Below are 53,670 nucleotides of genomic sequence, written 5' to 3' on the forward strand. Positions count from 1 at the left end.
CGCGGGGCCTGCCGATCTGAGAGGTGTGGGCACTTGTGGTATAGACCAATCTAGCAGAGCGGGCCCGCCCCCGGGGGCCCTCCGCCACATCCGCCGTCCCTCCATCGTCCCGCCGTTCACGGCGCCCCGCCCGGCCGGCTACATCAGCGACAGCTGGAGGCCGCCCGTGGCGTCCAGGTGCTGGCCCGTGACCCAGCGGGAGTCCGGGGAGGCCAGGAAGGCCACCACGTCGGCCACCTCCTCCGCCGTGCCCACCCGGTGGAAGACGGACCGCGAGGCGGCGTGGGCCCGGGCCGCGGGGTCGGCCAGCCAGGCCGCGTTCAGCTCGGTCTCCGTGATGCCGGGGCCCACCGAGTTCACGGTGATCCCGCGCGGCGCCAGCGCGGCGGCCAGGGACACGGTCAGCGCGTTCACCGCGCCCTTCGCCATGATCGTGGCGAGGATCGCCGGCAGCGCGATGTCCGGGGTGCCGGTGACGTTGACGATCCGGCCCCCGTCCGCGAGCCGCTCCAGCCCGTGCTTGATCACGAAGAAGGGCGCCCGGGCGTTGAGCGCCTGGACCCGCTCGAAGGTCTCCTCGTCCGTCTCGGCGATGCCCGCGAAGGTCGCCGCCCCGGCGTTGTTGACGAGGACGTCCACGCGCTCGGTGTGGGCCGGGTGGGCCGCGTACGCCGCCCAGAGGGCCTCGGCGTCCCCCGGCACCCCGAGCTCCGCCCCGATCGCGAAGGCCCGCCCGCCCGCCGCCTCGATCGCCGCGACGGTCTCCTTCGCCGCCGCCTCGTTGCGCCCGTAGTGCACGGCGACCAGGGCCCCGTCGCGCGCCAGCCGCTGCGCCACGGCCCGCCCGATGCCCCGGCTGCCGCCCGTGACCAGTGCCGTCTTCCCCTTGAGCACGCCCATGACGCGCCCCCCCCTCATTCGCTAGTGGTCGCTACAGAAAGGACCGTATCAGATTCCCTAGCGAGCGCTATAGAATCGTCCGCATGGTGACAGGACAGCGCGGCAGGCCCCGCTCCTTCGACCGGGACGCCGCCCTCGACAAGGCGATGCTGACCTTCTGGGAGCACGGCTACGAAGCCACGTCCATCGCCGACCTCACCCGCACCCTGGGCATCGGCGCGCCGAGCCTCTACGCGGCCTTCGGCGACAAGCGCAAGCTCTTCGACGAGGTCGTGGTGGTCTACGGCAGCCGCTACGGGGACTTCGCCTCCGTCGCGCTGGGCGAGGAGCCCACCGCCGGCGCGGCCATGGCCCGGATCCTGCGCGAGGCGGCCGAGATCTACACCGACCCCGCCCACCCCCCGGGCTGCATGGTGATCAGCGCGGCCGCCAACACCACCTCGAAGGAGGTGGCCCAGGCCCTGCGCGAACGCCGCCTGGCCACCCTGGCCCTGTTCGAGACCCGGATCAGGGCCGACATCGCGAGCGGGGTGCTGCCCGCGGACACGGACGCGCGGATGCTGGCCCGCTACGCGGGCGCGGTGCTCCAGGGCATGAGCCAGCAGTCGTGCGACGGGGCGACCCGGGAGGAGCTGGAGGCGGTGGCGGAGCGGGCCCTGCTGGCCTGGCCGGCGTGATCCGGCGCGCTCCGGGGTGGTACCGCGGGGGAATTCCGCACCCGCGCCGCATTTCCTCTGGGCCACGGTGCAGGACGGGACCCTCAGCCCGTCCGGCACCGTAGCCCGGAGTACTTACGGCCGTCAGGTGTGCGGTTCCCGGCGGCCGGTTGGAGGCGCCTCGCGCGGTCAGGGCAGAACGCGCGGCCACCTCGATCCGTCCTCCTGTGCGGGGAGGGCGGAAGCTTGGGTCAATTGTGGACTAGACCAATCTGTCCTGTCCATCCAAAGCGCGGGCCTACTGGCCCGTCACTTCCTCCAACAGTACGCGGAGTGTGCCCTTCCTGGATACTCCCGAGTACTTGTCGTGGGGAAAGTCATCCCCGTACCCGGGGTACGCTCGCAAGGTGCCCTCCATGAACGATCTCGTACGCCAGCACACCGCTCTCGGTGAAACCGACCTGGAGTGGCTGCACCTGCTGGTCTCGGAGTGGCAGCTGCTCTCCGACCTCTCCTTCGCCGACCTCGTCCTCTGGGTCCCCACCCTCGACGGCAGCCGCTACGTCTCCGTCGCGCAGATGCGGCCGAACACCGGCCCCACCTCGTACCAGGACGACATGGTCGGCCACCTCGTCCCGCGCGGCCGGCGCCCGCTGCTCGACGCCGCCCTCGACGAGGGGCGGATCGTGCGCGAGGGCGACCCGGAGTGGCGCGAGGAGGTGCCGGTCCGCGTCGAGTCGATCCCCGTCCGCCGCGAGGGCCGGGTCCTGGGCGTGATCGCGCGCAACACCAACCTGCTCACGGTCCGTACACCGAGCCGGCTGGAGCTGACCTACCTCCAGTCCGCCTCCGACCTCGCGCAGATGATCGCCGCGGGCTCCTTCCCGTTCCCCGGCCAGCAGGTCGACATGGACGCCTCCCCGCGCGTCGGCGACGGCCTCATGCGCCTCGACGCCGACGGTGTGGTGACGTACGCGTCCCCCAACGCGCTCTCCGCCTACCACCGGCTCGGCCTCGCCGCCGACCTGGTCGGCCAGCACCTCGGCACCACCACCGCCGAACTCGCCCCGTCCCGGGGCCCGGTGGACGAGGCGCTCGTCAAGCTCGCCAGCGGTTGGGCCCCCCGCGAGACCGAGGTCGAGGGCAACGGCGGGGTCATCCAGCTCCGCGCGATCCCGCTCAAGCCGAAGGGCACCCGGATCGGCTCGCTGGTCCTGTGCCGCGACGTCACCGAACTGCGCCGTCGCGAACGTGAACTGATCACCAAGGACGCCACCATCCGGGAGATCCACCACCGGGTGAAGAACAACCTCCAGACGGTGGCCGCGCTGCTGCGGCTCCAGGCCCGCCGGATGGACTCGGAGAGCGGCCGCGAGGCGCTCAACGAGGCGGTGCGGCGCGTCGGTTCGATCGCGATCGTGCATGAGACGCTCTCTCAGAACCTGGACGAGCGGGTCGAGTTCGACGAGATCGCCGACCGGGTCATCGCGATGGTCGCGGAGATCTCGCCGGGCAAGGTGCAGTGCCGGCGCGTCGGCCGGTTCGGGATCCTGGACGCGGAGGTGGCCACGCCGCTGTCGATGGTGCTGACCGAGATCCTCCAGAACGCCCTGGAGCACGCCTTCACCCAGGGGGAGGGCGGCACCGTGGAGGTGACCGCCGCCCGCAGCGGATCGGGTCGCACCGACGGCCGCCTGCTGATCACGATCCTCGACGACGGCTGCGGCCTGCCCGAGGGCTTCGACCCGCAGAAGGCCGGCAACCTCGGGCTGCAAATCGTCCGCACCCTCGTGGAGGGGGAGCTCGGCGGCACCTTCGACATGGTCCGCGCCGCACCGCACGGCACCAAGGTCGTCCTGGACGTTCCCGTCAGCTCGCAGAAGTGACCGTACCCGGCCGTCACTGAGGGTGACGGGCGGGTACGGGAAAAGCACTGAGCCCCGGACCCGGGCCCTCCCAGCGGTAGCTGGGGGAGGCCGGTCCGGGGCTCAAGAGCACGTTGCTGAGCGCTATATGGGTACTACGCGCTGCGCGTCGAGGCTCGAAAGTCGATATCAGGCGCTGGCGTTGCGCGCCCGGTTGCGAGCGGCGCGGCGCTTCATGGCGCGGCGCTCGTCCTCGCTCAGACCGCCCCAGACACCGGAGTCCTGGCCGGACTCAAGCGCCCACTGCAGGCACTGCTCCATGACGGGGCAACGGCGGCAGACGGCCTTGGCTTCCTCGATCTGCAGCAGCGCAGGACCGGTGTTGCCGATGGGGAAGAAGAGCTCGGGGTCTTCCTCGCGGCAAACGGCGTTGTGACGCCAGTCCATGGCTGCTCCATCTCCTTGTATTGCGGGCAGGTTGCTTGTGAATGTGAACGCTTTCACGAATCCCCCCGTGAGGGAAGGGCCGACGCCCAGTTGGCCTGGTGCGGTCCAAGATTCGTGGTGGGGTTCTGGCGCTCTGTGTGGGTGCCGGGTTCTGCGGGCTGTCCCGATCGCCATGTAGAGATTCGCAAACCTCGGACGGGGATACAACCCCTTCCGGAAAGTTTTTTTGGATTCGTCGGTGTCGACTAGGTCACAGCCCTAGTTCCTAGGGGTGGACCGGCGTGTAAACGTTCGACTGAAAGGACTTTGGGCTCTTCTACTCACACAATCACACGCAGTGCACGGCGAACGCCTGTGAACCGAACGCTGGTGCGCACTCCCAGATGATCGCCGTCCATCTGGAAAGGGAGGGGAACCTTCGAATGCAAGGTGAAGTCGGTCAGATCGTGCAGAGACAGCGCGTGCTTGCCGTGCGGACCGCGCTCAGGAGTCGAGGTCAGGAGCTGTGTCGCGTACCGCGCGACCGCCGGAGTTGACAAACGGTCCAGAGCCAATACGTCAAGCGCGGTATCGAACGAGGCATCGGGAGAGGCGTACAGCGGCCGATTTCCCAGATACGTCCACGGAGAGGTGTTGCAGACTATCGACAGCACCAGATCCCTCACCGGATCCGCACCCGGCTGCTCCAGCGTGATCGTCCCGTGCCGGCGGTTGGGCTCCTCCCAGAACTGCCGCATCAGCTGTCGTACATACAGGGCGTGCGTCGAACGTTTGCCGCGCTCCCGCTGCTGCTCGACCCGCCCCACCACGCCCGCGTCGAAACCGAAACCCGCGCAGAACGTGAACCAGCGCGACGGGACCCCCTCGTCCTCCGTCCCCGGCACCCCCGCGGCCAGCCCCAGGCCCACCGTCCGCTCGCGCCGCTCCCGCAGCGCGTCCAGCAGGGCACCGGTCGCCTCGACCGAATCGTTCGGCAGCCCCAGCGCACGGGCGAACACGTTCGTGGAACCGCCCGGCACCACCGCCAGCCGCGGCAGGTTCTCCGGATCTGGGCCGTCGTGCAGGAGACCGTTCACCACCTCGTTGACGGTGCCGTCGCCGCCCAGCGCCACCACGAGGTCCAGCCCCTCGTGCGCGGCCTTGCGCCCCAGGTCCCGGGCGTGTCCCCGGTACTCCGTGGTCACCGCCTCCAGCTTCATCTCGCTGGCCAGGGCGTGCGTCAGGACGTCGCGCGTGCGCGCACTGGTGGTCGTCGCTGCTGGGTTGGCCACGAGAAGTGCACGCATGGTCGCCAGACTACCCACCCCCGCGCACCCGTCCCCTACCGACCGTCCCCGTCCGGGCCGGGGCCCCCGCGGCTACCCTGCTGGGGTGAGCAAGAAGCCGAGCCCCCGCACCCCCGCCGCCTCCACCACCGGTCCCGCGCCCACCGCCGGCTCCGCAGCCGCGGAGCCGAAGGCGCTGCCCGGCCGGCTGACCGCCGCCGCCGTACTGACCGCGCTGGAGGGCCTCGCCCTCGCCGGACTCGGTGTCTACATGCTGTTCGTCGGCATCGCCGGCCACCCCGACTCCCCGCAGCAGGCCGAGACCGGGGGAGTGACCCTGCTCGCCCTCGCCGCGCTCCCGCTGATCGCGGCGCGCGGACTGCGCCTGGGCCGCCGCTGGAGCCGCGGCCCCGCGCTGATCACCCAGCTGATGGCCCTCCCCGTCGCCTGGACCCTGTGGACCACCGGCGGGGCGATGACCGTCGCCGCCGTGGCCCTGGCCCTGGCGGCGGTGGCCGTCGTCGCGCTCCTGGTCAACCCGACGGCGACCGAGGCGCTGGGCATCGGACCTGTGGACCAGGCCCGATAACCCCTTCACCCGTTCTCCGTCACTCCTCCACGAGGAGCTTGTCGCGCAGCTGCGCCAGCGTGCGCGCCAGCAGCCGGGAGACGTGCATCTGCGAGATGCCCACCTCCTGGGCGATCTGCGACTGGGTCATGTTCCCGAAGAAACGCAGCAGCAGGATCCGCTTCTCCCGCGGCGGCAGCCCCTCCAGCAGCGGCTTCAGCGACTCGCGGTACTCGACGCCCTCCAGCGCCTCGTCCTCCGAGCCCAGGGTGTCCGCCACCGCCGGCGACTCGTCGTCCGTGTCCGGCACGTCCAGCGACAGCGTGCTGTAGGCATTGGCCGATTCCAGCCCCTCCAGCACCTCCTCCTCGGAGATCCCCAGCCGCTCGGCCAGCTCGTGGACCGTGGGGGAGCGGCCGTGCTGCTGCGACAGCTCCGCCGTGGCCGTGGTCAGCGAGAGCCGCAGCTCCTGCAGGCGCCGCGGCACCCGCACCGCCCAGCCCTTGTCGCGGAAGTGCCGCTTGATCTCCCCGACCACCGTGGGAGTGGCGTACGTCGAGAACTCCACCCCCCGGTCCGGGTCGAACCGGTCCACCGACTTGATCAGGCCGATCGTCGCCACCTGCGTCAGGTCGTCCAGCGGCTCGCCCCGGTTGCGGAACCGCCGCGCCAGGTGCTCGACCAGCGGCAGGTGCATCCGCACCAGCCGGTTGCGCAGCTCCGCCCGCTCCGGCGACCCCTCCGGCAGCTCGCGCAGCTCGAAGAACAGGGCCCGCGCGCCACTGCGGTCGCGCGGATCCGGCACCGCCACGTGCACCTCGTCCGACAGCTCCGGGGCCGGGGCCTCCGGTGGCTGTGGTTGGTCGTGCTGGTTGTCGCTCATAGGGCCCGCCCGTCGCTCCGCCGAGTCCAAAAAGCCGTCTTCCGCATCCGCGTCAGCCGGGTGCGGCCGGGCGTGGTGCTGCTCCGGGATGCCGCCGTCGACCTCGTGCCGTACCCGGGGCCGATCCCCGCCCCGCACCGGGATCTCCCCGCCGCTCACGCCGGGCCTGGCCCCGCGCCGCGCTGTTTGTAGAGGCTGATGCTCACCGTCCGGTTGTCCTCGACCGTCGCCTCGACCTTGCCGGCCAGCGCCGACAGCACGGTCCACGCGAACGTGTCCCGCTCCGGCGCGCGCCCGTCGGTGGTGGGCGCGGAGACGGTCACTTCCAGTGAATCGTCGATCAACCGGAAGACGCAGCTGAGGACGGAGCCGGGCACGGCCTGCTGGAGCAGGATCGCGCAGGCCTCGTCCACCGCGATGCGGAGGTCCTCGATCTCGTCGAGGGTGAAGTCCAACCGTGCCGCGAGACCGGCCGTGGCCGTCCGCAGCACCGACAGGTAGGCACCCGCAGCCGGCAGCCGGACTTCCACGAAGTCCTGGGTCCCGGGCTCGCCTGCGATCTGGGACACCCTCACCTCCAAGGTGGTACGAGCTCTGTTCGCCGGTGACGCTATCGCGATCCGGGCGATCGTGTCGCGGCACCCCTCATAGACGCCCCACGGCGCCCGCCGTGGAGCGACCGGGCCGACCCCAGCTCCGTGCAGTGACTGATGGTAAGCCCATGAGTACGCACAGTGGCTAGGGGTCTGCGGGCCCAATTCGGGGGAACCGGCGGAGGGTTGAACTACCCCGCTTCAGACGATCGAACCGTCGACAAAACACCACCGCCAGGTCTCGCCCGGTTCGAAGCTGCGCATCACCGGATGACCCGTCTCCTGGTGGTGCGCGGAGGCGTGCCGGTGGGGAGAGCTGTCACAACAGCCCACGTACCCGCACCCCAGACACATGCGCAGCTGGACCGGGTGGCTTCCGAGCACCTGACATTCCGGGCAGGTCAGCGCATGCGGGACGGGCTCGGGGCGCGGCAGTTCGGCAAGGTGGGTGCACTCGCTCATGATGGCCAGGTTACGGCCAGGGCGCGGGTGCGACATCGGCGACGACGGATGGGGATGGATCTTCGATGGAGGTATTGCCGCTGGTGGCGCTGGTGGCGGTGAGCGCCGCCGTCGCGGGGGCGGCCCGGCGTACGCCCGTGCCGGCGCCGCTGCTGCTGGTCGCCGTGGGACTCGTCGCGGCGTACGTGCCGGGGGTGCCCTCGTACGCCCTCGACCCGCACATCGTGCTGCCGCTGCTGCTCCCGCCGCTGCTGCACACGGCCGCGGTGGACAGCTCGTACCTGGACCTGCGGGCCAACCTGCGGCCGATCGCCCTGCTGTCGGTGGGGTACGTGCTGTTCGCGACGCTCGCGGTGGGCTGGGTGACGTACCTGGTCGTGCCCGGGGTCGCGCTGCCGGTGGCGCTGGTGCTGGGCGCGGTCGTGGCCCCGCCCGACGCGGTCGCGGCGACCGCCATCGCCCGCCGGCTGGGGCTGCCGAGCCGGGTGACGACCATCCTGCAGGGCGAGTCCCTGGTGAACGACGCCACCGCCATCACCGCCTACAAGGTGGCCCTGGCCGCCGCCGTCGGCACGAGCGCCGGCTGGGCCGGCGGGGTCGCCGAGTTCCTACTGGCCTCGGTGGGCGGGGTGGGCGTGGGCCTGCTGCTGATGGTCCCGATCCACCAGCTCAGGAAGCGGCTGCGCGAACCCCTGCTCCAGAACACCCTGTCCCTGCTGATCCCCTTCGTGGCGTACGCGGCGGCGGAACGGGTGCACGCCTCGGGCGTCCTGGCCGTGGTCGTGGTCGCGCTCTACCTGGGGCACCGGAACTGGCAGGTCGACTTCGCGACCCGGCTCCAGGAGGAGGCGGTGTGGAAGGTCGTCGCGTTCGTCCTGGAGTCGGTGGTCTTCGCCCTGATCGGCCTCCAGCTGCCGGTGGTCCTGAAGGGGCTGGGCGAGTACGAGGGCCTCGCGGCCGCCTGGTACGCGGTCGCGGTGTTCCTCGCGGTGGTCGGGACCCGGTTCATGTGGGTGTTCCCGGCGACCTTCGTGCCGAGGTGGGTGTCGGAGCGGATCCGCACGCGGGAGCCGGACACCGACTGGAAGTCCCCGGTGATCGTGGGATGGGCCGGGATGCGGGGGGTGGTCTCGCTGGCCATCGCCTTCTCCGTGCCGATGAGCGTGCCGCACCGCAACCTCATCCTGTTCCTCACCTTCACGACGGTGATCGGCACGCTGGTGGTGCAGGGCCTGACCCTCCCGCCGCTCATCCGGGCCCTGCGGCTGCCACGGCGGGACGCCCAGGCGGAGACCCTCGCGGAGGCCCAGGCCCAGAGCGAGGCCTCGCGCGCGGCGGAGGAACGCCTGGCGGAACTCCTGGAGGACCCCGCCAACAGCACCCTCCCGCCGCCCCTGGCGGACCGGCTGCGCACGGTCATGGAACGCCGGCGCAACGGGGTGTGGGAGCGGCTGGGGGAGGTCAACCCGGTGACGGGCGAGTCGGCGGACGACGTCTACCGGCGGCTGGCGCGGGAGATGATCGAAGCGGAACGCGAGGTCTTCGTCTCCCTGCGCGACCGCCGCCGCATCGACGACGAGATGCTCCGGGTACTGCTGCGCCGCCTGGACCTGGAGGAGGCGGCGGCGTACCGGGAGGAAACGGGGTGAGACCGCCCGGGGAGGCGGCGGGACCCTACGGGGCCCCCGTCACCACCGCGGCCAGAGTCGTGCCGCGGGGGAACGCGCCCGCTGCCGTCAGGGTGGTCAGGGCCCAGAGGAGCTTCGCCACGTAGATGCGCTCCACCGGGAGGCAGTGGCGGGACTCGAAGTCCGCGGCGAAGGACTCCAGGGGCTCGGGGACGCGGGCGTAGCCGCCGTGGTCGAAGCCCTCGGCCAGGGTCCAGGAGCCGACCGGGCCGCCGAAGGCCGCCGTCTGGAGGGAACGTATCTCCGCCTCCAGGAAGCCTCCCGCCAGGACCGGGACGCCCAGGGCGCGCTGGGCGGGGGACAGTCCCGCCGCCAGGCCGGCCAGGGTGCCGCCCGTGCCGCAGGCCACCGCCGCCACGTCGCAGGCGCCCGCGAGCTCCCGGCCCAGCTCCGCGCAGCCCGTGAGGGCGAGGGCGTTGCTGCCGCCCTCCGGGACCACGTACGCGTCCGGTGCCCCGGCGGCGGCCAGCAGGCGGGTCAGGACCTCCGGCTCCGCCTTGCGGCGGTACTCCGAGCGGGTGACGAAGCACAGCCGCATCCCGTCCGCGGCGCAGCGGGCCAGGGAGTCGTTGAGGGGGCGGCCCGCGAGCTCGTCGCCCCGGACGATGCCGACCGTCTCCAGGCCGAGCAGCCGCCCGGCGGCCGCCGTGGCCCGGAGGTGGTTGGAGTAGGCGCCGCCGAAGGTGACGAGTCGGCCGTGGCCCGCCTCCAGGGCCGCCCGGAGGTTGGGCGCGAGCTTGCGCCACTTGTTGCCGGGCAGCTCCGGGTGGACGAGGTCGTCCCGCTTGAGGAGGAGCCGTACCCCGTGCGCGGCGAAGCGTTCGTCGGCCGCCTCGACGAGGGGGGACGGCGGGCGTGGGCGCAGCTCGGGGTGGGTCACCAGGCCATTGTCACGTCCCGCGGCCGGTCACTTCAGGCGGTCCGCGATCCGGTCGCGGAGCCAGTCCATGGCGAAGCCCCTGGGGTCGATCTTGCCCGGCTGCCATTCGAGGTGGCCGATGACCGAGCGGGCGCCCCAGCCGTGGACGCGGCACAGGGCCGCCGCCGCGCGGGTGATGGCGTCGAGCTGGGCGGGGGGCCAGGGGTCGTGGCCGTCGCCGAGGTTCTCGCACTCGAAGCCGTAGAAGCGGCGGTTGCCGTCGGTGTCCGCCTGGTCGGCCGGGGGGAGGCGGCGTTCGGCGATGACGGCCGCCAGGACGTCGGAGTCGCCCGCGCCGGCGTGGTTGGCGCGGCCGTAGCCGACGAGGTGGACGCGGCCGTCCTTGGTGATGACCCCGTGGCAGAGCGGGCCGGGCAGGGCGCTGTCGCCGTCGCGGCAGAGCTCGACGGTGTAGGCGGAGCCGTGGGTGACGGTGTGGTGGACCATCACTCCGTGCACGGGCCCCCAGGGACCCCTGTGGTTGCGGTTGTGCGTGCGCCAGTGGCCGACCTCGACGACGGTCAGGCCTTCGGCGCGCAGGGCGTTGAGGAAACGGTCCGCGGACATGGGTGCGGACATGGCCGCCTCCCTTACGGTACGTGCTCGGTTCGTTACGTACCGGTGTAGTGGAGGCGATCCTTCCGCGACTAGGGCGACTTTCGGCCAGCCGTCACGCCGCGGAGCCCACCGGGCCGGCGGCCGCCCAACCCCAGAGGTTGCCCAGAGGGGCGCAGAGTAGTCCCACCCGTTTGTGTAATGGTCCGACCGCATTGCGTGCTGAAAGGCTTCTCTACCGCAGAACATGGAGTGAGTGAAAGGCAAAGACATGTCGGTCCAGGCGGGCTCCGAATCCGAAGCCCAGACACCGCAGCGCAGTCTCGGCACCGCGGCCGCGCGGAACTTGGCCAGTACGACCAAGTCCGCCCCGCAGATGCAGGAGATCACCTCGCGGTGGCTCCTGAAGATGCTCCCCTGGGTCTCGGTCCAAGGCGGCACCTACCGCCTCAACCGCCGCCTCAGCTACTCCGTCGGCAACGGCATCGTCGAGTTCGTCAAGACGGGCAGCCGGGTCCAGGTCATCCCCGCCGAACTCGGCGAGCTGGCCCTGCTGCGCGACTACACCGACGAGGAGGCCCTCACCGAACTCGCCGCCCGCTGCCGGCAGGTCGACTTCGAGGCCGGCCAGGAGCTCACCTCCTTCGGCAGCCCCGCCGACCAGGTCTTCCTCCTCGCCCACGGCCGCATCGAACAGATCGGACCCGGCCCCTACGGCGAGGACGCCGTGCTGCGCACCGTCGCCGACGGCGCCCACTTCGGCGAGGACGCCCTCACCGACGAAGAGGCCATCTGGGAGTACACGGCCCGCGCCGCCACCCCCGGCACCGCGCTCGTCCTGACCCGCCAGGACTTCCAGCTCCTCGCCGACCGCGTCCCCTCGCTCCGCGCGCACCTGGACACCGTGCGCACGCAGCCCGAGCGGCACGCCAACCCGTACGGCGAGGCCGCCATCGACCTCTCCGCCGGCCACCACGGCGAGGCCGTCCTGCCCGGCACCTTCGTCGACTACGAGGCCCGCCCCCGCGAGTACGAACTCTCCATTGCACAAACGGTCCTGCGCGTCCACACCCGCGTCGCCGACCTCTACAACCACCCGATGAACCAGACCGAGCAGCAGCTGCGGCTCACGGTCGAGGCGCTGCGGGAGCGCCAGGAGCACGAGATGCTCAACAACCCGGACTTCGGCCTGCTCCACAACGCCGACTACGACCAGCGCATCCAGCCCCACGACGGCGCGCCCACCCCCGACGACTTCGACGCGCTGCTCAGCATGCGCCGGGACTCGAACCTCTTCCTCGCCCACCCCAAGGCCATCGCCGCCTTCGGCCGCGAGTGCAACAAGCGCGGCCTCTACCCGGAGACCGTCGACGTCGCCGGGACCCGCGTGCCGGCCTGGCGGGGCGTGCCCATCTTCCCGTCCAACAAGATCCCGGTCAGCGACGCCCGGACGACGTCCATCCTCTGCATGCGCACCGGCGAGGAGAACCAGGGCGTGATCGGGCTCCACCAGCCCGGGATCCCGGACGAGATCGAGCCGAGCATGTCCGTGCGCTTCATGGGCATCAGTGAGCAGGCGATCATCTCCTACCTGGTCACCGCCTACTTCTCCGCCGCCGTGCTCGTCCCCGACGCGCTCGGCGTACTGGAGAACGTCGAGATCGGCCGCTGGCGCTGATGACCGCGAACGTCATCGCCGCGGGCGAGGGGCAGGAGGCGGCCGCCCTCCTGGAGAGCACGAGGGAAACGGTCGACCCGGAGCTCCGCCGGGCCGTCGAGAGCCTGCCCGCCCTCACGCGCCGGGTGGCGATGTACCACTTCGGCTGGGAGGACGCGGACGGCGGTCCGACCTCGGTCGGCGCCGGCAAGGCCATCCGCCCGGCCCTCGTCCTCGCCTCCGCGCGGGCCCTCGGCGGCCCGCAGGGCAGCTCGGAGTCGGCCGTTCGGGCGGCCGCCGCCGTGGAGCTGGCGCACAACTTCACGCTGCTGCACGACGACGTCATCGACAACGACGCCCGCCGCCGCGGACGCCCCACCGCCTGGACGGTCTTCGGGATCCCCGACGCCCTCCTCGCGGGCGACGCCATGATGGCCCTCGCCCTGCGGCTGCTCGCCGACGACCCGCACCCGGCCTCGGCGCGCGCCTCGGCTCGCCTCGCGACCTGCATCGTCGAGCTGTGCGCCGGACAGCAGGCGGACTGCGCCTTCGAGCGGCGCGCGTCCGTCTCGCTGGAGGAGTGCCTGGCCATGGCCACGGCCAAGACGGGCGCCCTCCTGGGCTGCGCCTGCGCGGTCGGCGCCCTGTACGCGGGGGCCGGGCCGGAGGAGGTCGAGGCGATGGACGCCTTCGGGCGGGAGGCGGGCCTGGCCTTCCAGCTGATCGACGACCTGATCGGCATCTGGGGCGACCCCGGGCACACCGGCAAGCCCGCCGGGGCCGACCTGCTCGCCCGCAAGAAGTCCCTCCCGGTCGTGGCGGCCCTCACCTCCGGCACCGGGGCCGGGGAGGAACTCGCCGCCCTGTACGCCGGTCCCATGACCGGGGACGACGACGTACGGCGGGCCGCCCGGGCCGTGGAACGGGCCGGCGGCCGCGACTGGGCGCAGGCCCACGCCGGCGACCGGATGGGCCGGGCGGTGCAGGAACTGTCCCGCGCGGTGCCGGACGTGGCCGCGGCGGGCGGACTGCTGGCGCTCGCGGAGTTCGTGACGCGCCGCACCCGGTAGGAGGCGGACGGGGGGAGGCCGGTTCCGGTGCCGCGGGGTGCCGGAACCGGCCTTTTCGCGCGCTGTCGCCAACTCTAGGATCACTCACGGTAGTTGACGCGTGAGTGAAGGGTGTGACCTGTGGTGCTGGAGATACGCCAGGCGGATCAGTCGGACCGGGACGCCGTCGCGCGCCTGCTGGACGAGGCCTTCCGCAGCGACCCGGTCAGCTCCTGGGTCTTCCCCGACCCCGCGCACCGCGCCGCCGTCCACGGCCGGTTCCTCGGGGTGTTCGTGGACGTCGCGCTGGCCGAGGGCCGGATCGACCTCGCCGCGGACGGCTCGGCGGCCGCGCTGTGGCTGCGGATCCCGGCCGGCGAGCCGGAGGGCGAGGACGAGGTCCCCGCGCGGATGCGCGCGGTGGCCGACCCCGGCAACGAGCGGTGCGAGCTGGTCGGGCGGCTGACGGGGGCGGTGCACCCCACCGCCGAGGAGCACGAGTACCTGCTGATGATCGCCGTCGCGCCGGACCGGCAGGGCGAGGGGCTGGGCACGGAGCTGATCCGGCCGGTCCTGGAGCGCTGCGACCGGGAGGGGGTCCCGGCGTACCTGGAGGCGAGCAGCGAGCGGAGCATGCGGCTCTATGAGCGGCTGGGCTGGGAGTTCACCGGCGAGGCGGTCCGGTTGCCGGAGGGGCCGTCGATGTGGCCGATGTGGCGCAAGCCGCAGGGTGCGGGGGATCTTGTGTAACCACTTCAGGTGAAGTACTTTGAGTGGCGTGCCCCGGAGGACCGGTGGCCGTCCCGAACGGAAGAGATCTCGCTTGCGCAAGCTCACGTACTTCATCGCCACCACCGTCGACGGGTTCATCGGAGCCCCGGACGGAGATGCCGAATTCATGTACGCCCACCTCGACCAGGAGTTCCTCGGGCACCTGATCGACGCATACCCGGAGACCATCGCCGCCGCCGGGCGCGCCCAGCTCGGCCTCGCCGACACCGCGCCCCGGCGCTTCGACGCGGTGATCATGGGCCGGGGCACCTACGAGCCGGGCCTCGAGGCCGGCCTGACCAGCCCCTACGGCCACTTCCGGGAGCAGTACGTCGTCTCGCGCTCCCTCACCGAAGCGCCCGCCCCCGACGTGCGGCTGATCAGCGGGGACATCGCCGCCACGGTCCGCGAGCTCAAGGCGCGGGACGGGCTGGGCATCTGGCTGTGCGGCGGCGCCGACCTCGCGGCCCAGCTGGCCGACGAGATCGACGAGTACATCGTGAAGACCTACCCGGTCGTGGCCGGCACCGGCATGCCGATGTCCCGCGCCGGCTTCGGGGTGCGCCCCCTGGAGCTGACCGGCTGCACCGCCTTCGGCGGCGGCCAGGTCGTCACCTCGTACGACGTCAAGCGCTGACCGGCGTCGAGCGCCGACCGGCGTCCAGCTCCGACCGCGCGGACGGCCGGAACCGGCCTACCGTGGAGGTATGGCCGGTGAACAGAAGCAGCACGAACGGGCGACGGTCGCCCCGCAGGCCGGGCGCGCCCCGCAGACGTGCCCGGCCTGCGGGAACCCCGTGGACACGGTGGTCCGCCGCCACAAGTCCCTCGGGATCTTCGTACCCGCGTGGGGTCCGGGTCCCTGCCGGAACCCGGGGTGCCCGCAGTACGCGCCCGCGGGGGGATGATCCCCCGCGGGCGCCTGCGGTCACTGCCCGGGCTCAGCCCTTGCTGTCGAGGCCCGAGGCGACCAGGCCGTTGGCCCACAGCTGGTTGACGCGCGAGCGCTCGGTGCTGTTCGGGTAGGCGTTGGTGCACGAGGTGCCCGGCCCGCCACCCGACATCAGCTCGCTGCACGGACCCGAGTAGTGGTCCGGCAGGCCCAGCACGTGCCCGGTCTCGTGGGCCGTCACCCGGGTGGAGTTGTACTGCTGGTTCTGTGCGTAGTCGAGGAAGATGTAGCCCCGGCCGTGCCCGTCCGTGCTCGCGTACGAGCCGCGCGAGTCGTTGCCCTCGTAGTACGAGAAGTTCCCGCCCGAGGACACCTCCTGCAGCTTCACGTTGGAGACCGAGCCGTTCCAGATACGGGTCGAGTTGGCTATCTGCGTACGGAAGCTGGGCGCGTTGCGGGTGTTGTAGGTGACCGTGACGACGGCCGTGGCGCTCGGGTTCGCGGCCCGCTGCTCGGCGACCGCGCGCTGGACGGCCTCGAAGAACGCCTTGTTCGCCGCCTGGTTCTCCGCCGAGCGCTCGTACGCGGTGTAGCTCGCCGGGCTGCCGCCCGCCGGGGTCGCGGCCGTCGCGGTGGGGACGACACCGCCGAGGGCGGCGGCGACGCCGAGGCCGACGGAGGCGACGGACAGCATGGTCCTGCGGGAGTGGCGCATGTGGGGGGCTCCTACTCATCAGGTGCGGTGGGGGGTGGATGGGTCATCCGGTACCGGAGTCTGCGGGAGCCGACGGCGCCTGCGGATGATGTCAGAGCCCGATAACACCGCCCTATCGGAGGGTTTCGGAGAGATTTACCTTGGTCAACTAGCGTGAGAATGGCGGGATTCGGGGGGCTATCGGCGGCTGGTGCGGCGCCCCGGGGCCCGCCTACCCTCGGGTCATGGAGCTTGAGGTGAGGCACCTGCGCGCACTGTGCGCCATCGCCGACGCCGGCAGCCTGCACAAGGCGGCCCGGCAGCTCGGTGTGAGCCAGCCCTCCCTCACGACACAGCTGCGCCGGATCGAACGGGCCTTGGACGGCGAGCTGTTCCTCCGCGAGCGGACCGGCTGCCGGCCGACTCCCTTCGGGCGCACGGTACTCGGACGGGCGCGGCCCCTCCTCGCCGAGATGGCCGCCCTGGTCGCCGAGGCCCGGGCCGCCGCGCACGGACCCCGGCTGCGGATCGGCTCGACCGCGAGCCGGGCCCTGCCGGGGTGGCTGCGCCGGCTGCACCGGCGCGCACCGGAGACGGAGACCACGCTGGTGGTGGACGTCTCGGCGAACGCCCTGCTGCGGATGACCGCCGCGGGGCAGCTGGACGTGGCGTTCGTGCACGAGGTGGAGGGCAGTCCGCTGCGGGTGCCGGGCGGGCTGGAGCTGCGGGTGCTGATGGAGCGCGAACCGCAGTTCGTGTCCATGTCCCTGGACCACCCCGCCGCGAGCTCGGCGGTGGTGCGGTTACAGGACCTGGCCGGGGACCGCTGGACGGTGGACCCCTCGGTCGACGGTGAATGGGACGGCCTGCGACGGGTGTTCGCGCGGGCCGGACTCACCCCGCAGGTCCTGCACGCCGACTACCACACGGCGGCGTCGCTGATCGTCTCCGGCGAGGCGGTGGCCCCGTGCCAGCCGACGTCGGGCCCCCGGGACGACATGGCCATCCGCCCGCTGCTGGGCGACCCCCTGGCGGTGCGCCTGCTGCTGGCCACCCGCCCCGGCGAACACGCCGACGCCTACGAGGACCTCCGCGCGGCCTACCGCGAGGCGGCCCTGGGCACCCCGCCGTACCGGGCCTGGCTCTCCCGGCAGGGGAGCTCCCTGCTGGTGGCCTGAGGGCGGACCCGGCGTCCGCCGGCCGCCCGGCGCCGCTGCCGCACCGAAGAAGCAGCCCCCCTCTCCCCACGCACCTGCGCGCGCTCCCCCGGTGGGGTGGTGTCGTGCTTGACTTCGGCCTGCCGCGATATATCGTGTTCAACAGGAGACGCGATATGTTGCGTCGCCGTCAGTCCACGAGGAGGAGCAGCACCATGCCTGAGCAGATGACCTGGTCCGTCCCCGGCCCCCAGCGGCTCGCCTTCGAGCAGCCCGTCACGGAGCTCCGTGTCCGCGTGGTCGGCGGGACCGTCAACGTCGTCGCCGCCGAGGACGGGCCCGCCCGGCTGGAGGTCACCGAGGTCGACGGGCCCCCGCTGCACGTGGTCCAGGAGGGCGGCACCCTCACCGTGTCCTACGAGGACCTGCCCTGGAACGGCTCCCAGGGGTTCAAGAAGTGGTTCGAGGGCAAGCCCTGGAAGGCCTGGTCCGGTTCCTCCCCGGACGGCCGCAAGGCCTGGGAGCGCAGGGTGACCGTCACGTTGACCGTGCCCGCCGCCACCGCCGTGCAGCTGGCCACCGTCAGCGCGACCGCGTTCGTCTCCGGCGTCTCCGGCGCCACCGAGGTCACCGGCGTCTCGGGCGACTCCACCCTGGTCGGGCTCTCCGGACGGGTGAAGGCGCACACCGTGTCCGGCAGCGTCGAGGTGCAGTCCGTCACCGGTGAGCTCGGCTTCCACTCGGTCTCCGGCGGTCTGACCGTCGTCGACGGCGCGGGCGGCAGCGTACGGGCCGACTCCGTCAGCGGGGACATGCTGATCGACCTGGCCCTCGACGGGGCCGCGCCGAAGCCGGTGGACATCCTCCTCAACTCCGTCTCCGGCCAGGTGGCGATCCGCCTCCCGCACCCCGCCGACGCGAAGGTCGAGGCCAACACCGCCACCGGCAGCGTCTCCAACGCCTTCGAGGACCTGCGCGTCACCGGGCAGCTGGGCGCCAAGCGGATCACCGGCACGCTCGGCAAGGGCTCCGGCACCCTGCGGGCCACCACCGTCTCCGGGTCGATCGCCGTGCTGCGCCGTCCGCAGGCCGACGCCGAGGCCGGCGCCCCCCTCCAGCTCGACAAGAAGGTGCTCTGACATGCCGCCCGTCTTCGCCCACGGCCGCCTCCGCCTCTACCTGCTCAAGCTGCTGGACGAGGCGCCCCGCCACGGGTACGAGGTGATCCGCCTGCTGGAGGAGCGCTTCCAGGGGCTGTACGCGCCCTCGGCGGGCACGGTGTACCCGCGGCTGGCGAAGCTGGAGGCCGAGGGGCTCGTCACGTACGCCACCGAGGGCGGGCGCAAGGTGTACTCGATCACCGAGGCGGGCCGCGCCGAGCTGGCCGACCGGGGCGGCGAACTGGCCGACCTGGAGCTGGAGATCCGCGACTCGGTCTCCGAGCTGGCCGCCGAGATCCGTGACGACGTCCGGGGCGCCGCCGGCGATCTGCGGCGGGAGATGCTGGCCGCCGCCAACGCCTCGGCGACGCCGGTGGAGGACGAGTCCTGGAAGGCCGCCAAGGAGGAGCTCCGCAAGGCCAGGCAGGAGTGGAAGGAACAGGCCCGCCGGGCCAAGGACGAGAGCCGCCGGGCCCGCGAGGAGGCCCAGCAGGCCCGCCGCCAGGCCAAGGAGGCGCAGGAGCGGGCCCGCGAGGAGGTCCAGCGGATCGCCGCGCAGCTCCAGGAGCAGTTCAGCAGGACGGGCGGGGTGTTCGGCAGCCTCGCCGGGGCCTGGCTGGGCAACGGCGCCCCCGCGGCGCCCGAGGCGCCCGCCGCCGCGGGGCCCTCGGGCTCGGCCTGGGCGGAGGACCTGGAGCCCACCGCCGACCCGGCCCGCGACCTGGACCGGCTGCTGGACCGCTTCCGCGACGAGGTCCGCGACGCGGCCCGCGACCACGGGGTCACCCCGGCGCAGCTGTCCGAGGCCCGCGCCCACCTGGCGGCCGCGGCGGCCCGTATCGAGGCGGGCCTGCGCCCGGGCGCGTAGCGTGCGCCGTCAGGCCGCGAGGGCGGTTTCCACCGTCGCGTACGTGACCCCGTGGTCCGCCAGGGACTCGGAGACCGTGCCGGGGCGGGTGAGCAGGGCCAGGAGCAGGTGCGGGGTGCCGATGTGGCGGTCCTTGCGGCCCAGGGCGATGCGCAGGGCCTGCTCCAGCGTCTTCTTGGCGCCCCGGGTGAAGGGGACGTGGCGCCGCTCCGGTTCGGGTCGGCCCAGGGCCTCGCGCAGGGTGGCGCCGAGGCCCCGCCTGCGGGGTGCGGGGGCCGTGAGGGCGCCCTCGCCGTGGGTCTCCTCGATCCGGGAGACGATCTCCGAGAGGTCGATGCCCAGGCCCGCCAGGGCCTCCTCGTCCGCCCGGGACATCCCGCCCCGGCGGCGGGCGGCCTCCAGGTCGGCGGCCAGCGCGGAGCCGTCCACTCCCAGGGCGTCCAGCGCGCCCCGGTCGAGGAGGGACAGCAGCAGGTGTTCTTCGCCGACGGTGTCGGACCCGGCGGCGACGGCCTGGGCGACGGCCCCGGACACCGCGTCCCGCGCGTCCTGCGTGAAGCGTTCGAACATCACAGCCTCCCGTGCTTCTTGTGGACGGCCTGCCGGCTGACGCCGAGTTCGGCCGCGATCTCCTGCCAGGACCAGCCCTGCGCGCGGGCGCTGCGCACCTGGACGGCCTCCAGCTGCTCCAGCAGCCTGCGGAGGGCGGCCACGGCGCGCAGGCCCACGCGGGGGTCCCGGTCTCCGGCCCGTTCGGCGAGATCGGTCGCTTCGGTCATGCATGTCAATCTAGGTTGACGAGGGAGGGTCGTCAACCCTGATTGACACGGCGGGGTGCTCAGACCGTCAGGACGATCTTGCCGAACAGGTCGCCGGACGCGAGGCGCTCGAAGCCCTCGCGGGCCCGGTCCAGCGGGAGGACGTCCTCGATGACCGGGCGGACGCCGGTGGCCGCGCAGAACGACAGCAGGTCCTCCAGCTCGTCCTTGGAGCCCATGGTCGACCCGACCACCTTGAGCTCCAGGAAGAAGATCCGGGTCAGCTCGGCGTGGGCCGGCCGGTCGCCGCTGGTGGCGCCCGAGATGACCAGGGTCCCGCCGGGGCGCAGGGACTTCACCGAGTGGGACCAGGTGGCCGCGCCGACCGTCTCGATCACCGCGTCCACCCGCTGCGGGAGCCGGGCGCCCGGCGGGAACGCCTCCACCGCGCCCAGCTCCACCGCGCGCTTGCGCTTGGCCTCGTCCCGGCTGGTGGCGAAGACCCGCAGGCCCGCCGCCTTGCCCAGGACGATCGCGGCGGTGGCGACGCCGCCGCCCGCCCCCTGGACGAGGACGGAGTCCCCGGGGCGGACCCCGGCGTTGGTGAAGAGCATCCGGTACGCCGTCAGCCAGGCCGTGGGCATGCAGGCGGCCTCCGCGAAGGAGAGTCCGGCGGGCTTGCGCAGCACGTTCCAGGCGGGGACGGTCACCTGTTCGGCGAAGGTGCCCTGGTAGCGCTCGGTCAGGATGGAGCGCGGCTCGTCCGGGCCGACGCCGTGGCCGCTCTGGCCGATCACGGAGTGCAGGACGACCTCGTTGCCGTCCTGGTCGGTGCCGGCCGCGTCGCAGCCGAGGATCATGGGCAGTTTGCCGGCGTCGAGGCCCACCCCGCGCAGCGACCACAGGTCGTGGTGGTTGAGCGAGGCGGCTTTGACGTTGACGGTCACCCAGCCGGGGCGTGCCTCGGGGGCCGGGCGTTCGCCCAGCTCGAGGCCGCTCAGCGGCTGGTCTCGGTCGATTCGGGCGGCGTAGGCAGCGAACATGGCGCCAGAGGCTACCGGTCGGTAGGGCCCATGACCAGGGGCGAGGGGCCGGGGGTGGGTGCGAGTGGAAGCGGAGTGAGGTCTCTCAACTACCGTGCGTACCAAGTGGTTTGTGGCTCCCATAGGGCTAACCGGAATAGATCGGCGGCCCTCTGGATGGGGGTAATATTCAGGCCATGCGGTGGCTCGTCATGAGCGTGTCACGAGCCCCGCACACTCCTTCTGCGTTCCCGGGGCGCCCTTCGCGCGCTCTTTCCGCGCGCCCGGTCGTACCTGGTCGTGCCTGGTCGAGCCGGTGAGGAGGCCCACGGCCGGCCGCGGCGAAGGACCCGGGACGTCCCCTCCCCGTTCGGGGGCGGGGAGGGTGCGTTCCCCTGCGCGGCGGCCCTCCGTACACGAAGAGGCCCGGCCGGATCACTCCGGCCGGGCCTCACCCGTTCGGCCCCGCGGGGCCCCGCCCGTCGCTCAGACGAGGCGGGCCACCCCGTCGGCCTTCGCCGCCGCGGCGACCGCGGCCGTGACGGCCTCGGCGACGCGCTCGTCGAACGGCGAGGGGATCACGTAGTCGGCGGCGAGCTCGTCACCCACGACACCGGCGATGGCGTCGGCGGCGGCGATCTTCATGCCCTCGGTGATGCGGGTCGCGCGGACCTTCAGGGCACCCGCGAAGATGCCCGGGAAGGCCAGCACGTTGTTGATCTGGTTCGGGAAGTCCGAACGGCCCGTGGCCACGACCGCCGCGTACTTGTGCGCGATGTCGGGGTGGACCTCCGGGTTCGGGTTGGCCATGGCGAAGACGAAGGAGTTCTCCGCCATCGTGGCCACGGCCTCCTCGCCGACCGTGCCGCCGGAGACGCCGATGAAGACGTCGGCGCCCGCGAGGGCCTCCTCCAGCGTGCCGCTGAGGCCCGTCCTGTTGGTCAGGCCCGCGATCTCCGCCTTGACGTCCGTCAGGTCGGTGCGGTCCGCCGAGACGACGCCCTTGCGGTCGGTGACGCAGACGTCGCCGATGCCCGCGTCCACGAGGATCTTGGCGATGGCGATGCCCGCCGCACCGGCGCCCGCGATCACGGCGCGCAGGTCGCCGAGGGTGCGGCCGGTCAGCTTGGCCGCGTTGCGCAGGGCGGCCAGCGTCACGATGGCCGTGCCGTGCTGGTCGTCGTGGAAGATCGGGATGTCCAGCGCCTCCTGGAGGCGCCGCTCGATCTCGAAGCAGCGGGGGGCGGAGATGTCCTCCAGGTTCACCCCGCCGAAGGACGGCGCCAGACGGATGACCGTCTCGACGATCTCGTCCGTGTCCTTGGTCGCGAGCGCGATCGGCACCGCGTCCACGCCGCCGAACTGCTTGAACAGGATCGCCTTGCCCTCCATGACGGGGAGGGAGGCCTCGGGACCGATGTCACCGAGTCCGAGCACGGCCGTACCGTCGGTGACGACGGCGACCACGTTCGACTTCCAGGTGTACTCGTTCACGAGCTCGGGCTGCTCGGCGATGGCGGTGCACACCTTCGCCACGCCGGGCGTGTAGGCCAGGGACAGGTCATCCTTGTCCTTGACGGGCACCGTGGCCTGAATGGCCATCTTGCCGCCCCGGTGCAGTGCGAACACCGCGTCGGGGTTGTTGTCCGTCGCACTGTCACTGCGAGGGTTGACGATCTCCGCTGCCACTTCGTGTGACCCCTTAAGTCCTTTGATCATTGAGGGTGGCCACTCCTGGTTAAGGGGTGGGCGGGCACCGCGTTCGAACTCCGCGTCGACGGTTGGCCCGTCTCCGCGGAGGGGAGGTTCGTACGCGCGGGCGCGCCGCACGCGCGCCCTGAGCCCCGGATGAGGGGTGTAAGGATCTGTTCTACCCGAAGAGCACACGCCCAGACGAGTCGATTCCGGACTGATCGTAGGGTCCTTGTCCCGGTTTTGGCCAAAAGTCCAAAGGTTGCTGTCCACCAGGCGAGACGCGCCGCAAATAGTGAGGCGAAAATGCCAGGTCACGGCGGTTTGTGCGGCTCCGAGGGGGCTTGCCCGCAGTCCTGTTGGGTAGTCGGGGGCGCCCGTTATCTGATTTTGACCTCACGGGCACCCTGAATGCGCCAGTCCGAATGGCAAGATGCCGTAATCACACAAGGTCGCGGCGCTCGATGGTGCGTGCTCGGCCTGTTCTCGGATGCTTTTCCACCCCTGTCGGAGGAACCAGCTCATGACCGCAAGCATCACCCGTCGTACGACCGCCGCCCGGTCCCGGATCGCCGCGGTCGGCGCGATCGCGGTCGCCGGCGCCCTGATCCTCACCGGCTGTGGCGACCAGACCGACAAGTCCTCCTCCGGCTCGGGCACGGCGGACAAGAGCGCCCCGCTCTTCTCCAAGCTCCCCAAGAAGATCCAGGACGCGGGTGTCATCAAGGTCGGCTCGGACACCGCCTACGCCCCGATGGAGTACGTGGACGGCGGCAAGATCGTCGGTGTGGACCCGGACATCGCCGAGGCGCTCGGCAAGCAGCTCGGCGTGAAGCTCCAGTTCACCTCCGGCACCTTCGACGGCCTGATCACCTCGCTGGAGACCGGCCGCCAGGACGTCGCGATCTCCTCGATCACCGACAACAAGAAGCGCCAGGAAGGCCTCGACGACAAGGGCCAGAAGATCGGCAAGGGCGTCGACTTCGTCGACTACATGTCCTCCGGCGTCTCGCTCCTGGTCAAGAAGGGCAACCCGGACAACATCAAGTCCCTCGACGACCTCTGCGGCAAGACGGTCGCCGTCCAGCGCGGCACCATCTACGAGGACACCTTCAAGGCCCAGGCCGAGAAGTGCGGTGACAAGAAGCTCACCATCGAGGCCTTCGACACCGACGCCGAGGCCCAGACCCGCGTCAAGGCCGGCGGCGCCGTCGCCGACCTGAACGACTTCCCGGTCACCTCGTACATCGCGAAGACCTCGGGCGGCGGCAACGACTTCGAGGTCGGCGGCCAGCAGTCCGACGTCGGCCTCTTCGGCATCGCCGTCTCCAAGGAGAACACCCAGCTCCGCGACGCCCTCAAGGAGGCCGTCGACGCCATCATCAAGGACGGCTCCTACGCCAAGGTCCTGGAGAAGTGGAACGTGAAGGACGGCGCCGTGCAGTCCGCCACGATCAACGCCGGCAAGTAACACCGAAGCGCTCCACTGAAGGGCAGTCATTGTGACTGACAAGATCGACAAGGGTCCGGCCGCGACTCCGCCGGCCGGGCCCGGCGCCTCGGGCACCACCCCCTACGAGGCCATCAAGGCAATCCCCGTACGGCACTACGGACGCTGGATCAGCGCCGTGGTCGTCGCCGTACTGCTGGCGTGGCTCGTCTACGCCTTCTCCCAGGGCAAGATCATCTGGGCGACGGTCGGCGACAAGCTCTTCGACTCCTCCGTCATCAGCGGCCTCGGCAACACCATCGTCATCAGCATCACCTCGATGGCCCTGGGCCTCGCCCTCGGCATCCTCTTCGCGGTGATGCGCCTCTCGAAGAACCCGGTCACCAGCTTCGTGGCCTGGCTCTACATCTGGTTCTTCCGCGGCACCCCGGTCTACGTGCAGCTGCTGGTCTGGTTCAGCCTCCCGCTGATCTTCCAGTACATCAACCTCGGTCCGATCTACAAGAACGAGACCGTCGACGTCATGACCCCGTTCATGGTCGCCCTCCTGGGTCTGGGCCTGAACGAGGGCGCGTACATGGCGGAGATCGTCCGCGCGGGCATCCAGTCCGTCGACGAGGGCCAGACGGAGGCCTCGCACGCACTCGGCATGACCCAGGTGCAGACCATGCGCCGCGTCGTGCTCCCGCAGGCCATGCGCGTGATCATCCCGCCGACCGGCAACGAGTTCATCAACATGCTGAAGACCTCCTCCCTGGTCTCGGCGGTGCAGTACACCGAACTCCTGCGGGCCAGCTCCAACATCGGCAGCACCGCCGGCGCGGTCATCGAGATGTACTTCGTGGCCTCCATCTGGTACCTGGCCCTGACCAGCGTCTTCAGCGTCGGCCAGTACTACCTGGAGCGCCGCTACGCCCGCGGCGCGCAGCGCACCCTGCCGCCCACGCCGTTCGAGCGGCTGAAGGCCAACCTGAACCTGTTCCGCCGTACGGAGGTCGCGCGATGACCGCCAAGACCGCTCAGCCGATGGTCAAGGCCGAAGGCGTCCACAAGTCGTACGGCGCCGCCCACATCCTGCGGGGCATCGACCTGGAGGTCGCCCCCCGCGAGGTGTTCTGCCTGGTCGGCCCGTCCGGCTCCGGCAAGTCCACCTTCCTGCGCTGCATCAACCACCTGGAGCGCATCAACGCCGGCCGGCTCTCGGTCGACGGCCAGCTGGTGGGCTACAAGCAGAAGGGCGACAAGCTCTACGAGCTGAAGGACAGCGAGGTCGCGACCCAGCGCCGGGACATCGGCATGGTCTTCCAGCGCTTCAACCTCTTCCCGCACATGACGGCCATAGAGAACGTCATGGAAGCCCCGGTCATGGTCAAGGGCGAGTCCAAGGCGGTGGCCCGCGAGCGCGCCGTCAAGCTCCTGGACCGCGTCGGCCTCGGCGACAAGGGCGGGAACTACCCCACCCAGCTCTCCGGCGGCCAGCAGCAGCGCGTGGCGATCGCCCGCGCGCTGGCCATGGAGCCGAAGCTGATGCTCTTCGACGAGCCCACCTCGGCCCTCGACCCGGAGCTGGTCGGCGACGTCCTCGACGTCATGCGCGACCTGGCCGAGTCGGGCATGACCATGATCGTGGTGACCCACGAGATGGGCTTCGCCCGCGAGGTCGGCGACAACCTCGTCTTCATGGACGGCGGTGTCGTGGTCGAGTCCGGCCACCCGCGCGACGTGCTCGGCAATCCGCAGCACGACCGCACGAAGGCGTTCCTGTCCAAGGTGCTGTAGCCGCGGACGCGTGACGGAGGGGCGGTACGGGTGTCCGTACCGCCCCTCCGCGCTGTACCGCCCCTCCGCGCCGCCGCCGGGAAACCTACCGCTTCAGACCCAGGACCAGCGCGTCCGAGGGGGAGCGCCAGACCGTACGGGCCTCCGCGAACCCCGCCTCCCGCAGGGTGCGGGCGTGCCAGGCCTCGTCGGGGGTGTCCCCGTCGGCGTGCTCCCCGTAGATCGCGAAGCGGGCCTTCGTCGGCTCGGCCAGCACCGGGTCGGAGGCCGCCAGGGCCCACCAGTCGCGCCAGTCCAGGACCCCGTCCGCCTTCGCCCGGTCCATTCCGGCGTGCCGCTGGGCGCGGTCGGCGGCGTTGATCAGCGGGGTGGCGGGGTCGGGCATGTGGTCGGCGTTCATGAAGACCCCGCCCGGGCGGACCAGCTCCGCGATCTGCCCGTAGAGGACCGCGAGCTCCTCGCTGTGCAGCCAGTGCAGGGCGGTCGCGGTCAGCACGGCGTCGTAGGAGTCGTACGGGAGCGCGGCGCGCCAGCCGGGGGCCTTGAGGTCGGCGGTGACGAAGGTGACCCGGTCGTCGCCGGCGAAGTGGCCGCGGGCGATCGTCAGCAGGGCGGGGTCGAGGTCCAGTCCCGTGCCGACGGCCTCCGGGAACCGTTTGAGGAGGCGGTCCGTGATACTTCCCGTACCGCACGCGAGGTCCAGGACCCGGGGGGCGGGGCCGGTCAGCGCCTCGACCATGTCCAGCATCACCCGGAACCGCTCCTCGCGGTCGGGCATGTACCACTCCTGCTGGCGGTCCCAGCTGTCCTGCCAGGCCTGCCAGTCCGTACCGAACGAGCCAGTCGCCGTATCCGTCATCCCGAACCCCTCCATACGTAATACCCTCGAAGCGAGAGCAGCCGTTACTGGCGGCCGTGACCGACCCTAACCCGCAGCCGTAAGGACTATAAGTGGAACTGGCCCATTACTCGGACTATGCCGTGCGCCTGGTCAACACCGAGGAGCCGGCCCGCAACAAGGACGCCCTGACCTCGGCGGACGACGTCCGTGCCCTCTTCGGCCCCAGCACCCAGATGGCCCGCCGGGTCACCGACACCGACGTCACCCGCTTCCGCAACGTCCGGGGCCGGCTGCGCGCCGTCTTCGAGGCCGCCGACGGCGGCGACCACGTCCTCGCCGTCGACCTGCTGAACTCGCTGCTCATGGAGTTCCCCGTCAGCCCCCAGGTCTCCGGCCACGACCTCGTCGGCCCCGACGGCCGCCCCGACTGGCACATCCACCTCGCCGACCACCCCTCGAACGCCTCCGCCGGCTACGCCGCGATCGCCTCCTTCGGGCTGGCCTTCCACCTCACCGAGCACGGCCCCGACCGGCTCGGCCTCTGTCAGGCCCCGCCCTGCCGCAACGCCTACCTCGACACCTCCACCAACCGCTCCCGGCGCTACTGCTCCGACCGCTGCGCCACCCGCGCCAACGTCGCCGCCTACCGCGCCCGCAAGCGCCTGGAGGCCGAGGAGTCCGCCCGCAGCGGCCGCACCGCCGACAGCGCCCAGGACAGCCGGGCCCTCAGCGAACTCTGATGCGCCGGGCGGGGCCGCAGCCGCAGCACCGCCGTCGCCAGCACGAGGTCGTCGGGGACGGCGCCGTAGTCGGTGCTGTCCCCGGTCTCGTTGAACGGGTTGTCCCCGAGCATCCACCAGCCGCCCGGCCGGCGCTCGGCCGCCCGCTTGACCACCAGCAGGTCCTGCTGGAGCGGATGGCGGAACACCACCACGTCACCCGGCCGGACCAGCGCCCCGTACCGGACCACCATCCGGTCCCCGTGCAGCAGCGTCGGCACCATCGACGGCCCCGACACCTCCGTGATCCCGATCCGCACGCGCGTCCGCCCGCTCTCCGCCATCCCCGGCCTCCTCGTCCCTGCCCGCATGCTGCCCCACGGCCCCGTAGGTTCGCTCACCGCACCTCGGCGGAGGCTGGACTTTTGTCCTAAGCCCATGGGGGCGCCCGCGATTTCCGTCTTCTCAGCGAGTAATCTCCACCCTTGAGAAGACGATCACGAGGAGGACCCACTCCATGCTTTCCCGCTTCTTCGCCCCCAAGGTGAAGGTCTCCGCCCACTGCGACCTGCCCTGCGGCGTGTACGACCCGGCCCAGGCCCGTATCGAGGCCGAGTCGGTCAAGGCCGTCCAGGAGAAGTACCAGGCCAACGAGGACGCGGACTTCCGCGCGCGCGCCATCACCATCAAGGAGCAGCGCGCCGAGCTCGCGAAGCACCACGTCTCGGTGCTGTGGAGCGACTACTTCAAGCCCCCGCACTTCGAGAAGTACCCCCAGCTGCACACCCTGGTCAACGACACCCTGAAGGCCCTCTCGGCCGCCAAGGCGTCGAACGACCCGGCGACCGGTGCCAAGGCCCTGGAGCTCATCGCCGAAATCGACCGCATCTTCTGGGAGACCAAGGCCGCCTGATCCAGGCCTTCCCCCCGGCAGAACCACCGAGGGGCCCGACCGCACGCGGTCGGGCCCCTCGGTCGTACGCGGACTACTCGTCCTCGTCCTCGTCGTCGTCCAGCCGGGCCAGCCACGTGGCCAGCCGTTCCACCGGGACCTCGAAGTCGGGATTGAGGTCCACGAAGGTGCGCAGCTGCTCGGCGAGCCACTCGAAAGTGACCTCCTCCTCGCCGCGCCGCTTCTCCAGCTCCTCGATGCCGCGATCGGTGAAGTACAAGTCGGGCTCCGTGCCGTGTCGTGTCGTGAAGGGGTGTTTCCCGCCAGGATAAGCCGGGTCCCCGACGACACCTCCCGTCCTCCCGCCCCCGGCGCTAGCGTGGACGGAGCCGCTGGGGCGTGCGGGAGAGGGGGGCCTCGGGATGCCGGACGGGCGCACGGCCACGACCGCGCGCGCCTACGAGCTCCTGGAACCCCTGGTCCGGGCCGCCACGGTACGCGTCCACGCCGCCCCCGGCGGGTATGACAGCGCTGGAACCGGACCCACCTGGGGCAGCGGCTTCTTCATCGCCCCCGGCTGGGTCCTCACGTGTGCGCACGTCGTCGGTGAAGGGGGTGCCGGGGTGCGTCTGGCGGGACGTGAGGTCGGCATCAGCTTCTTCCCCGGAGGGGACACCACCACCACCGGGACCGTCTCCGGACGGGTGGAATGCGTCCTGCCCGAACGGCTGGAAGAGCGCCGGCCCGGACGGCGCGCCCTGTGGGACCTGCCCGACCTCGCGCTGGTCCGCGTCCTGTCACCCGTCACCCACGCCTGCGTGTGGCTCACCGACCGCGCCGGACCCCGGCTCGACGAGGCCGCCTACTTCGGCTGCACCGAGGAACTCGGCATCCGCGAGATCACCGGCCGCACCACCCGCCTGCGCGGCACCGCCGGGGGCGGCGCCGCCATCCGCCTCGGCGACGACGACGAGATCGAGGCCGGCATGTCCGGCGGCCCCGTCGTCGACCTCACGCGCGGCGAGGTCGTCGGAGTGGTCAAGGCCCGGCGCCACTCCGGCGGCGGCGGACTCGCCGTGAACGTCTCCCAGCTGCGGACCCTGCCGATGGCGGCGAACGGACAGAGCGGCCTCTACCGCCGCGTCATGCAGGCCCACGACCTCTACCACTACGACCGCCACCTCAGCGACCTCGACAACCGCCGCACCTGGACCGACGTCCACGACACGCTGCTCCTCGGGGACACCGGCCCCTACGGGGGACGCGGCCGGCTCACCCCCGGCGAGCGGACCACCCTGTGCGGCCTGCTCGCCGAACTCCCGCCGCCCGGCTCCTCCGAAGCCGTCCGGGAGCTCGCCGAACAGGCCAGGGGAGAGGAACCCGACACCGCCCTCCCCGCCCCCCTCACCTGGCGCGACGGCCTCGGACTGCTCCACGACCCGCCCGGCGCCGGCGGCGAGGCCGCCGCGATGCTCCGCTACGCCACCGGCGTCAGCGTCGCCGACCACCGCGAACCGCCCGCCCCCGGCGCCGACGAGGAACTGTGGGACTGGGTACGGGCCACCGCGGAACGGCTCTGGCGGCCCCTGCGCCGCGAGCTCGCCGAACGCCACGAACGGGGCCTGGCCGAGCGCGACCGGCGCCGCCGCCTGGCCGCCGGACAGGCGGCACTCGGCCGCACCCGGCGGGCCGGGGGCCCGCCGGCCGGACCCTCCGTCCTGCTGGAGGCCTGGGCGCACGGCTGGGAGGACGTCTACGACTGGCGGGTCTCGGTCCTCGCCGGCCCCGCCCGGCCCGGCCGGGTCACCCCCGTCGCCGCCGGGGTACGGGCCACCCTCGCCCGCCTGCCCGAGGCACTGCGGGCCCCGCTCGCCGAGGGATTCCGCCGCTGCGACACCCACGAGACCGCCGCCCTCCTCGAAGTGGCCGTCGCCCCCGAGCTGTTCGGGCTCGCCGTCGACGAGTGGGCCGTCTCCGGCGGGATCCCGGTCGGCGTGCAGCGGCCGGTGGTGCTGCGCCACCCGGACGGCGCCGGCGGCCCCTCCGCCGTCGCCCGGTGGGAGCGGGTGCAGGAGGGACCCCTGCTGGACCAGCGCGCCGACTGCTCGCGCGGACGGCCCCGCAGCCCCTCCCCGCAGTGGCTGGAGGGGCTGCCCGACACCACCGTCCCCGTGCTCTGCCGGGACCCCGCCGCCGAACCGGCCCTGGGCGCGCTCCACTCCGTACGGGACACCGGCTACGGGGTGGCCCTGTGCCGGCGCCCCCCGGCCGACCCGGGGGCCTCGTGCGCGCCCTTCCACCGGGGACTGCGGGAGGAGCTCGCCGAGGCGGGCCGGGGCGCGGCCCTGCCGCAACGCCTCCAGGCCCTGCGCCGCCGGGCCCACGGGGCGGACCCCGACGCGTACTGGGCGGCCGGGCTGGCCCTCGTCTGGGAGGACCCGGCGCGGGCCCTGCCGGAGGAGGAGCCGCTCCAGGGGGACCTGTGAGGCGGCGACCCGGGGGAGGACGGCTGTGGTGTGGGAGGGAGCGTCAGTGAACGAGGAATGGCTCATCTACCGGGGGGTCGGCGAGCCCCACGACGGGATCGGGGCCCTGCCCGACCCGCCGCCCTGGCGGGACTTCGACGGCGGACCCGTCGCCGACCCCGGCGGGGCGGCCGCGGCCGCCGACGGGAACGTGGCGCGCCGCCTCGGCGCCCACCGGCAGGCCGCCGAACTGCACCGGCCCGAGCCCGAGGAACTGGAGGCCATCAACGCAGCGCTCTACCTGCGCCGGCCGCTGCTGGTCACCGGCTACCCCGGCACCGGCAAGTCCACCCTCGCCCACGCCGTCGCCCACGAGCTGAAACTCGGCCGCGTCCTGCGCTGGCCCGTGGTGTCGCGGACCGTCCTCCAGGAAGGGCTCTACCGCTACGACGCCCTCGCCCGGCTCCAGGACGTACAGATCGCCGCGAGCACGGGAGCAGCGGCGGCGGCCCCCGGCATCGGCAAGTACGTCCGGCTCGGCCCCCTCGGCACCGCCCTGCTGCCCACCGCCCGGCCCCGCGTCCTGCTCGTCGACGAACTCGACAAGAGCGACATCGACCTGCCCAACGACCTCCTGAACGTACTGGAGGAGGGCGAGTTCACCCTGCCCGAGCTCGAACGCGTCGCCGACTCCGAACCCGAGGTCCAGGTCCTCACCGACGACGGCACCAAGGCCACCGTCCGCGACGGCCGGATCCGCTGCCGGGCCTTCCCCTTCATCATCCTCACCAGCAACGGCGAACGGGACTTCCCCGCCGCCCTGCTGCGCCGCTGCATCCAGCTCAAACTGGGCCAGCCCGGCGAGAAACGCCTTGCCACCATGGTCCGCGCCCACCTCGGCGAGGAGGCCGCCCAGCTCGGGGCCGACCTCATCCGGGAGTTCCTCAGCCGCTCCCGCTCCGAACTCGTCGCCGCCGACCAGCTGCTCAACGCCATCTACCTCACCCACTACGCCTCCCCGCCCAGCCGCGAGGACCTCGCGGACCTGCTCATCCAGCGCCTCGACCGCCCGAGGTGAGGCCCGGTGCCCCCCGAGCACGCGGACCCCGCCGCCGCGGGTCCGCCCGACACCGGCCGCGCCGCGGCCACCCGCCCGGACCCCGCGGCCGGCCCCGCCGGCCCCGGACTGCGCACCCTCGCCGGGCTGCTCCGCGCCGCCGGGCTCGACCCGTCCCCCGAGGAGCTCGCCGACGCCCTCTGGCTGGCCGTCCGCACCCGGGAAGCGGCCCGCGCGGCCGCGCCCGACGGCGCCCCGCGCGCGGAACCCGGGCGGCCCCGCGCCACGACCGGCCCGCCCGCGCGGCGGCCCGCCGGCGGGAGCCCGCCGCGGGACACCGGGGAGCCGCCGCCCGAGCGGGCGCGGGAGGACGACGCGGCCGAGGACCCCGTCCGGCTCTACCCCGCCGGCGCCCTCGCCGCCGACACCGAGCCCGACGCCGAGGTCCCGGTCGCGGCCGGCGTCCCCGTACGGGTGCCCGGCGCGGCCGCGCTGCCGCGGATCCTCGACATCCAGCGGGCCCTGCGGGCCCTCCAGCGCCACCGGCCGCCCGGCCCGCCCACCCGTACCGTCCTCGACGAGACCGCCACCGCCGAGGCCAGCGCCCGCGCCCTCGGACTGGTGCTGCCCGTCTTCCGGCCGGAGAGCCGCCGCGAGGCGACCGTACGGCTGGTGATGGACGCCTCGCCCGCCATGGCCGTGTGGCAGGACATGTTCGACGAACTCCGGGGGGTGTGCGAACGGCTGGGCGCCTTCCGCGACGTCCAGGCCCACTACCTGCACCGCCTCCCCGACGGCTCCGCCGCCGTCGGCCGCGGCCCCTCGCCCGCCGCCGGGGTCCGCTCCTCGGACCAGCTGCGCGACCCCACCGGGCGGGCCCTGACCATGGTGGTCTCCGACTGCGCCGGGCCGGTCTGGCGGGAGGGCGAGGCCCAGCGGTTGCTGCACCGCTGGGCCGAGTGCGCCCCCTGCGTGGTGGTCCAGCCCCTCCCGCAGCGGCTCTGGGCCCGCAGCTGGCTGCCGACCGAGCGCGGCGTGCTGGAACGGGCCGCGGGCGGCGGACCCGGCACGGACGGCACCGGCGGCGGGCCCGGGCTGCGGTTCCGTCCGGACCGGCCCGCCCGGCCCGGCCGGCCCACCGGCGGGCTCACCGTGCCCGTGCTCCCGCCCCACGCGACCGCCCTCGGCGCCTGGGCCCGGCTCGTCGCCGGCCTCGGCTCGGGACCGGTGCCGGCCGAGGTGGGCCGGGTCCTGCCCCGCCATCCGGCCGCCCCCGCCCCGCTGCCCCGGGCCGCCCGGCCCCCTCGGGAACTGGTGCGCCGCTTCCGCTCCTCCGCCGCGCCCGGCGCCGTCCGGCTCGCCGTGTACCTGTCGGCGGCGCCGCTGACCCTCCCCGTGATGCGGCTGGTGCAGCGCACGATGCTGCCCGACTCGGAGCCGTCCGACCTCGCCGAGGTGCTGCTCAGCGGGCTGCTGCGGCGCAGCGGAAGCTCGCCCGGGCCGTGGTACGAGTTCGTCCCCGGGGTGCAGGACGTGCTGCTGGGGCCGCTGGGGCGGGACGAGGCCGCGCTGGTGCTCAAGCACTGCTCGGAGTACGTCCTGGCGCACTTCGGCCGGGGCGTGCGCAACTTCCCGGCGCTCGCCGTCTCCCAACTGACCGGGATCCCGGCCGGGGAACCCGGCGCCCAGGAGGAGCCGGCGCCCGCCGGGCCCCTGCCGCAGGCCTTCGCGCAGGTCTCGGCGAAGGTCGTACGCCGCTACCTGCCCGGGCCACCGGAGGACGGGCCGGAGCCCGCGCCCGCGCCCCTGCCGCCCGGCCGCGCCGCCTCCGTGCGGGCGGCCCGCGAGCGCCTGCTGCTCGGCGACGCCGACGGCGACGCCCGCCACCTGCACGACGCCGCCGCGCTCCTGCGGCGGGCCGTGGTGTTCCCGCCCGGGCCGGAGGACCCGCCGGAGGAGGCCGAGGCCGAGCTGGCCGGGGTGCTGCTGCGGCTGTGGTCCGAGCAACGGGACCCGGACCTCCTCGACGAGGCCGAGCGGGCCGTCACCGGGCTGCGGACCGCCCGGGGGTGGGCGGCGCTGGGCCGGGTCCTGCACGAGCGGGCCCTGGCGGCGGGCCCCGACGCGGAGCGGCTGCTGGCCGCCGCCGCACGGGAGTTCGCCGCGGCCGCGGCCGCCGCCGGGCAGGACGCGGACCTGCGGGCGGACTGCGCCGTGCGCCGGGCCCGCACCCTGATCCGGCTCGCCGAACTCCGCACCGACCCCGCCCCGCTGCACGAGGCCCTGGCCGCACTGGAGCCCCTGGCCGCCGACCCGGACGTCCTGCCGGCCCTGGGCGCCGTCCTGCTGGCCCTCCTCACCCACACCCCCGACCCGGCCCACCGCACGGCCCTGGCGGAACGCGCGGCGCAAGCCCTGCACACGGCCCTGACCCACCTGGAAGCCCCCGCCCCACCCGACCCGACCGCGCCGCCGGGGCATGGCGCGTCCGAAGTCCCGTCCCGGGGTCCGGATCCGGCGGGTGGGCGGGGCGCGTCCGAAGTCCCGTCCGGGGATCCGGCCTTGGCGGGGGGCACGGATCCGGCCGCAGACGCGCCCTCGGATCCGGCCCCGGCGTCCGGCCCGCACACGGCCGAGGGCCCGGCCCGGGACCCGGGTCCGGGTGGCGGGCGGGGGACGGCTGAAGTCCCGTCCGGGGGTCCGGCCTTGGCGGGGGGCCCGGATCCGGCTGAGGACGCGGCCCGGGAGCCGGAGCCGGCCGCCGAGCCGGACTCGGCCGAGGGCCCGGCCCGGGATCCGGGTCCGGGTGGCGGGCGGGGGGCGGCCGAAGTCCCGTCCGGGGATCCGGCCTTGGCGGGGGGTCGGGATACGGCCGAAGGCGGGGCCCGGGGTCCGGATCCGGCGGGTGGGCGGGGTGCGGCCGAAGGCCCGCTCGGGGAGCCTGACCCGGCGGGCGGACCGGGCATGGCCGGGAGTGTCGCCGCGTCGTCGGCCCCGCCGGGCCGGCGGGCCGGCGAGTTCCGGGGCGGACGGGGAGGCGCCGGGTGGGCGCGGCGGGTGGCGTGGGTGCGGGTGGACCTGGCCGGGGCCCTGCGGTATCTGCCCCGGCGGCTCGAAGAGGCGCGGGCGCAGCTGCTGAGGGCGCTCGACGAAGGGGTCGGGGACCCCGAGCTGCGGCTCGCCGCGCTGCTCGGCCTCGCCCGCGTGCACCGCGCGCGCTACGCCCGCGACGCGGACCCCGCCGCCCTGGAGGAGGCGGCCGAGGCGTACGGGCGGGCCCGGCGGCTGATCCCCCGCGACGGGGACGCCTACGCCGAACTGCTGCCCGAGTGGGGCGACGTGCTCCTGGAGCGGGCCCGCGCCGCCGACGGCCGCCGCTTCGCCTCCACCGCCGTACGGGTGCTGCGCGAGAGCCGGGCGGCGGTGGCCCAGTCCGACCCGGGGGCCCCGTACCGGCTGCTGCGGCTGGCCACCGGACTGCGGCTGCGGCACGGCTACGAGGGCGACCTCGTAGACCTCCGCGAGGCCGAGTACCTGCTGGAGCTCGCCGGCCGGCAGAGCCACGCCCCCCTGGAGCGGGCCCGCGCCTGGCGCGACCACGGCGACGTGCAGCAGGAGATCCACGCCCACACCCACACCACCGACCGCCTGGACCGGGCGGCGGACTCCTACCGCCGGGCCTGGCGCGCCGCCCTGGAGGCCGGCCGCGACACCCCCGAGGACCCCGCCGCCCCCGGCGGCACCGCCGTCCCCGGCGACCCCGCCGCCCTCCGCCTCGCCGCCCGCGTCCAGGAGCTGCGCGGCGGGGTCCTGGAGCGCCTGGCCAGACCCCGCGCGGCCCTGGACGCGTACCGGGCCGCCCTGGAGCTGTGGCAGCGCCAGGGCCTGCCGGACGGGGAGCGGCCCGAGGCCGTCCGGGCGCGCATCGCTGCCCTGGAGAGCGGCGGATGAGCCGTTTCCCCCCGCCGGACCGCGGGAAAGGGCAGTGGACCACGGCATTCCACCGCAATCCACATTCCACGGTGCGACAGGGGGACGGGCAGCCCATGGTGACCGGACGTCAGGAAGTGGCCCCGCCCCCCGACCCCCGCCCCGACCCCCGCCCCTGTCCCGGGCAGCTCCCCGACCTCTCCGGGCTCGACCTGCCCGCCCTGCGCGGCATCGCCCACCCGGTGCTCGCCGAGGTCATCGAGGGGCTCGTCGAGCGGGTGACGCACCCGGCGGAGATCCTCAACGCCTTCGACTCGGGCGTCGCCTGAGCCACCCCCCACCCCGCGGGCCCGCGCCCGTACCGCCCGGAGTTGACCACTTTCCGCCGTTAGCCGGACCTCCGCGGGGGGCAGGGATGGACCGTTCCGGGGGGCCGGGCCGGGGGGCCGGGCTCCCAGCGGTGGCCGGGGGAGGGGGCGCGGCGATGGGCCGAGCGATCACGGGCGGGCCCGCCATGCCCGCACACCACAGCCCCGCCGTCCTCGCCGCCCAGGCCCGCCACGCCCGCCACGCCCCCTGGCCGTACGCCCGCCTCGACGTCCCCGCCCTGCGTGCCGCCGGACACCGTCCGCACCCCGTACGGCAGTTCGTGCTCAAGACGCACAGCCGCTGCAACCTCGCCTGCACCTACTGCTACGTCTACGAGATGGCCGACCAGAGCTGGCGCACCCGCCCCGCCGCCATGGCCCCCGCCACCGCCCGGCGCGCCGCCGAACGCATCGCCGAGCACGCCGCAGCGCACGGACTGCCCCGCGTGGACCTCGTCCTGCACGGCGGCGAACCCCTCCTCACGGCGCCCGCCGAACTCGCCGCCCCCGTCGAGGCGGTACGGGCCGCGCTGGCCCGGCGCTCGCCCCGCACCCGGGTCACCGCGAGCGTGCAGACCAACGCCACCCTGCTCACCCGCGGCCGGATCGCCGCCCTGGCCGCCGCCGGCATCCGGATCGGGGTCAGCCTCGACGGCGGGCTGGCCGCCCACAACGCCCGCCGCGTCGACCACGCGGGCCGGCCCGGCTTCGGCGCGGCCGCCCGCGGCCTGCGGCTGCTCGCCCGGCACCCGGCCGGCTACGCCGGGGTGCTGTGCGTGGCCGACCTCGCGCAGGACCCGGTGGAGACGTACGAGTCCCTCCTCGCCTTCGCCCCGCCCGCGATCGGCCTGCTGCTGCCCCTGGCCAACTGGAGCACCCCGCCGCCCGGAACCACCGGCCCCGCCGCCGGCACCCCGTACGCCGACTGGCTGATCGCCGTCTTCGAACGCTGGTGGCACGACGGGACGCGGCGTACCCGCATCCGGATCTTCGAGGAGGTCATCGCCCTGCTGCTGGGCCTCCCCGCCGCCACCGAGAGCCTCGGCCTGACGCCCGCCGCCACCGCCGTGGTGGAGACCGACGGCAGCATCGAACAGGCCGACTCCCTGAAGTCCGCCTACGAAGGGGCCGCGGCCACCGGCATGACCCTCGACACCCACGGGTTCGACGACCTCCTCGACCACCCCGGCTTCGCCGCCCGCCAGCTCGGCCGCGAGGCCCTCGCCGAGGACTGCCGGTCCTGCGAGCTGGTGCAGGTCTGCGGCGGCGGCCACTACCCCCACCGCTACCGCGAGGGCGAGGGCTTCCGCCAGCCGTCCGTGTACTGCGCGGACCTCCAGGCCCTGATCCGCCACATCGCCCGCGCGGTCCACACCGCCGCCACGAACCGACGGGCCGCCTCATGACCCGTCCCACCGACACCGGCACAGGCACCGCCACCGGCGCCGCGCCCCCCGCCTCCCTGGCCCGGTTCGCCGTGGCCGCCCCCCTCCTGAAGGCCCTCGCCTCCACCGAACCCTCCCCCGAAGGGACCCGGCTCGTCGGCGACGTCCGGCGGTCCAAGCGGCTGCTCCTCCTGCGGGCCGTCCTCGACGCCGCCCCCGGCCCCGAGGCCGGGGAGTGGTGGGGGCTCCTGGAAGAGGCCGAACGGCAGGACCCCCACGCCGTACGGGACGTCCTGCACTACCCCTCCACCGGGGTGTGGGCCGAGGAGACCCTGCGCCGGCTGCACGCCCCGCACGGGCCCGCCCCCGACCTCGGGCACCTCGGCGCCCTCGCCGTCGCCGCCGCGCTGCGGGCCGGGATCGGCTTCAAGACCACCCTGCGCCCCGCCCACGGCCGCCTCGCCCTCCCCACCCTCGGCCTGCTGCTCCCCGACCGGCCCGGCCCCCTCGCCCTCACCGAACGCTCCTGGGACACCTCCGACGTCCTCCCGCTGCACCCCCTGCCCGGCGGCCGCACCTTCCTCGACGACCTCGACCCCTACCGGGCCCCCGCCCCGGGCCACCCCGCACCCGTGCGCCCCGCCCGCCGCCTCACCCCCAAGGGCCACCGGCGCTGGGACACCCAGTGGACCGGCGCCCTCACCCTCCTGGAGCGCTACGACTCCGCCCGGGCGGACGAGGCGTGCCGCCTGCTGCGCTCCCTCGTCCCCCTCGGCGGCGGCTCCCGCTCCAGCGGCGCCACCCTCCCCGCCGCGGCCGGCGCCCTCCTCGCCCGCGGCCAGTCCCCGCCCGCGCTGGCGGCGACCCTCGTCCACGAGGTGCAGCACGGCAAACTCACCGCCCTCAGCGATGTCCTCACCCTCCACACCGCCGACCGCACCCCCTGCCACTGGGCCCCCTGGCGCACCGACCCGCGCCCCCTGGAGGGGCTGCTGCACGGCACCTACGCCCACCTGGCCCTGGCCGGCTACTGGCAGCGCGCCGCCCTGTACGGGGCCCGCGGCGCCTGGGCCCGGCACGCCCGGACCCGCGCCCAGGTGGCCGCCGTCCTGCCGGTCCTGCGCGACCACCCCCGACTCACCGCCGCCGGCAGGCAGTTCGTCGACGCCATGGCCGGCGCCGAGCGGGCCATGGACGAACTCCCGCCCCCCGGCGACCAGCACGCCACCGCCCGCCGCGCCCTCGAACGGGAACGCCGCGCCTGGTGCGCGGCACACCCCGAACTCGCGGAGTCCGCAGGGGCCTGACGGGCCGTCCGCTGCGGTACCTTTCAAGCCCGCCCCTCGCCCTGCCGCCCCCGGCACCCCCGGCCGCGGCGGCGCCCCGCACCGCCCCGCACCCCGTCCACCGCCCGGACACCCCAGGGAGACGGCCGCATGACCGGTACCGGTACGCGACACGACCGCGACGGAGCCGCCCAGCCCCAGCGCTTCGTCATCAGCTTCGCCGGCTTCAACCGCCCCTGGGCGGTGTGGATCGCCCACCGCCTGGAGGAGCACGGCCACCGCGTCGCCCTCCAGCGCTGGGACCCGCAGAACGGCCCCGGCATCACCGAGGCCCTCGACGACCTCGCCCGCGCGGGCGGCAGGGTCCTCGTCGTCCTCAGCGAACGCTACTTCTCCGCCGGCACCCACACGGACGAGGAGTGGAACACCGCCCTGCGCACCGTCACCGAGGCCCACCCCGACCGGTTCGCCGCCGTCTGCCTCACCGACGCCCCGCTGCCCAGCGCCGTCGCCGCCCTGGAGAAGACCGACCTGTGGGGCCTGGACGCCTACGAGGCCGAGTACCGCGTCCTGCGCCGCCTCGACCTGCCCACCGACCGCATCGGCACCGAAAGCGGCCGCCGCGGCCCCCGCTTCCCCAACGACCCGCCCGAGATCTGGGGCCGCGTCCCGCGCCGCAACCCCCGCTTCACCGGCCGCAACGACGTCATCGGCCGGCTCCGCGCCGCCCTCACCGAAGCCCCGCCCGGCGCCTCCATGGTCACCCTCCTGGGCCTGTCCGGTGTCGGCAAGACCCAGGTCGCCACCGAGTACGCCTACCGCTTCGCCTCCGAGTACGACGTCGTCTGGTGGGTTCCCGCAGAGGACCGCCCCACCCTCCGCGAACGCCTCGCCGACCTCGCGCCCGAACTCGGCCTGCCGCGCGGCGCCGGCAGCTACGGCGAACAGATCCGCGCCGTCCTGGAGGCCCTGCGCCGCGGCAACCCCTACCACCGCTGGCTGGTGGTCTTCGACGGCTGCGACAACCCCGACGACCTCACCGACCTGCTGCCCTCCGGCGCCGGAGACGTCATCATCACCTCCCGCAACCGCGAGTGGGCCGCCCGCCACACCAGCCTCGTCGAGGTGCCCCTCTACGCCCGCCCCGAGTCCGTCACCTTCATCCGCCGCCGGGCCCGCCGCCTCACCGGCGAGGAGGCCGACCAGCTCGCCGAGGCCCTGGAGGACTACCCCCTCGCCCTAGACCAGACCGCCGGCTGGCTCGCCGACTCACCCCTCGGCGTCGGCGAGTACCTCGACCTCCTCCAGCGCCGCCTCGACTCCCACGAGGCCGTCACCCTCTCCGACGACTACCCGCTGCCCTTCCCGACCGCCCTGGCGATACTCCTCAACAACGTCCGCGAGAACTTCCCCGACGCCCTCGCCCTGCTGCGGCTGTTCGTCTTCTTCGCCCCCGGCCGCGTCCCCCTGCGGCTGCTGCGCGAGTTCCCCGCCGAGGACGTCCCCGAAGACCTCGCGGGCATCGTCAACGACCAGATCCGCTGGAACGCCGCCCTCAACAAACTCGTCCAGTTCTCCGTCGTCCGCCTGGAGTACTCCGACCTGTCCGTCGAGGAGGGCGGCGGCCTGGAGACCGTCCAGCTGCACCGCATGGTCCACAACATCGTCCGCGAGAACCTCGCCGAGGACGAGGCCGACCAGCTCTCCCGCGCCGTCCGCCAGGTCCTCGCCGCCGCCGACCCCGGCCGCCCCTCCGACTCCCGGCTCTGGCCCCGCTACGCCGAACTCGTCCCGCACCTCGAACCCGCCGGCGTCCTGACCAGCAGCAACCCCCGCATCCAGAACTTCCTGCTGCACTGCCTGCGCTTCCTGATCCTCGCCGGCGAGTACCGCACCTGCCTGCGCCTGTCCGAACAGACCGACCACGTCTGGCGGGCCATGCTCGGCGACGACCACGACCAGGTCCGCGAACTCAGCTACCACTACGGCGGCGCCCTGCGCATGCTCGGCCACTTCCGCCAGGCCGAGGCCCTCGCCCGCCAGGTCGCCGACCGGCTCACCGCCGAACGCGGCGACCGCGACCTGGAGACCCTCCGCGCCACCAGCACCTACGCCGGCGTCCTCCTCAGCACCGCCAAGTTCGACCAGGCCCGCACCCTCCTCGAACACGCCTTCGCCAGCTACCGCGAACTCCTCGGCGAGGACGACGCCACCACCCTCAACGCCCAGAACAACGTCGCCGTCGTCCTGCGCCTCCTCGGCCGCTACCAGGAGGCCTACGACACCGACCTGGACACCCTGCGCCGCCGCGAACGCGTCCTGCGCGTCCGGCACATCGCCACCCTCTCCTCCGGCATCGGCTGCGCCATGGGCCTGCGCCTGATGGGCCGCTACCGCGAAGCCCTCGCCCGCCAGGAACAGGGCCTCAAACTCCACGTCCAGGTCCTCGGCACCAACCACCCCCAGACCCTGCGCGCCGAACACAACCTCGGCCAGTGCCTGCGCCGCACCGGCGACATCCCCGGCGCCGGCGCCCGCCTGCGCAGCGTCCTCGAACGCTCCACCCGGGTCTTCGGCGCCGAGTTCCCCTGGACCCTGATGGTCGCCTCCGACTACGCCACCTACCTGCGCGAGTACGGCGACATCGAGGAAGCCCGCCGGATCTCCGAGGAGGTCGTCCGCGGCTACCAGTCCCAGCTGGGCCTCGCCCACCCGTACAGCATCGGCACGGTAGGCAACCTCGGCCTCGTCCTGCGCGCCCAGGGCGAGCGCACCGAGGCCCTGAACCTGGCCGAACAGGCCCTGGTCGGCATGCGCGGCGCCCTCGGGGACCGCCACCCCTGGACCCTGGGCTGCGCCCTCAACGCCACCGGCCACCGCAACATCACCGGCCGCCTGGAATCCGCCCTGGACCTCAGCCGCGAGACCCTGCGCGCCGCCGAACAGGTCCTGGGCCCCGACCACCCCATGGCCCTCAGCGCCCAGATCGCCCTGGCCGCCGACCTCCGCTCCGTACGGGAGGACGCGGAGGCCGCCAAACACGAGGACGCCGGCCTCAAGGCCCTCACCCGCACCCTGGGCCCCCAGCACGTCCACACGGTCTCGGCCCGCCAGCAGACCCGCCCCTACTGGGACTTCGAACCGCAGCCGTAGCGGACGCCGGAAGGCCCGGCCCCCCTCCTGGGGGACCGGGCCTTCCGTCTCCGTGCGGGTCGCGGTGGCGACTACGCCTCGAAGACCTCGTTCATCAGCAGCTGCTGCTCCGCCTGGTGGCGCTTCGCGGAGCCCACCGCCGGGGAGGAGCCGTGCGGACGCGAGATGCGCCGCAGGCGCTCGCCCGCCGGGATGTCCGCGCCGACCGCCAGGTCGAGGTGGTCGATCAGGTTCAGCGCGATGAACGGCCACGCACCCTGGTTCGCCGGCTCCTCCTGCGCCCAGATGTACTTCGCCGCGTTCGGGAACTTGGCGATCTCCGCCTGGAGTTCCGCGCCCGGCAGCGGGTACAGCCGCTCGATGCGGATGATCGCCGTGTCGGTGATGCCGCGCTTCTCCCGCTCGGCCTCCAGGTCGTAGTAGACCTTGCCCGCGCAGAAGACGACCTTGCGGACGGCGTTCGGGTCGACCGTGGAGTCACCGATGACCGGACGGAACGAACCGCTCGTGAACTCCTCCGCCTTCGACGCCGCGGCCTTCAGACGCAGCATCGACTTCGGGGTGAAGACAATGAGCGGCTTGTGGTGCGGGTTGTGGACCTGCCAGCGCAGCAGGTGGAAGTAGTTCGACGGCAGGGTCGGCATGGCGACCGTCATGTTGTCCTGCGCGCACATCTGGAGGAAGCGCTCCGGGCGCGCGGACGAGTGGTCCGGGCCCTGGCCCTCGTAGCCGTGCGGCAGGAGCAGCGTGACACCGCTCGTCTGGCCCCACTTCTGCTCGGCCGAGGAGATGAACTCGTCGACGACGGTCTGCGCGCCGTTGACGAAGTCACCGAACTGGGCCTCCCACAGCACCAGCGCGTCCGGGCGGGCCAGCGAGTAGCCGTACTCGAAGCCCATGGCCGCGTACTCGGAGAGCAGCGAGTCGTAGACGTTGTAGCGGGCCTGGTCGTCCGACAGGTACTGCAGCGGCGTGTAGTCGTTGCCGGTCTCCCGGTCGATGAGGACCGCGTGGCGCTGGCCGAAGGTGCCGCGGCGGGAGTCCTGGCCGGACAGGCGGACCGGGGTGCCCTCCATCAGCAGCGAACCGAAGGCCAGGGTCTCGCCCATGCCCCAGTCGATGGTGCCGTCGTCGATCATCGCCGCGCGGCGCTGCAGCTGCGGCAGCAGACGCGGGTGGACCGTGTGGCCCTCGGGGATGTTGACCTGGGACTCGGCGATCCGCTTGACGACGTCCTGCGAGATCGCGGTGTTCACCGCGACCGGGAACTGCTGCGCGGTCTGCGCCGGTGCGACGGGGGCGACGGCGGGCTGCGTGGCGGCCTCGCGGACCTCCGCGAAGACCTTCTCCAGCTGGCCCTGGAAGTCCTGGAGCGCCTGCTCGGCCTCTTCCAGCGTGATGTCGCCGCGACCGATGAGGGACTCGGTGTACAGCTTGCGCACCGAGCGCTTCTTGTCGATCAGGTCGTACATCAGCGGCTGCGTGAACGCCGGGTTGTCCGACTCGTTGTGACCGCGGCGGCGGTAGCAGATGAGGTCGATCACGACGTCCTTGTTGAACGCCTGGCGGAACTCGAAGGCGAGCCGCGCGACGCGGACCACGGCCTCCGGGTCGTCGCCGTTCACGTGGAAGATCGGCGCCTCGATCATGCGGGCCACGTCGGTCGCGTACATCGACGAACGCGAGGACTCCGGGGCGGCGGTGAAGCCGACCTGGTTGTTGATCACGACGTGGACGGTGCCGCCGGTGCGGTAGCCGCGCAGCTGCGACATGTTCAGCGTCTCGGCGACCACGCCCTGGCCGGCGAACGCGGCGTCGCCGTGCAGGGCGACGGGCAGGACGGTGAAGTCCGTGCCGGCCTTGCCGATGACGTCCTGCTTGGCGCGGGCGACACCCTCCAGGACCGGGTCCACGGCCTCCAGGTGCGAGGGGTTGGCGACGAGCGAGACCTTGATCTGCTCCCCGTCCAGGCCCGTGAAGGTGCCCTCGGCGCCCAGGTGGTACTTGACGTCGCCGGAGCCGTGCATGGACTTCGGGTCGAGGTTGCCCTCGAACTCGCGGAAGATCTGCGCGTACGACTTGCCGACGATGTTCGCCAGGACGTTGAGGCGGCCGCGGTGGGCCATGCCGATGACGACCTCGTCGAGGCGGGCCTCGGCGGCCGAGTCGATGACGGCGTCGAGCAGCGGGATGACGGACTCGCCGCCCTCCAGCGAGAAGCGCTTCTGGCCGACGTACTTGGTCTGCAGGAAGGTCTCGAAGGCCTCCGCCGCGTTCAGGCGGCGCAGGATGCGCAGCTGCTCCTCGCGCTCCGGCTTGGAGTGCGCGCGCTCGATGCGGTCCTGGATCCAGCGGCGCTGCTTCGGGTCCTGGATGTGCATGAACTCGACGCCGGTGGTGCGGCAGTACGAGTCGCGCAGCACGCCGAGGATGTCGCGCAGCTTCATCATCGACTTGCCGGCGAAGCCGCCGACGGCGAACTCGCGCTCCAGGTCCCACAGGGTGAGGCCGTGCTCGGTGATGTCGAGGTCGGGGTGCTTGCGCTGCTTGTACTCCAGCGGGTCGGTGTCGGCCATGACGTGGCCGCGGACCCGGTAGGAGTGGATCAGCTCGAAGACGCGGGCGGCCTTCGTGACGTCGTCGTCGTGCGAGGCGTCGATGTCGCGCATCCAGCGGACCGGCTCGTACGGGATCCGCAGCGACTCGAAGACGTTGTCGTAGAACTCGCCCTCGCCGAGCAGGAAGTTCGCGACGATGCGCAGGAACTCGCCGGAGGCCGCGCCCTGGATGACCCGGTGGTCGTAGGTCGAGGTCAGGGTCATGACCTTCGAGATGCCCAGCTTGTTCAGGGTGTCCTGCGAGGTGCCCTGGAACTCGGCGGGGTAGTCCATGGAGCCGACGCCCATGATGACCGACTGTCCGGGCATCAGGCGGGGCACGGAGTGGACGGTGCCCAGGCCGCCGGGGTTGGTCAGGGAGACCGTGACGCCGGTGAAGTCGTCCATCGTCAGCTTGCCGACGCGGGCGCGGCGGACGATGTCCTCGTAGGCCTGCCAGAACTCGAAGAAGTTCAGGGTCTCGGCCTTCTTGATGCCCGCGACGACGAGCTGGCGGTCGCCGTTCGGCTTGACCAGGTCGATCGCGAGGCCGAAGTTCACGTGCTCCGGCTTGACCAGGGTCGGCTTGCCGTCCTTCTCCTGGAAGGAGTAGTTCATCGACGGCATGGCCTTGATGGCCTGCACCATCGCGTACCCGATGAGGTGGGTGAAGGAGATCTTCCCACCGCGGGCGCGCTTGAGGTGGTTGTTGATGACGATGCGGTTGTCGAACAGCAGCTTCACCGGGACGGCGCGGACGGACGTGGCCGTCGGGACGTCGAGGGAGGCGTTCATGTTCTTGGCCACGGCGGCGGCGGGGCCGCGGAGCGTCACCAGCTCGGGGCCCTGCGGGGCCTCGGTGGCGGGCGCGGCCTTCTGCGCCGGGGTGGTGGCGGCGGCCGGAGCCTGGGCCTGAGGGGCGGGCGCGGCCGGTGCGGCGGCCGGGGCCTGGGAGGTGACAGTCACAGCAGGGGCACCAGAGGGGGTGGCAGGAGCAGGGGACGGAGCTGACACGGGTGTGGTCGCGGCGGGGGAAGGCGCGGCGGGCGCCGCCCCCGTGGCGGCGTCGGCGGCCTGCGGGATCCCGGCCGGGGCGGTGGCGGCCTGTGCGGAGGCGCCATCCGTCGTCGCGGACTTCTCGGGACCGGGACCGTCCGACTTCACCGGAGCGGCAGCGCCCCCCGGCTTGTAGTCGGCGAAGAAGTCCCACCAGGCCCGGTCGACCGAGTTCGGGTCCTGGAGGTACTGCTGATAGATCTCGTCGACGAGCCACTCATTCGCGCCGAAGCCTGAGGCAGGGGTCTTCCCGCCTTCTGCTGCGTCGGTCGTGGTGCTCGGGTTACTGGGGGACTGTGGCGACACGGCGGCAACCGCCCTCTTCCGCTTCACAAGGTATGGACAGCGGGAATAAAGGCTACGCCTCCCGGGCGGTGCAATGCAGGCCGGGCGGGACTTCCGTCACGCAGGTCACACCGAACGGCGGGTTTCATCGCGTGGAATGGCGGGAAACAAGCGTGGTTCGGGTAGGGGGCAGCCAGGTTGCGACCCCCGTGGCCTCGCACCCCTGACGACCCCGGGCACGTGTGGCCGAGATCATGTCCTTCCCACTCGAACCCTACGTCAAGACAACACCGGCGAGCTGCCCGGAAGGGTGACGAGGATTCGGCAACCACGTGACGATTCGGCCACGCGGATGTCCCCTCCGTGCAGGCCGACGGCCCAGCGGGCGATCGCCAGCCCCAGCCCCGTGCCCCCGTCGCCGCCGCCCGCCGACCCGCGGTTGAAGCGCTCGAAGACCCGGTGGCGCTCCGCCTCCGGAATCCCGGGCCCCTCGTCCACGACCTCCAGGGCCAGGCTCCCGGGCGCGTCGCCGCAGCGCGCCCGGACCGTCACCCGGCCGTGCTCCGGACTGTGCTTCACCGCGTTGTCGATCAAGTTCGCCACCACCTGGTGCAGCCGCTCCGCGTCCGCGTACGCGGTCAGCTCCGGAGGATGCACGTCCAGGTGGAGGTGCACGTCGTTACGGGTGTGCCCACCCGAACCGGACGACAGCCCCGGGCGCCCCGCGGCCGCCAGCCCCGACTCCTTCAGCACCCCCGACAGGTACGGCCACACCTCGAAGCGGCGCGCCTTCAGCGGCACCACCCCGTTGTCCACCCGCGACAGGTCCAGCAGCGTCTCCACCAGCCGGCCGAGCCGCTCCGTCTGCTTCAGCATCGTCCGCATGGTCTCCGGATCGGCCTCCGAGACCCCGTCCACCACGTTCTCCAGCACCGCCCGCAGCCCCGCGATCGGAGTGCGGAGCTCGTGCGAGACGTTCGCGACCAGCTCTCGACGGTGCCTGTCCTCGGCCTCCAGATCGTCGGCCATCCGGTTGATCGTCGACGCCAGATCACCCAGCTCGTCCCGCCGCCCCGCCCCGCTCACCCGGCGCGTGTAGTCCCCGTGCGAGATCGCCCGGGCGACCGTCGTCATCTCGTCCAGCGGCGCCGTCAGACCGTGCGCCACGAACTGGGTGATCAGCATCGAGGCGATCACCGAGAAGACCGTGATGAACCGCAGCTCCGTGTCCGTGCGCAGCGCCACCATCAGCAGGCCCGTGGTGATGAACACCGACACCACGACGAGCGTGCCCAGCTTCGTCTTGATCGAGAAGGGCGAGAACGGCCGCAGACCGCCCCCGGGACGCCCGCCGCTCACGCCTGCGCCGGGGTCTCCAGGGCGTACCCGACGCCGTGGACCGTACGGATCCGCTCCGCGCCGATCTTCCGGCGCAGGGCCTTGATGTGGCTGTCGACCGTACGGGTGCCCGACGCGTCCGCCCAGTCCCACACCTCCGCCAGCAGCTGCTCCCGCGACAGCACCGCCCGCGGGCTCCCCGCCAGGCACACCAGCAGGTCGAACTCGGTCGGCGTCAGGTGCACGTCCTCCGCCTGCACCCGCACCCGCCGCTGCGCGTGGTCGATCTCCAGGTCCCCCAGCCGCAGGGTCGCCCCGCGCGGGGCCGTCGCGGCCTGCGTGGCCCGCTCCACCCGGCGCAGCAGCACGTGGACCCGCGCCGCCAGCTCGCGCATGGAGAACGGCTTCGTCATGTAGTCGTCCGCCCCCACCCCGAGACCGACCAGCATGTCGGTCTCGTCGTCCCGGGCCGTCAGCATCAGCACCGGGACCGGCCGCTGCGCCTGCACCCGCCGGCACACCTCCAGCCCGTCGAAGCCGGGCAGCATGACGTCCAGCACCAGCAGCTCGGGCAGCCAGCTCTCGGCGGCCGCGACGGCGGCCGGGCCGTCGTAGGCCGTCTGCACCTGGAAGCCCTCGGCGCGCAGCCGGGCCGCGATCGCGTCGGCGATGGTGCGGTCGTCCTCGACCACCAGCACGCGCCGCTGGGCACCTGGGGTGGCCGCGGCGGCTCCGCTGTGGGTCGTGTGCGTCTGTTCCATGTCCCGCCCCTGATGATCCGCGTGATGGCTGGGGTGCAGCGTAGAGGAGGCACCGGCCTGCGGCCATGGAGGGTTCGGACAGGACCCGACGGCATGCGGAATCAGAGATTCATCCCGGATTCCTCACGCGGCGTCGAATCCGGGGAGGGCCTCCAGCACCCGGGACAGCGCCTGCGGCAGCGCCGTCTGGTCGGCCGCCACCTCGAATCCGCCGTACACGAAGGAGTACGTGAACCCGTCGTAGACCGGCGGATCGGCGGTCGTCCTACGGGGCAGGTGCGCGAAGTCCGCCGCACGGAGCGCCGTGCGCAGATCCTCCAGCCCGGCGGGCGCGAGCCGGCCCTTGCGGAGGTCCTTGTCCTGCTCGCCGAGGAGGGTCCAGGAACCGTCGCCGTCGACCAGGAGAGTGCGGGACCGGCCGGCGAAACCGCCGCTGCGGGTGACGCGCAGGAGGCGCTCGGTGGACGGGACCGCGGTGGCGGGAGGGGTCGGCCGGGGGCCGGCGGGGGTGGTGGCCGTCGGCTGCGGGGCGGTGGCGGTGGGCCGGGGAGTGGTGGCCGTGGGGGACGCCGGGGCGGAGGCGGGCGCCGTGGCCCCCGCCGGCGCCGGGCCGCCCCGGGAGCCGTCGTGGCCGCACCCCGCCAGGGACACCGCGGCCAGCAGCGCCGCCGCCGCGGCCCCGGCCGCTCGCATCGCTCGCACACCCACCTCCCGCGGGTCACCGGTACGCCCCCGAGTATGGAGGCCCCGACCCGCTACGGAAAGCACCCCGGAGGACGTCATCCACCGCTCGGCCCCCTGGCGCTGGTTCCCGCCGCTGCTCGCGCTCCTCCTGCTCGGCCTGTGGGGGCTGGCCCGGGGACCCGGCGACGGCAGCATGTGGCGCGACGAGTCCACGACCTGGCAGGTGGCCCACCGGCCGGCCGGCGCCCTGTGGGGCCTGCTCGGACAGGTCGACGCGGTCCACGGGCTGTACTACGGACTCATGCACGCCGTGTTCGCCCTGTGGGGGGACGGCGGCGCGGGCGGCCTGGTCGGGGGCGGTGGCGGCGGGCTGTGGGCGCTGCGGCTGCCGTCCGTGGCGGGCACCGCCCTCGCCGCCGGCGGGGTGGCCGCCGTCGCGCACCGGCTGGCGGGGGAGCGGGCCGGGCTCTGGGCGGGCGTGGTGTACGTCCTGCTCCCGCCCGTGCAGATGTACGGCCAGGAGGGACGCTCGTACGCCCTGGTCGCGGCGGCCGTGGCCTGGGCGACGTACCTGATGCTGCGCCGCTGGTGGGCCGCGTACGCCGTGGTGCTGCTGGTGGGCTGCTGGCTGCACGAGTTCGCGGCCCTGGCGCTGCTCGCGCACGCGTTCACCGCCTGGCGGGAAAGGGGCTGGCGCCGGGCCGCCGGGGCGGTCGCCGCCGGGCTGGCGCCGCTGGCGGTGGTGAGCGCCGGGCAGGCCGGGCGGCAGCTGGGCTGGCTGGGCCGCCCCGGCTGGCAGGACTGGGCGGCGTACGGGGTGCTGGCGGGGGCGGTGCTGCTGCTGGCCCGGGGGGAGCGGGGGGAGCGCGGGGGGCGGGGGCGGGGGCAGGTGCGGGAGGTGGCCCGGGTCGCGGTGCCCCTGGCGCTGCTGCCGCCGGGGCTGCTGATGACGGTCTCGCTGGTGCACCCCTGGTACGTCGACCGGTACGTCCTGTACGCCCTGGCCGGCTTCGCCCTGCTGGCGGGGGCCAGGCTGGCGGAGGTGCGGGGGGTGGGGGTGCGGGGCGCGGGTGCGCTGGGCGCGGGTGCGCGGGGGGCTGGTCTGCGGGGGTGGCTGCCGTGGGTGCTGGGGGCCGCGCTGCTGGTGCCGGTGGGGGTGTGGTCGGCATGGCTGCGGACCCCGGAGAGCCGCAAGGACGACGTCCTCGCGGTCACCGCGGCGGTACGGGAACGGGCCCGGCCGGGGGACGCGGTGCTGTTCATGCCCGCGCGCAGACGGGAGTGGCTGCTGTCCTCGCCCGGGGTGTACGCGGGGCTGCGCGACGTGGCCCTGTCCGGGCCCCCGGCCGCCTCGCGCACCCTCCACGGCACGGAGCTCCCGCCGGACCGCGTCCGGGAGGCCCTGCTGTCCTCACCCCGGGTGATAGCCCTGCTGGACCCCGCGGACCAGCCGCTGGACCCGTACCCGACGGAGGCGGCGAAACGCGACACCCTGGCGGCCGCCTTCGACCGCTGCACGGTGACGGAGGTCCGCGGCGCGAGGGTGGCGGTATACGCCCGGCGGGGCGAGTGCGGGTGAGCGGGGTTGGGGGTGGGCAGGACCCGAGCGGGGCGGTCTCACAGAGGGGTTGGGGCTTTCCCGTCAGTCTCATCGTCCTTCCGTGTCGGGCCGGCCTGTCAAGGGCGCTCCTTCGTCGCGTCGCTGCGCGATGGCCTTCGGCCACCCTTGACAGACCGTCCCGCCACGGAAAAACGAAGACTGCCGGGAAACCCCCAAAGAAACGGGACGGTGGATCAATGGGCATGCGGCCGGATCAGCGATCAGGCGAGGTGGTCGGGGGCCGCCTGACCGGGCATCCGGGCAGACCTCAAGGTGCAAGCGGGGACGACCCACGCGTCAGATCGCTACGCGCTTCTCCCGGCTTAGCGTCCGGCGGCCGTCTGGGGCCGCTGCATGCAGGAGAGGACGATCAGGGCGGCATTCGGGCTCCCAGGCGCGCCAGATCGCTACGCGCTCCTCTTTTCTCGGCGTCCAGGGGTGGTCGTGGGCTGGGATGCCCTTCCACTCGTCGTCTGGTGCGGTCAGAAAGCCAAGACGGCCGCCGGACGCCGATATGAGCGAAGCGCGTAGCGATCTGGGGCGCCGGAGGGCCCGGATGTCGTCCTGATCGTCCTTTGGTGCGGGTATCAGCCCCAGACGGCCGCCGGACGCCGAGGAATGAGGAGCGCGTAGCGATCTGAGGCGCCCACCGGCCCCGGATGACGACTCCGTCGTCCCCGGGCGACGGCAGCGACCCCAGACGGGCGGCGGACGCTAAGCCGGGAGGAGCGCGTAGCGATCTGACGCGTAGGTCGTCCCCGATTGTCCTCGCGACGGGGCCGGATGCCCTGTCAGGCGGCCCCCGACGACCTCGCCTGCTCCCTGATCCGGCCGGATGTCTCAGGTACATCCGTCCCGTTTCTTTGGGGGTTTCCCGGCAGTCTTCGTTTTTCCGTGGCGGGACGGTCTGTCAAGGGTGGCCGAAGGCCATCGCGAAGCGACGCGACCGAAGGGAGCGCCCTTGACAGGCCGGCCCGACACGGAAGGACGATGAGACTGACGGGAAAGCCCCAACCCCCCTGTGAGACCGCCCCGCTCGGGTCCCGAACACCCCGGCCCCGCCCCGCCCTTGGTGGGTGAGGATGGGTGGGAGATCGTTTCCGACCCCGCCCCGGAGGCTTCGTATGCCCGTGTCCGAGATGCTCGTGTCCGAGATGCCCGTGCCCGTGATACCCGGGCCCCTCGTCAGCGTCGACTGGCTCGGCGGGAACCTGCGGCGGGTCGTGGTGTTCGACGCCTCCGTCGGGGCGCAGCGGGGTGGGGGCGTCAGGATTCCCGGGGCCCGGCCCTTCGACCTGGACGGGGGTCTCTCCGACCACAGCGCTCCCGTTCCGCACACCATGCCGACGGCGGCGGTGTTCGAGGAGGCCGTGCGGGGGCTCGGGGTCGATGACGCCGACGGGGTGGTCGTGTACGACGCCGCCGGGATCTACTCCAGTGCCCGTGCCTGGTGGATGTTCCGGGCCATGGGCTTCGACCGGGTCGCCGTGCTGGACGGCGGGCTGCCCGCCTGGCAGGCGGCCGGGCTGCCCGTCGAGGCCGGGGCGGCGGCGTACGACGGGCCGCGCGGGTCCTTCACCGCCCGGCCGCGTCCGGGGCTGCTCGTGGACGCCGGCACCGTCGCCGCCGCGCTCGGGGACCCGGCCGCCGTCGTGCTCGACGCCCGGACGCGGGAGCGGTTCGCCGGTACCGCTCCCGAACCGCGGCCGGGGCTGCGCGGCGGACACATGCCGGGCGCGCTGAACCTGCCGTTCGGGGAGCTCCAGGGGTCCGACGGGCGGATGCGCCCGGCCGGGGAACTCCGGGGGGCGTTCGAGGCGTTGGCTGGGCAGCGGGAGCGGCTCTACTTCAGCTGCGGTTCCGGGGTCACGGCGTGCGTGCTCGCGCTGGGGGCGACCCTGGCCGGGTACGGGGAGACCGCCGTGTACGACGGCTCGTGGAGCGAGTGGGGGCTGACTTCGGACCGGCCGGTGGTGGCCGGGGGCTGAGCGGGGCCGACCGGGGGCGGACCGGGCCGCGGGGTGGTGCTGGCTCCACCTCCGGTTCGGAGGTCTGCACCCGCGCGCCGCGCGTCCCCGGTCGGCAGACTCGTCCGCATGGCATCCCACACCGCGTCCACCCGTATCGCCGTCACCGCCCTCGGCGCCGCCCTCCTGCTGTCCGGCTGCGCCCTCACGGGCGTGGGGCCGGTGAAGACCCTCGACGCCGACGCGGCCGTCCCCGAGCCGGTCACGGCGGTGGAGCTCACCGGCACCCGCAGCGGTGACGTCGAGGTGGTCCCGGGTACCGGGCCCGGGGTGAGCGTCCGCCGGGTCGTCCACTACCGCGGCGGCACGGCGCCCGCGCCCGGGCAGCGGGTCTCGGGCGGGGTGCTGACCTTCAGCGACCGCTGCGAGGACGACTGCTGGATCGACTACCGCCTGGAGGTGCCGGCGGCGGCGCGGGTGCGGGTGGAGAGCAGCAGCGGCGACATCACCGTCAAGGGGGTCGCGCGCGCCGATCTGACCTCGGCGTCCGGGGACGTCCGGGCCGAGGGGATCACCGGCCCGGTGAAGGTCCGTACGTCCTCGGGGCGGATCACCGCCACCGGTCTGGAGGGGGCCGAGGCCGAGTTCCGGGCCGGCTCCGGGGACGTCGGGGCGGAGTTCGCGAAGGCCCCGGCCTCGGTGTCGGTCACGACCAGCTCCGGCGACGTCGGCCTGACGGCACCGCAGGGCCCGTACCGGCTGTCCACCGAAACGGCCTCCGGGACCCGGCACCTGGCCCTGGGCGACAGCCCGGGTGCCGCGGCGAGCATCTCGGTGCGCACCTCGTCGGGCGACATCCGGGTCGCGGCCTCCTAGGGCCGGCGCCGGCGGCGTACACCCCTGCGAGCACGGCCCTGTGGCCGCGCCCGGGCTACCCCAGCCACTCCCCGTCGCGCATCACGACGCGGTCGCGCAGTTCCGCCACCGAGCGCCAGGCGCGTACCGTCTGCGGGGTCACGCACAGGTACACACGGGGAGTCTCCTCCGTCCGAGGATCCCAGCCGAACTTCTCCGCGAACGCGTCCGCGGCTTCCTTCGGCACCTCCCCCGGGGGGTGGCACCGCGCCTCCCCTTGCAGCGTCACCACGTCGGCGGTGTCCGGGAGCGCCAGCCGTACGCGCGGCTCCTTCCGTACGTTGCGCACGGTCGCGGAGTGCGCGCCGGTGCACATCCACGCTGCCCGTCCGTCCCACAGGAACCACAGGGGTACCTGGTGGGGGCCGTGGTCGGGGTGGGACGTCGACACCCATATGTCGCGCTCCGAGCCGAGCCGTTCCAGGGCGTCCCGCCTGCGCTCCGCGGGGGTGCGTCGAATGATCTTCGTGGTGTGCATGGGCACCGACGCTAGCCAGCCGGCGCCCGGTGCGCATGGGGCGCGAGTCCTAGACGAGTAATTCCGAAGTCTTCGGGCGCATGAAGCGAGGGTCTCGTTGGTTCGTTTGTGACGACAAACCTGGAGACCCTCGCGACTGCACT

Annotated in this window: 48 protein-coding genes (1 of these 48 cut by a window edge); 26 read left to right on the forward strand and 22 right to left on the reverse strand. The window is 73.3% G+C overall.

From position 1 onward, the window contains the following. Both nagB and ACZ5NJ_RS18905 read right to left on the reverse strand, forming a co-directional pair. A protein-coding gene (gene nagB / locus ACZ5NJ_RS18900) for a glucosamine-6-phosphate deaminase (RefSeq protein WP_468766157.1) crosses the window boundary here: on the reverse strand, position 1 shows a 1-nt sliver of it. Its footprint begins 785 nt before the window's first position; a 1-nt sliver of its 786-nt coding sequence is all that appears in the window; only part of the start codon is in view: it crosses the left edge, with 1 base visible at position 1; its stop codon lies beyond the left edge, outside the window. 137 nt (positions 2 to 138) lie between these two features. Continuing rightward, on the reverse strand, positions 139 to 900 hold the full coding sequence (locus ACZ5NJ_RS18905) for an SDR family oxidoreductase (protein WP_468766158.1): 762 nt from the start codon (positions 898 to 900) through the stop codon (positions 139 to 141). 83 nt (positions 901 to 983) lie between these two features. Between ACZ5NJ_RS18905 and ACZ5NJ_RS18910 the strand changes: the two genes are divergently transcribed. Both ACZ5NJ_RS18910 and ACZ5NJ_RS18915 read left to right on the forward strand, forming a co-directional pair. Then, the gene (locus ACZ5NJ_RS18910) at positions 984 to 1,577 is read left to right on the forward strand and encodes a TetR/AcrR family transcriptional regulator (RefSeq protein ID WP_468766159.1); all 594 of its coding nucleotides are present in this window, start codon (positions 984 to 986) and stop codon (positions 1,575 to 1,577) included. Between the two features lie 395 nt (positions 1,578 to 1,972). Beyond that, positions 1,973 to 3,442, forward strand: coding sequence for a sensor histidine kinase (locus tag ACZ5NJ_RS18915; protein WP_468766160.1), 1,470 nt, complete (start codon positions 1,973 to 1,975; stop codon positions 3,440 to 3,442). Between the two features lie 168 nt (positions 3,443 to 3,610). Here the strand turns inward: ACZ5NJ_RS18915 and ACZ5NJ_RS18920 are convergent, their stop codons facing one another. Together ACZ5NJ_RS18920 and ACZ5NJ_RS18925 are read right to left on the reverse strand one after the other, a co-directional pair. Continuing rightward, positions 3,611 to 3,868 (reverse strand): WhiB family transcriptional regulator, encoded by a 258-nt coding sequence (locus ACZ5NJ_RS18920; RefSeq protein ID WP_003953983.1) that lies wholly within the window; start codon positions 3,866 to 3,868, stop codon positions 3,611 to 3,613. Positions 3,869 to 4,188: 320 nt separating this feature from the next. Then, entirely contained in the window at positions 4,189 to 5,154 is a 966-nt protein-coding gene (locus ACZ5NJ_RS18925; protein WP_468766161.1) for a diacylglycerol/lipid kinase family protein, read from the reverse strand. An 85-nt stretch (positions 5,155 to 5,239) separates the two neighbouring features. Here ACZ5NJ_RS18925 and ACZ5NJ_RS18930 point away from each other — a divergent pair, with 85 nt between their 5' ends. Next, the gene (locus ACZ5NJ_RS18930) at positions 5,240 to 5,722 is read left to right on the forward strand and encodes a hypothetical protein (RefSeq protein ID WP_468766162.1); all 483 of its coding nucleotides are present in this window, start codon (positions 5,240 to 5,242) and stop codon (positions 5,720 to 5,722) included. Between the two features lie 19 nt (positions 5,723 to 5,741). Here the strand turns inward: ACZ5NJ_RS18930 and ACZ5NJ_RS18935 are convergent, their stop codons facing one another. The 3 genes from ACZ5NJ_RS18935 to ACZ5NJ_RS18945 all read right to left on the reverse strand — a co-directional run bounded on the left by ACZ5NJ_RS18935 (position 5,742) and on the right by ACZ5NJ_RS18945 (position 7,639). Beyond that, the gene (locus ACZ5NJ_RS18935; RefSeq protein WP_468766210.1) at positions 5,742 to 6,728 is read right to left on the reverse strand and encodes an RNA polymerase sigma factor SigF; all 987 of its coding nucleotides are present in this window, start codon (positions 6,726 to 6,728) and stop codon (positions 5,742 to 5,744) included. An 11-nt stretch (positions 6,729 to 6,739) separates the two neighbouring features. Beyond that, entirely contained in the window at positions 6,740 to 7,153 is a 414-nt protein-coding gene (locus ACZ5NJ_RS18940) for an ATP-binding protein (protein ID WP_042816094.1), read from the reverse strand. Positions 7,154 to 7,378: 225 nt separating this feature from the next. Continuing rightward, positions 7,379 to 7,639, reverse strand: coding sequence for a UBP-type zinc finger domain-containing protein (locus ACZ5NJ_RS18945; protein ID WP_468766163.1), 261 nt, complete (start codon positions 7,637 to 7,639; stop codon positions 7,379 to 7,381). 65 nt (positions 7,640 to 7,704) lie between these two features. Here ACZ5NJ_RS18945 and ACZ5NJ_RS18950 point away from each other — a divergent pair, with 65 nt between their 5' ends. Further along, positions 7,705 to 9,288 carry a Na+/H+ antiporter gene (locus ACZ5NJ_RS18950; protein ID WP_468766164.1) on the forward strand — a complete coding sequence of 528 codons (1,584 nt, stop codon included), beginning with the start codon at positions 7,705 to 7,707 and terminating at the stop codon, positions 9,286 to 9,288. A gap of 25 nt (positions 9,289 to 9,313) precedes the next feature. Here ACZ5NJ_RS18950 and ACZ5NJ_RS18955 read toward each other — a convergent pair whose 3' ends face one another. Together ACZ5NJ_RS18955 and ACZ5NJ_RS18960 are read right to left on the reverse strand one after the other, a co-directional pair. After that, positions 9,314 to 10,207, reverse strand: a complete 894-nt coding sequence (locus tag ACZ5NJ_RS18955) for a 1-aminocyclopropane-1-carboxylate deaminase/D-cysteine desulfhydrase (protein ID WP_468766165.1) — start codon at positions 10,205 to 10,207, stop codon at positions 9,314 to 9,316. 27 nt (positions 10,208 to 10,234) lie between these two features. Continuing rightward, positions 10,235 to 10,825 (reverse strand): N-acetylmuramoyl-L-alanine amidase, encoded by a 591-nt coding sequence (locus ACZ5NJ_RS18960; RefSeq protein ID WP_468766166.1) that lies wholly within the window; start codon positions 10,823 to 10,825, stop codon positions 10,235 to 10,237. Positions 10,826 to 11,072: 247 nt separating this feature from the next. Here ACZ5NJ_RS18960 and ACZ5NJ_RS18965 point away from each other — a divergent pair, with 247 nt between their 5' ends. The 4 genes from ACZ5NJ_RS18965 (at position 11,073) to ACZ5NJ_RS18980 (ending at position 14,915) form a co-directional block, all read left to right on the forward strand. Continuing rightward, positions 11,073 to 12,479, forward strand: coding sequence for a family 2B encapsulin nanocompartment shell protein (locus ACZ5NJ_RS18965; protein WP_468766211.1), 1,407 nt, complete (start codon positions 11,073 to 11,075; stop codon positions 12,477 to 12,479). Beyond that, entirely contained in the window at positions 12,479 to 13,528 is a 1,050-nt protein-coding gene (locus ACZ5NJ_RS18970) for a family 2 encapsulin nanocompartment cargo protein polyprenyl transferase (protein WP_468766167.1), read from the forward strand. The genes ACZ5NJ_RS18965 and ACZ5NJ_RS18970 overlap by 1 nt, the downstream gene beginning before the upstream one ends. Positions 13,529 to 13,648: 120 nt before the next feature. After that, the gene (locus ACZ5NJ_RS18975; protein ID WP_468766168.1) at positions 13,649 to 14,257 is read left to right on the forward strand and encodes a GNAT family N-acetyltransferase; all 609 of its coding nucleotides are present in this window, start codon (positions 13,649 to 13,651) and stop codon (positions 14,255 to 14,257) included. A gap of 73 nt (positions 14,258 to 14,330) precedes the next feature. After that, a complete protein-coding gene (locus ACZ5NJ_RS18980) occupies positions 14,331 to 14,915 on the forward strand; it encodes a dihydrofolate reductase family protein (RefSeq protein ID WP_468766169.1) in 585 nt (194 codons plus the stop codon). Positions 14,916 to 15,219: 304 nt separating this feature from the next. On the opposite strand, the gene snpA is transcribed toward ACZ5NJ_RS18980, so the two are convergent. After that, positions 15,220 to 15,885: a snapalysin gene (gene snpA, locus ACZ5NJ_RS18985; protein ID WP_468766170.1), complete on the reverse strand. Its 666-nt coding sequence runs from the start codon at positions 15,883 to 15,885 to the stop codon at positions 15,220 to 15,222. A 224-nt stretch (positions 15,886 to 16,109) separates the two neighbouring features. Between snpA and ACZ5NJ_RS18990 the strand changes: the two genes are divergently transcribed. The 3 genes from ACZ5NJ_RS18990 to ACZ5NJ_RS19000 all read left to right on the forward strand — a co-directional run bounded on the left by ACZ5NJ_RS18990 (position 16,110) and on the right by ACZ5NJ_RS19000 (position 19,049). Next, on the forward strand, positions 16,110 to 17,042 hold the full coding sequence (locus ACZ5NJ_RS18990) for a LysR family transcriptional regulator (RefSeq protein ID WP_468766171.1): 933 nt from the start codon (positions 16,110 to 16,112) through the stop codon (positions 17,040 to 17,042). Between the two features lie 194 nt (positions 17,043 to 17,236). Then, positions 17,237 to 18,160 (forward strand): DUF4097 family beta strand repeat-containing protein, encoded by a 924-nt coding sequence (locus ACZ5NJ_RS18995; RefSeq protein ID WP_468766172.1) that lies wholly within the window; start codon positions 17,237 to 17,239, stop codon positions 18,158 to 18,160. A 1-nt stretch (position 18,161) separates the two neighbouring features. Next, positions 18,162 to 19,049, forward strand: coding sequence for a PadR family transcriptional regulator (locus ACZ5NJ_RS19000; protein WP_468766173.1), 888 nt, complete (start codon positions 18,162 to 18,164; stop codon positions 19,047 to 19,049). 9 nt (positions 19,050 to 19,058) lie between these two features. Here the strand turns inward: ACZ5NJ_RS19000 and ACZ5NJ_RS19005 are convergent, their stop codons facing one another. From ACZ5NJ_RS19005 to ACZ5NJ_RS19020, 4 genes are all read right to left on the reverse strand, one after another. Next, positions 19,059 to 19,619 (reverse strand): Clp protease N-terminal domain-containing protein, encoded by a 561-nt coding sequence (locus tag ACZ5NJ_RS19005; protein ID WP_468766174.1) that lies wholly within the window; start codon positions 19,617 to 19,619, stop codon positions 19,059 to 19,061. After that, entirely contained in the window at positions 19,619 to 19,828 is a 210-nt protein-coding gene (locus tag ACZ5NJ_RS19010; protein ID WP_042818984.1) for a helix-turn-helix domain-containing protein, read from the reverse strand. The genes ACZ5NJ_RS19005 and ACZ5NJ_RS19010 overlap by 1 nt, the downstream gene beginning before the upstream one ends. A 59-nt stretch (positions 19,829 to 19,887) precedes the next feature. Next, positions 19,888 to 20,850, reverse strand: a complete 963-nt coding sequence (locus tag ACZ5NJ_RS19015; RefSeq protein ID WP_468766175.1) for a zinc-binding dehydrogenase — start codon at positions 20,848 to 20,850, stop codon at positions 19,888 to 19,890. Between the two features lie 465 nt (positions 20,851 to 21,315). Continuing rightward, complete coding sequence (locus ACZ5NJ_RS19020; RefSeq protein WP_468766176.1) at positions 21,316 to 22,518, reverse strand: NAD(P)-dependent malic enzyme; 1,203 nt, start codon at positions 22,516 to 22,518, stop codon at positions 21,316 to 21,318. A gap of 526 nt (positions 22,519 to 23,044) precedes the next feature. Between ACZ5NJ_RS19020 and ACZ5NJ_RS19025 the strand changes: the two genes are divergently transcribed. Genes ACZ5NJ_RS19025 through ACZ5NJ_RS19035 form a run of 3 tightly spaced genes read left to right on the forward strand, consistent with a single transcriptional unit; the run spans position 23,045 to position 25,750 of the window. Beyond that, positions 23,045 to 23,992: an ABC transporter substrate-binding protein gene (locus ACZ5NJ_RS19025; RefSeq protein ID WP_468766177.1), complete on the forward strand. Its 948-nt coding sequence runs from the start codon at positions 23,045 to 23,047 to the stop codon at positions 23,990 to 23,992. Positions 23,993 to 24,023: 31 nt separating this feature from the next. Continuing rightward, positions 24,024 to 24,977, forward strand: a complete 954-nt coding sequence (locus ACZ5NJ_RS19030; RefSeq protein WP_468766178.1) for an amino acid ABC transporter permease — start codon at positions 24,024 to 24,026, stop codon at positions 24,975 to 24,977. A 20-nt stretch (positions 24,978 to 24,997) separates the two neighbouring features. Beyond that, positions 24,998 to 25,750 (forward strand): amino acid ABC transporter ATP-binding protein, encoded by a 753-nt coding sequence (locus ACZ5NJ_RS19035; protein ID WP_358892456.1) that lies wholly within the window; start codon positions 24,998 to 25,000, stop codon positions 25,748 to 25,750. An 85-nt stretch (positions 25,751 to 25,835) separates the two neighbouring features. On the opposite strand, the gene ACZ5NJ_RS19040 is transcribed toward ACZ5NJ_RS19035, so the two are convergent. Beyond that, the gene (locus ACZ5NJ_RS19040; protein WP_468766180.1) at positions 25,836 to 26,609 is read right to left on the reverse strand and encodes a class I SAM-dependent methyltransferase; all 774 of its coding nucleotides are present in this window, start codon (positions 26,607 to 26,609) and stop codon (positions 25,836 to 25,838) included. Positions 26,610 to 26,701: 92 nt separating this feature from the next. On the opposite strand from ACZ5NJ_RS19040, the gene ACZ5NJ_RS19045 reads away from it, so the two are divergent. Then, positions 26,702 to 27,331 carry a CGNR zinc finger domain-containing protein gene (locus ACZ5NJ_RS19045; protein ID WP_387264797.1) on the forward strand — a complete coding sequence of 210 codons (630 nt, stop codon included), beginning with the start codon at positions 26,702 to 26,704 and terminating at the stop codon, positions 27,329 to 27,331. Here ACZ5NJ_RS19045 and sodX read toward each other — a convergent pair. Continuing rightward, on the reverse strand, positions 27,235 to 27,654 hold the full coding sequence (gene sodX, locus ACZ5NJ_RS19050) for a nickel-type superoxide dismutase maturation protease (RefSeq protein WP_468766181.1): 420 nt from the start codon (positions 27,652 to 27,654) through the stop codon (positions 27,235 to 27,237). The genes ACZ5NJ_RS19045 and sodX overlap by 97 nt on opposite strands. Before the next feature lie 173 nt (positions 27,655 to 27,827). Here sodX and sodN point away from each other — a divergent pair, with 173 nt between their 5' ends. Continuing rightward, the gene (gene sodN / locus ACZ5NJ_RS19055) at positions 27,828 to 28,223 is read left to right on the forward strand and encodes a superoxide dismutase, Ni (RefSeq protein ID WP_007266490.1); all 396 of its coding nucleotides are present in this window, start codon (positions 27,828 to 27,830) and stop codon (positions 28,221 to 28,223) included. A gap of 73 nt (positions 28,224 to 28,296) precedes the next feature. Here sodN and ACZ5NJ_RS19060 read toward each other — a convergent pair whose 3' ends face one another. After that, positions 28,297 to 28,482 carry a DUF6104 family protein gene (locus ACZ5NJ_RS19060; protein ID WP_018102711.1) on the reverse strand — a complete coding sequence of 62 codons (186 nt, stop codon included), beginning with the start codon at positions 28,480 to 28,482 and terminating at the stop codon, positions 28,297 to 28,299. A gap of 142 nt (positions 28,483 to 28,624) precedes the next feature. On the opposite strand from ACZ5NJ_RS19060, the gene ACZ5NJ_RS19065 reads away from it, so the two are divergent. From ACZ5NJ_RS19065 to fxsT, 7 genes are all read left to right on the forward strand, one after another. After that, a complete protein-coding gene (locus ACZ5NJ_RS19065; protein WP_468766182.1) occupies positions 28,625 to 30,688 on the forward strand; it encodes a VMAP-C domain-containing protein in 2,064 nt (687 codons plus the stop codon). A 46-nt stretch (positions 30,689 to 30,734) separates the two neighbouring features. Further along, on the forward strand, positions 30,735 to 31,745 hold the full coding sequence (locus ACZ5NJ_RS19070) for an AAA family ATPase (RefSeq protein ID WP_468766183.1): 1,011 nt from the start codon (positions 30,735 to 30,737) through the stop codon (positions 31,743 to 31,745). A gap of 6 nt (positions 31,746 to 31,751) precedes the next feature. Then, a complete protein-coding gene (locus ACZ5NJ_RS19075; protein ID WP_468766184.1) occupies positions 31,752 to 35,675 on the forward strand; it encodes an SAV_2336 N-terminal domain-related protein in 3,924 nt (1,307 codons plus the stop codon). Between the two features lie 95 nt (positions 35,676 to 35,770). Beyond that, on the forward strand, positions 35,771 to 35,983 hold the full coding sequence (gene fxsA, locus ACZ5NJ_RS19080; RefSeq protein ID WP_468766185.1) for an FxSxx-COOH cyclophane-containing RiPP peptide: 213 nt from the start codon (positions 35,771 to 35,773) through the stop codon (positions 35,981 to 35,983). Between the two features lie 155 nt (positions 35,984 to 36,138). Further along, a complete protein-coding gene (locus ACZ5NJ_RS19085; protein WP_468766186.1) occupies positions 36,139 to 37,428 on the forward strand; it encodes an FxsB family cyclophane-forming radical SAM/SPASM peptide maturase in 1,290 nt (429 codons plus the stop codon). After that, complete coding sequence (locus ACZ5NJ_RS19090) at positions 37,425 to 38,714, forward strand: aKG-HExxH-type peptide beta-hydroxylase (protein WP_468766187.1); 1,290 nt, start codon at positions 37,425 to 37,427, stop codon at positions 38,712 to 38,714. Before ACZ5NJ_RS19085 ends, ACZ5NJ_RS19090 begins: the two co-directional genes overlap by 4 nt. Before the next feature lie 129 nt (positions 38,715 to 38,843). Next, positions 38,844 to 41,846: an FxSxx-COOH system tetratricopeptide repeat protein gene (fxsT, locus tag ACZ5NJ_RS19095; RefSeq protein ID WP_468766188.1), complete on the forward strand. Its 3,003-nt coding sequence runs from the start codon at positions 38,844 to 38,846 to the stop codon at positions 41,844 to 41,846. Between the two features lie 71 nt (positions 41,847 to 41,917). Here the strand turns inward: fxsT and ACZ5NJ_RS19100 are convergent, their stop codons facing one another. The 4 genes from ACZ5NJ_RS19100 to ACZ5NJ_RS19115 form a co-directional block, all read right to left on the reverse strand. Continuing rightward, a complete protein-coding gene (locus tag ACZ5NJ_RS19100) occupies positions 41,918 to 45,805 on the reverse strand; it encodes a multifunctional oxoglutarate decarboxylase/oxoglutarate dehydrogenase thiamine pyrophosphate-binding subunit/dihydrolipoyllysine-residue succinyltransferase subunit (RefSeq protein WP_468766189.1) in 3,888 nt (1,295 codons plus the stop codon). Positions 45,806 to 46,063: 258 nt separating this feature from the next. Then, positions 46,064 to 47,143 carry a HAMP domain-containing sensor histidine kinase gene (locus ACZ5NJ_RS19105; RefSeq protein WP_468766190.1) on the reverse strand — a complete coding sequence of 360 codons (1,080 nt, stop codon included), beginning with the start codon at positions 47,141 to 47,143 and terminating at the stop codon, positions 46,064 to 46,066. Beyond that, positions 47,140 to 47,883, reverse strand: coding sequence for a response regulator transcription factor (locus ACZ5NJ_RS19110; RefSeq protein WP_468766191.1), 744 nt, complete (start codon positions 47,881 to 47,883; stop codon positions 47,140 to 47,142). The genes ACZ5NJ_RS19105 and ACZ5NJ_RS19110 overlap by 4 nt, the downstream gene beginning before the upstream one ends. A 123-nt stretch (positions 47,884 to 48,006) precedes the next feature. After that, positions 48,007 to 48,585 (reverse strand): hypothetical protein, encoded by a 579-nt coding sequence (locus ACZ5NJ_RS19115; RefSeq protein ID WP_468766192.1) that lies wholly within the window; start codon positions 48,583 to 48,585, stop codon positions 48,007 to 48,009. 175 nt (positions 48,586 to 48,760) lie between these two features. Here ACZ5NJ_RS19115 and ACZ5NJ_RS19120 point away from each other — a divergent pair, with 175 nt between their 5' ends. The 3 genes from ACZ5NJ_RS19120 (at position 48,761) to ACZ5NJ_RS19130 (ending at position 53,010) form a co-directional block, all read left to right on the forward strand. After that, a complete protein-coding gene (locus ACZ5NJ_RS19120) occupies positions 48,761 to 50,146 on the forward strand; it encodes a glycosyltransferase family 39 protein (RefSeq protein ID WP_468766193.1) in 1,386 nt (461 codons plus the stop codon). A 1,160-nt stretch (positions 50,147 to 51,306) separates the two neighbouring features. Next, entirely contained in the window at positions 51,307 to 52,155 is an 849-nt protein-coding gene (locus ACZ5NJ_RS19125; RefSeq protein ID WP_468766212.1) for a sulfurtransferase, read from the forward strand. A gap of 108 nt (positions 52,156 to 52,263) precedes the next feature. Then, positions 52,264 to 53,010, forward strand: coding sequence for a DUF4097 family beta strand repeat-containing protein (locus tag ACZ5NJ_RS19130; RefSeq protein WP_468766194.1), 747 nt, complete (start codon positions 52,264 to 52,266; stop codon positions 53,008 to 53,010). A gap of 55 nt (positions 53,011 to 53,065) precedes the next feature. Here the strand turns inward: ACZ5NJ_RS19130 and ACZ5NJ_RS19135 are convergent, their stop codons facing one another. Next, positions 53,066 to 53,527: a pyridoxamine 5'-phosphate oxidase family protein gene (locus ACZ5NJ_RS19135; RefSeq protein WP_468766195.1), complete on the reverse strand. Its 462-nt coding sequence runs from the start codon at positions 53,525 to 53,527 to the stop codon at positions 53,066 to 53,068. Positions 53,528 to 53,670: the final 143 nt, after the last annotated feature.

This window comes from Streptomyces sp. NPDC032091 (assembly GCF_055580265.1).

What these genes read in the sequence shown, in the direction of transcription:
- ACZ5NJ_RS18905 (WP_468766158.1), bottom strand. Translation starts at nt 900, where the DNA reads ATGGGCGTGCTCAAGGGGAAGACGGCACTGGTCACGGGCGGCAGCCGG.
- ACZ5NJ_RS18910 (WP_468766159.1), top strand. Translation starts at nt 984, where the DNA reads ATGGTGACAGGACAGCGCGGCAGGCCCCGCTCCTTCGACCGGGACGCC.
- ACZ5NJ_RS18915 (WP_468766160.1), top strand. Translation starts at nt 1,973, where the DNA reads ATGAACGATCTCGTACGCCAGCACACCGCTCTCGGTGAAACCGACCTG.
- ACZ5NJ_RS18920 (WP_003953983.1), bottom strand. Translation starts at nt 3,868, where the DNA reads ATGGACTGGCGTCACAACGCCGTTTGCCGCGAGGAAGACCCCGAGCTC.
- ACZ5NJ_RS18925 (WP_468766161.1), bottom strand. Translation starts at nt 5,154, where the DNA reads ATGCGTGCACTTCTCGTGGCCAACCCAGCAGCGACGACCACCAGTGCG.
- ACZ5NJ_RS18945 (WP_468766163.1), bottom strand. Translation starts at nt 7,639, where the DNA reads ATGAGCGAGTGCACCCACCTTGCCGAACTGCCGCGCCCCGAGCCCGTC.
- ACZ5NJ_RS18950 (WP_468766164.1), top strand. Translation starts at nt 7,705, where the DNA reads ATGGAGGTATTGCCGCTGGTGGCGCTGGTGGCGGTGAGCGCCGCCGTC.
- ACZ5NJ_RS18960 (WP_468766166.1), bottom strand. Translation starts at nt 10,825, where the DNA reads ATGTCCGCACCCATGTCCGCGGACCGTTTCCTCAACGCCCTGCGCGCC.
- ACZ5NJ_RS18965 (WP_468766211.1), top strand. Translation starts at nt 11,073, where the DNA reads ATGTCGGTCCAGGCGGGCTCCGAATCCGAAGCCCAGACACCGCAGCGC.
- ACZ5NJ_RS18970 (WP_468766167.1), top strand. Translation starts at nt 12,479, where the DNA reads ATGACCGCGAACGTCATCGCCGCGGGCGAGGGGCAGGAGGCGGCCGCC.
- snpA (WP_468766170.1), bottom strand. Translation starts at nt 15,885, where the DNA reads ATGCGCCACTCCCGCAGGACCATGCTGTCCGTCGCCTCCGTCGGCCTC.
- ACZ5NJ_RS18990 (WP_468766171.1), top strand. Translation starts at nt 16,110, where the DNA reads ATGGAGCTTGAGGTGAGGCACCTGCGCGCACTGTGCGCCATCGCCGAC.
- ACZ5NJ_RS18995 (WP_468766172.1), top strand. Translation starts at nt 17,237, where the DNA reads ATGCCTGAGCAGATGACCTGGTCCGTCCCCGGCCCCCAGCGGCTCGCC.
- ACZ5NJ_RS19000 (WP_468766173.1), top strand. Translation starts at nt 18,162, where the DNA reads ATGCCGCCCGTCTTCGCCCACGGCCGCCTCCGCCTCTACCTGCTCAAG.
- ACZ5NJ_RS19005 (WP_468766174.1), bottom strand. Translation starts at nt 19,619, where the DNA reads ATGTTCGAACGCTTCACGCAGGACGCGCGGGACGCGGTGTCCGGGGCC.
- ACZ5NJ_RS19010 (WP_042818984.1), bottom strand. Translation starts at nt 19,828, where the DNA reads ATGACCGAAGCGACCGATCTCGCCGAACGGGCCGGAGACCGGGACCCC.
- ACZ5NJ_RS19015 (WP_468766175.1), bottom strand. Translation starts at nt 20,850, where the DNA reads ATGTTCGCTGCCTACGCCGCCCGAATCGACCGAGACCAGCCGCTGAGC.
- ACZ5NJ_RS19025 (WP_468766177.1), top strand. Translation starts at nt 23,045, where the DNA reads ATGACCGCAAGCATCACCCGTCGTACGACCGCCGCCCGGTCCCGGATC.
- ACZ5NJ_RS19035 (WP_358892456.1), top strand. Translation starts at nt 24,998, where the DNA reads ATGGTCAAGGCCGAAGGCGTCCACAAGTCGTACGGCGCCGCCCACATC.
- ACZ5NJ_RS19040 (WP_468766180.1), bottom strand. Translation starts at nt 26,609, where the DNA reads ATGACGGATACGGCGACTGGCTCGTTCGGTACGGACTGGCAGGCCTGG.
- sodX (WP_468766181.1), bottom strand. Translation starts at nt 27,654, where the DNA reads ATGGCGGAGAGCGGGCGGACGCGCGTGCGGATCGGGATCACGGAGGTG.
- sodN (WP_007266490.1), top strand. Translation starts at nt 27,828, where the DNA reads ATGCTTTCCCGCTTCTTCGCCCCCAAGGTGAAGGTCTCCGCCCACTGC.
- ACZ5NJ_RS19065 (WP_468766182.1), top strand. Translation starts at nt 28,625, where the DNA reads ATGCCGGACGGGCGCACGGCCACGACCGCGCGCGCCTACGAGCTCCTG.
- fxsA (WP_468766185.1), top strand. Translation starts at nt 35,771, where the DNA reads ATGGTGACCGGACGTCAGGAAGTGGCCCCGCCCCCCGACCCCCGCCCC.
- ACZ5NJ_RS19085 (WP_468766186.1), top strand. Translation starts at nt 36,139, where the DNA reads ATGGGCCGAGCGATCACGGGCGGGCCCGCCATGCCCGCACACCACAGC.
- ACZ5NJ_RS19090 (WP_468766187.1), top strand. Translation starts at nt 37,425, where the DNA reads ATGACCCGTCCCACCGACACCGGCACAGGCACCGCCACCGGCGCCGCG.
- fxsT (WP_468766188.1), top strand. Translation starts at nt 38,844, where the DNA reads ATGACCGGTACCGGTACGCGACACGACCGCGACGGAGCCGCCCAGCCC.
- ACZ5NJ_RS19110 (WP_468766191.1), bottom strand. Translation starts at nt 47,883, where the DNA reads ATGGAACAGACGCACACGACCCACAGCGGAGCCGCCGCGGCCACCCCA.
- ACZ5NJ_RS19120 (WP_468766193.1), top strand. Translation starts at nt 48,761, where the DNA reads ATGTGGCGCGACGAGTCCACGACCTGGCAGGTGGCCCACCGGCCGGCC.
- ACZ5NJ_RS19125 (WP_468766212.1), top strand. Translation starts at nt 51,307, where the DNA reads ATGCTCGTGTCCGAGATGCCCGTGCCCGTGATACCCGGGCCCCTCGTC.
- ACZ5NJ_RS19130 (WP_468766194.1), top strand. Translation starts at nt 52,264, where the DNA reads ATGGCATCCCACACCGCGTCCACCCGTATCGCCGTCACCGCCCTCGGC.
- ACZ5NJ_RS19135 (WP_468766195.1), bottom strand. Translation starts at nt 53,527, where the DNA reads ATGCACACCACGAAGATCATTCGACGCACCCCCGCGGAGCGCAGGCGG.